This is a genomic window from Streptomyces mutomycini, from assembly GCF_001700505.1.
Taxonomy (GTDB): domain Bacteria; phylum Actinomycetota; class Actinomycetes; order Streptomycetales; family Streptomycetaceae; genus Streptomyces; species Streptomyces mutomycini.
Genome location: NZ_MAPV01000072.1, coordinates 1 through 56,152, shown reverse-complemented (window position 1 = coordinate 56,152; position 56,152 = coordinate 1). Strand labels below are relative to the sequence as shown.

Annotated in this window: 54 protein-coding genes (1 of these 54 cut by a window edge); 31 read left to right on the top strand and 23 right to left on the bottom strand. The window is 71.1% G+C overall.

Translation table 11 applies throughout. The features are described 5' to 3' along the window. The 7 genes from BFF76_RS11590 to BFF76_RS11560 all read right to left on the bottom strand — a co-directional run. On the bottom strand, positions 1–384 hold the 5' portion of the coding sequence (locus tag BFF76_RS11590) for a hypothetical protein (RefSeq protein WP_031096599.1). It extends 51 nt beyond the left edge of the window; 384 of the gene's 435 nt are visible here — the first part of the coding sequence; its start codon is at positions 382–384; its stop codon lies off the left edge, out of view. Between the two features lie 601 nt (positions 385–985). Next, on the bottom strand, positions 986–1,576 hold the full coding sequence (locus BFF76_RS11585) for a hypothetical protein (protein ID WP_031096601.1): 591 nt from the start codon (positions 1,574–1,576) through the stop codon (positions 986–988). Positions 1,577–1,750: 174 nt separating this feature from the next. After that, on the bottom strand, positions 1,751–2,518 hold the full coding sequence (locus tag BFF76_RS11580; RefSeq protein WP_031096603.1) for a succinate dehydrogenase iron-sulfur subunit: 768 nt from the start codon (positions 2,516–2,518) through the stop codon (positions 1,751–1,753). Then, positions 2,518–4,272, bottom strand: a complete 1,755-nt coding sequence (gene sdhA, locus BFF76_RS11575; protein ID WP_053930318.1) for a succinate dehydrogenase flavoprotein subunit — start codon at positions 4,270–4,272, stop codon at positions 2,518–2,520. The genes BFF76_RS11580 and sdhA overlap by 1 nt, the downstream gene beginning before the upstream one ends. Before the next feature lie 29 nt (positions 4,273–4,301). Further along, complete coding sequence (locus BFF76_RS11570; protein WP_053930319.1) at positions 4,302–4,784, bottom strand: succinate dehydrogenase hydrophobic membrane anchor subunit; 483 nt, start codon at positions 4,782–4,784, stop codon at positions 4,302–4,304. A 5-nt stretch (positions 4,785–4,789) separates the two neighbouring features. Continuing rightward, positions 4,790–5,170 (bottom strand): succinate dehydrogenase, cytochrome b556 subunit, encoded by a 381-nt coding sequence (gene sdhC / locus BFF76_RS11565; RefSeq protein ID WP_014154475.1) that lies wholly within the window; start codon positions 5,168–5,170, stop codon positions 4,790–4,792. 165 nt (positions 5,171–5,335) lie between these two features. Then, the gene (locus tag BFF76_RS11560; RefSeq protein WP_234351867.1) at positions 5,336–5,866 is read right to left on the bottom strand and encodes a 2-oxo-4-hydroxy-4-carboxy-5-ureidoimidazoline decarboxylase; all 531 of its coding nucleotides are present in this window, start codon (positions 5,864–5,866) and stop codon (positions 5,336–5,338) included. 400 nt (positions 5,867–6,266) lie between these two features. Between BFF76_RS11560 and BFF76_RS11555 the strand changes: the two genes are divergently transcribed. The 6 genes from BFF76_RS11555 (at position 6,267) to BFF76_RS11530 (ending at position 12,874) form a co-directional block, all read left to right on the top strand. Continuing rightward, complete coding sequence (locus tag BFF76_RS11555) at positions 6,267–7,853, top strand: family 20 glycosylhydrolase (RefSeq protein ID WP_065848148.1); 1,587 nt, start codon at positions 6,267–6,269, stop codon at positions 7,851–7,853. A gap of 151 nt (positions 7,854–8,004) precedes the next feature. Beyond that, positions 8,005–8,511 carry a hypothetical protein gene (locus BFF76_RS11550; protein WP_065848147.1) on the top strand — a complete coding sequence of 169 codons (507 nt, stop codon included), beginning with the start codon at positions 8,005–8,007 and terminating at the stop codon, positions 8,509–8,511. Between the two features lie 130 nt (positions 8,512–8,641). Next, complete coding sequence (locus tag BFF76_RS11545; protein WP_031096613.1) at positions 8,642–9,232, top strand: hypothetical protein; 591 nt, start codon at positions 8,642–8,644, stop codon at positions 9,230–9,232. Between the two features lie 289 nt (positions 9,233–9,521). Then, entirely contained in the window at positions 9,522–10,304 is a 783-nt protein-coding gene (locus BFF76_RS11540) for a TetR-like C-terminal domain-containing protein (RefSeq protein WP_208604839.1), read from the top strand. Between the two features lie 807 nt (positions 10,305–11,111). Continuing rightward, complete coding sequence (locus BFF76_RS11535; RefSeq protein WP_031096619.1) at positions 11,112–11,795, top strand: RNA polymerase sigma factor; 684 nt, start codon at positions 11,112–11,114, stop codon at positions 11,793–11,795. Beyond that, a complete protein-coding gene (locus BFF76_RS11530; protein ID WP_065848146.1) occupies positions 11,795–12,874 on the top strand; it encodes a hypothetical protein in 1,080 nt (359 codons plus the stop codon). The genes BFF76_RS11535 and BFF76_RS11530 overlap by 1 nt, the downstream gene beginning before the upstream one ends. Before the next feature lie 177 nt (positions 12,875–13,051). On the opposite strand, the gene BFF76_RS11525 is transcribed toward BFF76_RS11530, so the two are convergent. Continuing rightward, positions 13,052–13,933 carry a L,D-transpeptidase family protein gene (locus tag BFF76_RS11525; RefSeq protein ID WP_065848145.1) on the bottom strand — a complete coding sequence of 294 codons (882 nt, stop codon included), beginning with the start codon at positions 13,931–13,933 and terminating at the stop codon, positions 13,052–13,054. 248 nt (positions 13,934–14,181) lie between these two features. Between BFF76_RS11525 and BFF76_RS11520 the strand changes: the two genes are divergently transcribed. From BFF76_RS11520 to leuE, 3 genes are all read left to right on the top strand, one after another. After that, on the top strand, positions 14,182–15,762 hold the full coding sequence (locus BFF76_RS11520; RefSeq protein WP_031096627.1) for an acyl-CoA mutase large subunit family protein: 1,581 nt from the start codon (positions 14,182–14,184) through the stop codon (positions 15,760–15,762). 88 nt (positions 15,763–15,850) lie between these two features. After that, a complete protein-coding gene (locus BFF76_RS11515) occupies positions 15,851–16,459 on the top strand; it encodes a Uma2 family endonuclease (RefSeq protein ID WP_065848144.1) in 609 nt (202 codons plus the stop codon). 79 nt (positions 16,460–16,538) lie between these two features. Beyond that, entirely contained in the window at positions 16,539–17,198 is a 660-nt protein-coding gene (gene leuE / locus BFF76_RS11510) for a leucine efflux protein LeuE (RefSeq protein ID WP_053930325.1), read from the top strand. A 15-nt stretch (positions 17,199–17,213) separates the two neighbouring features. On the opposite strand, the gene BFF76_RS11505 is transcribed toward leuE, so the two are convergent. After that, positions 17,214–17,672, bottom strand: coding sequence for a MarR family winged helix-turn-helix transcriptional regulator (locus BFF76_RS11505; protein WP_065848143.1), 459 nt, complete (start codon positions 17,670–17,672; stop codon positions 17,214–17,216). A 193-nt stretch (positions 17,673–17,865) separates the two neighbouring features. On the opposite strand from BFF76_RS11505, the gene BFF76_RS11500 reads away from it, so the two are divergent. From BFF76_RS11500 to BFF76_RS11480, 5 genes are read left to right on the top strand one after another with little or no spacing between them, the layout of a single operon-like run. Next, entirely contained in the window at positions 17,866–18,831 is a 966-nt protein-coding gene (locus BFF76_RS11500) for a glycosyltransferase family 2 protein (RefSeq protein ID WP_065848142.1), read from the top strand. Positions 18,832–18,834: 3 nt separating this feature from the next. Beyond that, positions 18,835–20,181, top strand: coding sequence for a polysialyltransferase family glycosyltransferase (locus BFF76_RS11495; RefSeq protein ID WP_065848141.1), 1,347 nt, complete (start codon positions 18,835–18,837; stop codon positions 20,179–20,181). A gap of 57 nt (positions 20,182–20,238) precedes the next feature. Further along, positions 20,239–21,534, top strand: coding sequence for a tetratricopeptide repeat protein (locus BFF76_RS11490; protein ID WP_065848140.1), 1,296 nt, complete (start codon positions 20,239–20,241; stop codon positions 21,532–21,534). Next, entirely contained in the window at positions 21,531–23,948 is a 2,418-nt protein-coding gene (locus BFF76_RS11485) for a polysaccharide pyruvyl transferase family protein (protein WP_107418418.1), read from the top strand. Before BFF76_RS11490 ends, BFF76_RS11485 begins: the two co-directional genes overlap by 4 nt. A gap of 50 nt (positions 23,949–23,998) precedes the next feature. Beyond that, the gene (locus BFF76_RS11480) at positions 23,999–25,099 is read left to right on the top strand and encodes an acyltransferase (RefSeq protein ID WP_065848139.1); all 1,101 of its coding nucleotides are present in this window, start codon (positions 23,999–24,001) and stop codon (positions 25,097–25,099) included. A 10-nt stretch (positions 25,100–25,109) separates the two neighbouring features. Here the strand turns inward: BFF76_RS11480 and BFF76_RS11475 are convergent, their stop codons facing one another. Both BFF76_RS11475 and BFF76_RS11470 read right to left on the bottom strand, forming a co-directional pair. Continuing rightward, complete coding sequence (locus BFF76_RS11475) at positions 25,110–26,444, bottom strand: polysialyltransferase family glycosyltransferase (protein ID WP_031096650.1); 1,335 nt, start codon at positions 26,442–26,444, stop codon at positions 25,110–25,112. Then, a complete protein-coding gene (locus BFF76_RS11470; RefSeq protein WP_065848156.1) occupies positions 26,441–27,424 on the bottom strand; it encodes a glycosyltransferase family 2 protein in 984 nt (327 codons plus the stop codon). Before BFF76_RS11470 ends, BFF76_RS11475 begins: the two co-directional genes overlap by 4 nt. A gap of 207 nt (positions 27,425–27,631) precedes the next feature. On the opposite strand from BFF76_RS11470, the gene BFF76_RS11465 reads away from it, so the two are divergent. The 4 genes from BFF76_RS11465 to BFF76_RS11450 are packed head-to-tail and all read left to right on the top strand — an operon-like array spanning position 27,632 to position 32,291. Beyond that, on the top strand, positions 27,632–29,017 hold the full coding sequence (locus BFF76_RS11465; protein WP_031096654.1) for a DUF6716 putative glycosyltransferase: 1,386 nt from the start codon (positions 27,632–27,634) through the stop codon (positions 29,015–29,017). Positions 29,018–29,037: 20 nt separating this feature from the next. After that, a complete protein-coding gene (locus BFF76_RS11460) occupies positions 29,038–30,285 on the top strand; it encodes an acylneuraminate cytidylyltransferase (RefSeq protein WP_031096656.1) in 1,248 nt (415 codons plus the stop codon). Positions 30,286–30,297: 12 nt separating this feature from the next. Beyond that, a complete protein-coding gene (locus BFF76_RS11455) occupies positions 30,298–31,233 on the top strand; it encodes an N-acetylneuraminate synthase family protein (protein WP_031096659.1) in 936 nt (311 codons plus the stop codon). An 11-nt stretch (positions 31,234–31,244) separates the two neighbouring features. Beyond that, complete coding sequence (locus BFF76_RS11450; RefSeq protein WP_031096661.1) at positions 31,245–32,291, top strand: hypothetical protein; 1,047 nt, start codon at positions 31,245–31,247, stop codon at positions 32,289–32,291. A gap of 79 nt (positions 32,292–32,370) precedes the next feature. Here the strand turns inward: BFF76_RS11450 and BFF76_RS11445 are convergent, their stop codons facing one another. Both BFF76_RS11445 and BFF76_RS11440 read right to left on the bottom strand, forming a co-directional pair. Further along, positions 32,371–32,844: a hypothetical protein gene (locus BFF76_RS11445; protein ID WP_234316824.1), complete on the bottom strand. Its 474-nt coding sequence runs from the start codon at positions 32,842–32,844 to the stop codon at positions 32,371–32,373. Next, complete coding sequence (locus tag BFF76_RS11440) at positions 32,841–33,569, bottom strand: hypothetical protein (RefSeq protein WP_065848138.1); 729 nt, start codon at positions 33,567–33,569, stop codon at positions 32,841–32,843. Before BFF76_RS11440 ends, BFF76_RS11445 begins: the two co-directional genes overlap by 4 nt. 425 nt (positions 33,570–33,994) lie before the next feature. Between BFF76_RS11440 and BFF76_RS11435 the strand changes: the two genes are divergently transcribed. The 10 genes from BFF76_RS11435 (at position 33,995) to BFF76_RS11390 (ending at position 44,827) form a co-directional block, all read left to right on the top strand. Continuing rightward, positions 33,995–34,984: a hypothetical protein gene (locus BFF76_RS11435; RefSeq protein ID WP_065848155.1), complete on the top strand. Its 990-nt coding sequence runs from the start codon at positions 33,995–33,997 to the stop codon at positions 34,982–34,984. Positions 34,985–35,236: 252 nt separating this feature from the next. Continuing rightward, positions 35,237–36,451 carry an amidohydrolase gene (locus tag BFF76_RS11430; RefSeq protein WP_107418417.1) on the top strand — a complete coding sequence of 405 codons (1,215 nt, stop codon included), beginning with the start codon at positions 35,237–35,239 and terminating at the stop codon, positions 36,449–36,451. A 205-nt stretch (positions 36,452–36,656) separates the two neighbouring features. Continuing rightward, positions 36,657–37,697 carry a BMP family lipoprotein gene (locus BFF76_RS11425; protein ID WP_031096669.1) on the top strand — a complete coding sequence of 347 codons (1,041 nt, stop codon included), beginning with the start codon at positions 36,657–36,659 and terminating at the stop codon, positions 37,695–37,697. Positions 37,698–37,950: 253 nt separating this feature from the next. Further along, complete coding sequence (locus BFF76_RS11420) at positions 37,951–39,558, top strand: ABC transporter ATP-binding protein (protein WP_031096670.1); 1,608 nt, start codon at positions 37,951–37,953, stop codon at positions 39,556–39,558. Beyond that, positions 39,555–40,670, top strand: coding sequence for an ABC transporter permease (locus tag BFF76_RS11415; protein ID WP_031096671.1), 1,116 nt, complete (start codon positions 39,555–39,557; stop codon positions 40,668–40,670). Before BFF76_RS11420 ends, BFF76_RS11415 begins: the two co-directional genes overlap by 4 nt. After that, entirely contained in the window at positions 40,667–41,956 is a 1,290-nt protein-coding gene (locus BFF76_RS11410) for an ABC transporter permease (RefSeq protein WP_031096673.1), read from the top strand. The genes BFF76_RS11415 and BFF76_RS11410 overlap by 4 nt, the downstream gene beginning before the upstream one ends. Then, positions 41,953–42,354, top strand: a complete 402-nt coding sequence (locus tag BFF76_RS11405; protein ID WP_031096675.1) for a cytidine deaminase — start codon at positions 41,953–41,955, stop codon at positions 42,352–42,354. The genes BFF76_RS11410 and BFF76_RS11405 overlap by 4 nt, the downstream gene beginning before the upstream one ends. A gap of 140 nt (positions 42,355–42,494) precedes the next feature. Next, positions 42,495–43,772 (top strand): thymidine phosphorylase, encoded by a 1,278-nt coding sequence (locus BFF76_RS11400; protein WP_031096676.1) that lies wholly within the window; start codon positions 42,495–42,497, stop codon positions 43,770–43,772. Positions 43,773–43,870: 98 nt separating this feature from the next. Further along, positions 43,871–44,461, top strand: coding sequence for a Uma2 family endonuclease (locus BFF76_RS11395; protein ID WP_031096678.1), 591 nt, complete (start codon positions 43,871–43,873; stop codon positions 44,459–44,461). A gap of 21 nt (positions 44,462–44,482) precedes the next feature. Further along, the gene (locus tag BFF76_RS11390; RefSeq protein ID WP_031096680.1) at positions 44,483–44,827 is read left to right on the top strand and encodes an STAS domain-containing protein; all 345 of its coding nucleotides are present in this window, start codon (positions 44,483–44,485) and stop codon (positions 44,825–44,827) included. Positions 44,828–44,834: 7 nt separating this feature from the next. Here BFF76_RS11390 and BFF76_RS33680 read toward each other — a convergent pair whose 3' ends face one another. The 4 genes from BFF76_RS33680 to BFF76_RS11370 form a co-directional block, all read right to left on the bottom strand. Further along, entirely contained in the window at positions 44,835–45,149 is a 315-nt protein-coding gene (locus tag BFF76_RS33680) for a hypothetical protein (protein WP_065848137.1), read from the bottom strand. Then, positions 45,146–46,135 (bottom strand): sigma-70 family RNA polymerase sigma factor, encoded by a 990-nt coding sequence (locus BFF76_RS11380; RefSeq protein ID WP_065848136.1) that lies wholly within the window; start codon positions 46,133–46,135, stop codon positions 45,146–45,148. Before BFF76_RS11380 ends, BFF76_RS33680 begins: the two co-directional genes overlap by 4 nt. A 97-nt stretch (positions 46,136–46,232) precedes the next feature. Continuing rightward, positions 46,233–46,940: a L,D-transpeptidase family protein gene (locus BFF76_RS11375; RefSeq protein ID WP_234351868.1), complete on the bottom strand. Its 708-nt coding sequence runs from the start codon at positions 46,938–46,940 to the stop codon at positions 46,233–46,235. Positions 46,941–47,038: 98 nt separating this feature from the next. Then, positions 47,039–48,346 (bottom strand): MFS transporter, encoded by a 1,308-nt coding sequence (locus BFF76_RS11370; protein ID WP_053930334.1) that lies wholly within the window; start codon positions 48,344–48,346, stop codon positions 47,039–47,041. A 62-nt stretch (positions 48,347–48,408) separates the two neighbouring features. On the opposite strand from BFF76_RS11370, the gene BFF76_RS11365 reads away from it, so the two are divergent. Beyond that, complete coding sequence (locus BFF76_RS11365) at positions 48,409–49,362, top strand: LysR family transcriptional regulator (RefSeq protein WP_065848135.1); 954 nt, start codon at positions 48,409–48,411, stop codon at positions 49,360–49,362. Between the two features lie 30 nt (positions 49,363–49,392). Here the strand turns inward: BFF76_RS11365 and BFF76_RS11360 are convergent, their stop codons facing one another. After that, a complete protein-coding gene (locus tag BFF76_RS11360) occupies positions 49,393–50,151 on the bottom strand; it encodes an alpha/beta hydrolase (protein WP_053930336.1) in 759 nt (252 codons plus the stop codon). A 103-nt stretch (positions 50,152–50,254) separates the two neighbouring features. Between BFF76_RS11360 and BFF76_RS11355 the strand changes: the two genes are divergently transcribed. Then, positions 50,255–51,442 carry an adenosine deaminase gene (locus tag BFF76_RS11355; RefSeq protein ID WP_065848134.1) on the top strand — a complete coding sequence of 396 codons (1,188 nt, stop codon included), beginning with the start codon at positions 50,255–50,257 and terminating at the stop codon, positions 51,440–51,442. A gap of 135 nt (positions 51,443–51,577) precedes the next feature. Beyond that, a complete protein-coding gene (locus BFF76_RS11350) occupies positions 51,578–51,877 on the top strand; it encodes a hypothetical protein (protein ID WP_031096692.1) in 300 nt (99 codons plus the stop codon). Between the two features lie 75 nt (positions 51,878–51,952). On the opposite strand, the gene BFF76_RS11345 is transcribed toward BFF76_RS11350, so the two are convergent. From BFF76_RS11345 to afsQ1, 5 genes are all read right to left on the bottom strand, one after another. Then, positions 51,953–52,156, bottom strand: a complete 204-nt coding sequence (locus BFF76_RS11345) for a PspC domain-containing protein (protein ID WP_031096694.1) — start codon at positions 52,154–52,156, stop codon at positions 51,953–51,955. Between the two features lie 91 nt (positions 52,157–52,247). After that, positions 52,248–52,823, bottom strand: coding sequence for a VanZ family protein (locus BFF76_RS11340; protein WP_065848154.1), 576 nt, complete (start codon positions 52,821–52,823; stop codon positions 52,248–52,250). A 168-nt stretch (positions 52,824–52,991) separates the two neighbouring features. Then, positions 52,992–53,642, bottom strand: coding sequence for a hypothetical protein (locus tag BFF76_RS11335; protein ID WP_107418416.1), 651 nt, complete (start codon positions 53,640–53,642; stop codon positions 52,992–52,994). Further along, complete coding sequence (locus BFF76_RS11330; RefSeq protein WP_031096700.1) at positions 53,642–55,171, bottom strand: sensor histidine kinase; 1,530 nt, start codon at positions 55,169–55,171, stop codon at positions 53,642–53,644. Before BFF76_RS11330 ends, BFF76_RS11335 begins: the two co-directional genes overlap by 1 nt. Continuing rightward, entirely contained in the window at positions 55,168–55,845 is a 678-nt protein-coding gene (gene afsQ1 / locus BFF76_RS11325; RefSeq protein WP_015578482.1) for a two-component system response regulator AfsQ1, read from the bottom strand. Before afsQ1 ends, BFF76_RS11330 begins: the two co-directional genes overlap by 4 nt. Between the last annotated feature and the right edge of the window lie 307 nt (positions 55,846–56,152).

Below are 56,152 nucleotides of genomic sequence, written 5' to 3'. Positions count from 1 at the left end.
CCATCCCTGCGGCGGCACGGGCGGGGTCTGCTCGCGCTCCATGAGTCCGCGGCGGCGGATCTTGTTGAGCACGTAGACGTTGCCCAGGTGCATCACGCCGAGGACCAGCAGGACGACCCCGATCTTCACCGACAGCGCCTCGAAGAGCTGCCGCGCGTCGGCGACCCCGTCGGCGTTCTTCAGGTAGAGGGTCACGAAGCCCAGGTTGACCAGGTAGAAGCCGACCACCAGCAGATGGTTCACGGCGTCCGCGAGCTTGTCGTTGCCGTGGAGCACATCGGCGAGGAAGACCTTGCCGTTGCGGCTGAGCGTGCGGGCGACCCAGATGGTGAGCGCCACGCTGATGAGCAGGTAGATGACGTAGGCGAGCACAGTGAGGTCCATGCCCCACCCTCCCTTGAACGTGTTCAAAAGCTGATGTCATGACTGTAGGCCTGTCTTTGAACATGTTCAAGTGGCGCCCCGGCGCATGCCGGAACGCTGGATCGCCGCCAGTGCGGGAGGGGGTGACGCGCAATCAGCGGGTGAGGGCCTTGCTGGCTCGGCCCATGATTCGTCCGGGGCGGAGGCCGGGCAGGGGCACGGGCGGGGCGGAGGCCGGCGCTCGTTCCACCCAGGCACAGCCTGGTCGACGCCGAAGCGGAAGGCATGCCGCAGCGGCGCCTGCCCGAAGGCCGACGCGAGCGCCGCCACCGGCTGCAGCGGGTCAGAGTGACGTCGAGCTGCCAGGAACTGTCGGCGCCCGGGCGTGGAGTGGCGGTGGGACGCGCGCCTCAGCCGGTGCCCGGCGCGGGGGCCGTGAGCGGGATGCGAGCCGGCGGGAGGGACCCGGCACAGCCGCCGCTGCCGCCCTCGGGCGGCCAGGTGCGGTCATCGCGATCAGGCCGGCACGGGCCCACTCCGGGGGTGTCGGCCGCCTCGTCGGCGTCCGAGGTGATCTCGGACCGGGCCCCCGCGTGCAGGTGACTGACCGTCAGCAGGGCTCTCAGGCGCTCATCGAACGCGCGGTGTTGACCTGGGACATGACCCACTGGAAGGTCTCGGGCCCCGTCGCGGGGATCATCGTCTGGTGGTGCCGCCCGCCGCTCGTGACGGTGATCTGCACGAAGCCGGTCGTACGCTTCTCCTTCATCAGGAGGAACAGCAGGCCGATGAGGCAGAACAGCGCGAAGACGATCGCCAGCACGATGCCCACGGTCGGGATCTTCTCCTCGGTGCGCGACATGTCGGTCGCCGTCCACACCGCGCCCTTCAGCGGCAGGGTGCCGGACGGGGTCACGATGCTGTCGTTCATCACCGTGATGTCACCGAGCGAGAGCATCGGCACTCCGCCGCCACCGTGCTGGACCGGCAGGTTGAAGCCGGTCTCGGTGGGCTGGCCTGGACCCGGATAGCCGTAGCCGGGGCCGGGCTGTGCCGCGCCCTCGGGCAGCGGCTGCGGATAGCCGTACGCGGGCGGGGCGCCGGCGGCCGGGTAGCCGTAGCTCTGGCCGTCCGGCATCGTGGGCGGATTGCCCTGCGGCTGGGGCGGGCCCCACTTGTATGAGTCGTCCGCGTACGGATTCGGATCGCTCATGACGTTCCCCGTTCTCCATCAAGCAGTCTGCTCCCGGGCTGTGCTGCTACGGGAGAGGCGAGCCGGTCACCGGCTCCGGATGACCGTACCGTCCCGGCCCGCCCGATGCACCAAGAGGCCCCGCCTCCCGCACGGTCCGTGCGCGAAGCGGGGCCTTGTGGAGCAACGCGTGTGTCAGAAGCGGCGGGTGATGAGCGCGCGCTTCACTTCCTGGATCGCCTTGGTGACCTCGATGCCACGCGGGCAGGCGTCCGTGCAGTTGAACGTCGTGCGGCAACGCCACACACCGTCACGGTCGTTGAGGATCTCCAGACGCTGCTCACCGGCCTCGTCACGCGAGTCGAAGATGAAGCGGTGCGCGTTGACGATCGCCGCCGGGCCGAAGTACTGGCCGTCGTTCCAGAACACCGGGCACGAGGACGTGCACGCGGCGCACAGGATGCACTTGGTGGTGTCGTCGAAGCGCTCGCGGTCCTCGGCGGACTGCAGGCGCTCACGCGTCGGCTCGTTCCCCTTGGTGATGAGGAAGGGCATGACGTCGCGGTAGGCCTGGAAGAACGGGTCCATGTCGACCACGAGGTCCTTGAGGACCGTGAGGCCCTTGATGGCCTCGACCGTGATCGGCTTCTCCGGGTTGATGTCCTTGATCAGCGTCTTGCAGGCGAGCCTGTTCTTGCCGTTGATCCGCATCGCGTCGGAGCCGCAGATGCCGTGCGCGCAGGAGCGCCGGAAGGTCAGCGTGCCGTCCTGCTCCCACTTGATCTTGTGAAGGGCGTCGAGGACACGCTCCTTCGGGTCGATCGAGATCTGGAAGTCCTGCCACTGGACCTCGTCGGAGACCTCCGGGTTGAAGCGGCGGATCCGGAACGTGGCCGTGATGTACGGGGTGTCGCCGAATCCGGCCTCGGCCTTGTCGGTCTTTTCCAGGGTCGGGGTAGCCATCAGTACTTACGCTCCATCGGCTGGTAGCGGGTCGTGACGACCGGCTTGTAGTCGAGCCGGATCGACTCGGTGCCGTCGTCCGCGACCTCGCGGTACGCCATGGTGTGGCGCATGAAGTTGACGTCGTCGCGGTTCGGGAAGTCCTCGCGGTAGTGACCGCCGCGAGACTCCTTGCGGGCCAGCGCGGAGGTCGCCATGACCTCGGCCAGGTCGAGCAGGTTGCCCAGCTCGATGGCCTCCAGCAGGTCGGTGTTGAACCGCTTGCCCTTGTCCTGGATGGACACGTCGAGGTAGCGCGTCCGCAGTTCGGCGATCTTGTCGACCGCCGTCTTGATCGTCTGCTCGGTGCGGAACACCATCACGTTGGCGTCCATGCACTCCTGCAGCTCCGTGCGGAGCGTGTGCACCCGCTCGGTGCCCGTCGAGTTGCGCAGGCGCTCGACCTGGTCCTGGACCAGCTGTGCCGGGTTCTCGGGAAGCTCGACGAAGTCGTTCTTCGCGGAGTACTCGGCGGCGGCGATGCCCGAGCGGCGTCCGAAGACGTTGATGTCGAGCAGCGAGTTGGTGCCGAGCCGGTTGGCGCCGTGCACGGAGACACAGGCGACCTCGCCGGCGGCGTACAGGCCCGGGACGACGGTGGTGTTGTCGGCCAGCACCTCGCCCTCGACGTTGGTCGGGATGCCGCCCATGGCGTAGTGCGCGGTCGGCTGGATCGGGATCGGGTCCGTGTAGGGCTCGATGCCGAGGTACGTACGCGCGAACTCGGTGATGTCCGGGAGCTTCGCGTCCAGCTGCTCCGGCGGGAGGTGCGTGAGGTCGAGGTAGACGTGGTCGCCCTCGGGACCGCAGCCGCGGCCCTCACGGATCTCCGTGTAGATGGAGCGGGACACGACGTCACGGGACGCGAGGTCCTTCATGACCGGCGCGTACTTCTCCATGAAGCGCTCGCCGTCCTTGTTGCGGAGGATGCCGCCCTCACCACGGGCGCCCTCCGTCAGCAGGATGCCCATGCGCCAGATGCCCGTCGGGTGGAACTGGAAGAACTCCATGTCCTCCAGCGGCAGACCGCGGCGGTACGCGGCGGCCTGGCCGTCACCGGTCAGGGTGTGGGCGTTGGACGTCACCTTGAAGAACTTGCCGGTGCCGCCGGAGGCGAAGATGATCGACTTCGCCTGGAAGACGTGGATCTCGCCGGTCGCCAGCTCGTAGGCGACGACGCCCGCGGACTTCTTGACCCCGTCCACTTCCTGGAGCAGGAGGTCCAGGACGTAGAACTCGTTGAAGAACTCCACGCCCTCCTTGACGCAGTTCTGGTACAGCGTCTGGAGGATCATGTGGCCGGTGCGGTCCGAGGCGTAGCAGGACCGGCGGACCGGGGCCTCGCCGTGGCTGCGGGTGTGACCGCCGAAGCGGCGCTGGTCGATGCGGCCCTCGGGCGTCCGGTTGAACGGCAGGCCCATCTTCTCCAGGTCGAGGACGGCGTCGATGGCCTCCTTCGCGAGGATCTCGGCGGCGTCCTGGTCGACCAGGTAGTCGCCGCCCTTGATCGTGTCGAAGGTGTGCCACTCCCAGTTGTCCTCCTCCACGTTGGCGAGCGCGGCGGCCATGCCGCCCTGCGCCGCGCCCGTGTGGGAGCGGGTGGGGTAGAGCTTCGTCAGCACGGCGGTGCGGCTGCGCTTGGTCGACTCGATGGCCGCGCGCATGCCGGCGCCGCCGGCGCCGACGATGACGGTGTCGTACTTGTGGATCTGCATGGTTTCCTCTGGTCCCTCTGTCCCGGCGCCTAGCGGATGTTCGGGTCGAAGGTGAAGATCACCAGCGTGCCCAGCAGGACGGTGAACACCGTGGCGGTGTACAGGAGCATCTTCAGCCAGAAGCGGGTGTTGTCCCGTTCGGCGTAGTCGTTGATGACCGTACGGAGGCCGTTGGCGCCGTGCAGCATGGCGAGCCACAGCATCGCCAGGTCCCAGACCTGCCAGAACGGCGAGGCCCAGCGGCCGGCGACGAAGGCGAAGCCGATCTTGGACACGCCGCCGTCGAGCACCAGCTGGATCAGCAGGTGGCCGATGACGAGGACGACCAGCACGATGCCCGACAGGCGCATGAAGAGCCAGGCGTACATCTCGAAGTTCGTGCGCGAACCCTTGGGGGTCTTGCCCGTGCGCTGCCGCGGGGGCTCGATCACCGGGGCCGGGTTGTCGACGTCGTACAGGCCTGTGGCCTCGACGTCACCGATCGCGGAAGAAGAAGGTGTCTCGGTGGACATCGGCGTCAGCTCCCGAAGACTTCGCGTACGGCGTGACCGAGGACGGGGTACAGGGCCCCGACCATCAGCACGATCCAGATACCCAGGACGGTCCAGAGCATCTGCTTCTGGTAGCGCGGGCCCTTGGCCCAGAAGTCCACGGCGACGATCCGGAGACCGTTCAGCGCGTGGAAGAGGATTGCGGCCACCAGGCCGTACTCGAGCAGCGCGACGAGCGGGGTCTTGTAGGTGGCCACGACGTCGTCGTACGCCTCGGGGGAGACACGCACGAGAGCGGTGTCCAGGACGTGTACGAACAGGAAGAAGAAAATGAGGACACCGGTGACTCGATGAGCCACCCAGGACCACATGCCTTCCCGGCCGCGGTACAGCGTTCCAGCCGGCACGGAAGAACCCTCCGGGAGCGGGGATTGGGGCCGCCGGCTTGACTGTCGGTCTGACCCGGCCGGGTACGGTCCACCGGCCCTGGCCATCGTAGCGACGCTTTGTCGGTTCCATGGCGGCGGGGGCTCCGGTGTGATCAAAGCGGCAGTCAAACTGGCACGGACGGGCTACCGGGGGTCATATGCCACCGGGGGGAACGGGCCCGGCGCCAGGCCCGCCTCCGTCACCAGCTCGATGATGCGGCCCCGGGCGAGTCGGCGCATCTCCTCCGCGGTCAGGGACCGCTCCTCGTCCGGTTCGTGTGCCAGGCGGGTGCGGATGGCGGCCAGGACCTGGTTGACGTGCTGGGAGGGGTGCAGGCCGTCGAGGCAGATCACGAAGGCGTGGCCGAACCGGCTCTCGTACGCGGCGTGCGCGGCGCGCAGGGCCAGATGGGCGGCGCGGGGCGCGTCGTGGTGCAGGCAGGGAGCGCACTCCGCGGCGAGCGCCTCGGTGAGATCGGCGGGCGCGAGGTCGTACCCCGCCTCGTCGGACGCGGCGAGCAGCGTCTCCAGGTCCGGATAGGGGCGGTGGGCGGCCATCCGGTGCGCCCAGCGGTGGCTGCCGCAGCACTCCAGCAGGGCGGCTTCCGCCAGGTCAGGGGGCCAGGCGTTGAAGCGGGCGAGGCCACTCGAGTGGGCACTCGGGCGTGTGCTCACGGACACTGGTTGCGGAACGGGGGCTTTCACCGGGGCCGCCCGAAGGGTCGGGGCGGTGCCCCCGTACTGGACGGGTACGGCCGTCCGCGCGGCCTGCTGCGCCGGTTTCGGCAGGTCGACGTGGGGCTCGCTGGACCTGGACAGCGGGACTCCTCGAATGAATGACATCTGTGACCCTGGAGAGGGGTCGGAGAGCTACGAGGTTGCGCGGGGTGGGAGTGAAGACTGGTTCCTGTGTCCGTCACGCTAGCGAGACGGAACGACGCGCAAGCCAAGGACGCGAGAAATTCACCCGCACGGGAGAGTTTCGGAACGCTTGATGGACGAATAAGCGGGGGAAATGCCCGGTTTTCTCATCTTCTTTGAACTGTTTCTCCCCCGATCCGGAGGTTTCTGACCGATGTCGCCCTCACGTGCACCCCTGGTCGCCGGCGCCGCCGTCGCGGTGGCAGCCGCCGTCACCCTCACCGTCGTCGTCTGGCCCGAGGACTCCGGCCCCGGCGCGGGGAACGGCGCGTCGGCGTCGTCCCGCACCTCCGCCTCGCCCTCGCCCACCCGGAGCTACCCCCTCTCCACGACGCCGCGGACGATACCCGCCGTCCGGGAGCACACCGCCGCGCGCGGGCCGGGCTGGAAACCGGCCAAGGACAGTTCCGTCGTCGCGGCAGACCCCGAGCTCGCCGACGAGGCGAAGCTGCTCGCCGAGGAGCTGAAGATCGGTTACCGGGGCGAGAAGGCCGCCCGTTCCGGCGACGTCGAGCTGGCGATCGCGGCCCCGGGCAAGGGCGACCCGGAGTCGTACACCCTGAAGACGGCGGACAACCGGGTGACGATCAGCGGCCCCGGCGAGGCGGGCGTCTTCTACGGGACCCGCACCCTCAAGCAGTCGCTGAACGCCGACGACACCGTGCCCGAGGGCGTCGTGCGCGACACCCCGGACCGGCCCCAGCGCGGCCTCAACCTCGACATAGCCCGCAAGCACTACTCCGCGGACTGGATCGAGAACCGGCTGCACGAGATGGCCGACCTCAAGCTCAACCAGCTGGGCCTGCACTTCTCCGACGACCAGGCCTTCCGGATCGAGTCCGACACCCACCCCGAGGTCGTCTCCGACGAGCACCTGACCAAGGCCGAGGTCCGCCGGATCGTGAAGCTCGCGCAGAGTCTCCACATCACCGTCGTCGGCGAGATCGACTCCCCCGGACACCTCGGCGCCGTCCTACGCGCGCACCCCGACCTCCAGCTGCGCAACACCCAGGGCGTGGCCCGCCAGGGCGCCATCGACATCTCGGAGCCGGAGGCGGCGGAGATCGTCGACGACCTGCTGAAGGAGTACGCCGAGCTCTTCCCCGGCGACTGGTTCCACGTCGGAGCGGACGAGTACCAGGCGCTCACGGTCAGCAGCCCGCAGGCCTCCTACCCGCAGCTCGCCGCGGCCGCCCGGCAGAAGTACGGCGCCGACGCCACCGTCCAGGACCTCACGGAGGGCTGGCTGAACGACCGCGCCGCGGTCATCCGTGAGGCGGAGAAGATCCCCAAGGCGTGGAACGACGGCTTCTTCAGCGGCGGCACGGTCACCGCGGACAAGGGCATCGAGGTGGAGTACTGGACGGGCAAGGAGATCGGAGCCCGTCCGCCCCAGGACTACCTGGCCGAGGGCCGCAAGGTGGTCAACCTCAACGACGAGTACCTCTACTACGTCCTCGGCGAGCCCAACGACTTCATCTACCCGACGGGCGAGCGGATCTACGAGCAGTGGACCCCGTTCGTCCTGCGCGGCACCGAGCCGGTGGCCGAGCGCTACTCGAAGCAGATCCTGGGCGGCCGGTTCGCGGTCTGGGGCGACCTGCCGAACGCGCAGACGCAGGAGCAGGTGGCCGAAGGGATCCGGATGCCGCTCAACGCGGTCTCCCAGAAGCTGTGGGACCCGCGCGAGCCGAAGCTGACCTGGGCGCAGTTCCAGAAGCTGGCTGACGAGACCGGCTGAGCCGTGTCCGGGTGATCCCACCGAAGGAAATTGCCGCGCCCCCTCCCCGGGAGGGGGCGCGGCGGTGCCCCGTCCGGATCGACCCGTTCTCGCGCTTCCCGGGCTGCCGGGGAGGGAAGAATGGCAGCCCGGACCGCGGGGGGAGCACGGCGTGGGTTTCTGGGGCTGTTATCTGGTGGGCCGCAGCGGTGAGCCGCTCATCGGCCACCCCGCGCTGCGGGACTCGCGCGAGCGTCTGACGCTGCGGGAGTACCGCGCGGACGGCTGGCAGGTCTGGTCCCATCCCACCGAACCCCCGCTCGGCAGCATGACCGCGCTCGCCGGCGCCGCACGGGCGCCGGTCCTCCTCGGCTTCGTCATGGACGGTGCCTGTGTGGCAGTCGAGGCGGCGGCACCGCACAGCGGGTCCTGGTACGCCTGCCTGGGCAGGGCGCCGATGGCCGCGCTCCTCGACGGGGGCGGTGCGACGGTCGAGGACCTCTTCCTGCCACCCGAGGACGCGGCGGCCCGAGCCGTCCGCTGGGCGGCGGAAACCGGCCAGGACGTCCGGGAGGGGCCGCTGCTCGAACTGCTGCGGATCGAGCAGCCGGAGTGGTCCGCAGAGGAACTATTCTTCGCTTTCCTGGACCGACTGGGCGTCGAGGGCCTGCCCGGCTGAGTCCTGCTGCGATCTCCCATGTCGGGAGAGTGACGTTTTTCAGCCATCTGGCGCTGTACGCGGTAAGCGGTGACGGGAGCGGTGCGCTCCCTGGGGACCGAGGGCCGATATGCCGATGGGGGTGGCGTCGATGAGCCTGCTGGAACTGCTCGCGCGTGCCGACGAGCGAGGTCTGGCGGCGAGCGCGGTCGCCTGTCTGGACCGCTGTCTTCCGCCGCCGGACGACGAGAGCGATCCGGAGCCGCTGCGCCCGCTCTGGCCGGGCTGCGAGAGCGGCGCGGAATGGGCCGCCCGGCTCGACGCCGTGCACGCGGCACTGGAGGGTGCCGCCGGGACGAACGCCCAAGCGGCCCGCGTACGTACGCTGCTCGGCGGCGCGCCCAGGGACTTCGCCGCCGGTCCGCTGCGCGCCTGGGCGGACGCCTGCTCGCTCCTCGCGCTGGACGTGCACCGGGAGTTCGACTTCCCGGCCCTAGACGACACGGCGGCGTTCCTGCGCTGCCGGGGCGGTGAGGCCGAGGGGGCGGGTCCGCTCGTGACGGGAGAACTCCTGCGGCAGGCCGAGATCCTGGAGACCCTCGCCGGCAGCACCGGACCCGTGGGCGGCGGAGCGGCCCTGCGGAGGGTCCTGGATCTGTCGACCGAGGGCCGTCGGGTGCTGCGCGCGGTGATGTCCCGCCGCGCTCGCGGCCGTGGCAGGGCCGACGACGCGAACCCGTAGGGGATGACAGGGAGAGGGGGAGGACGACCGGGGCCGTCACCCCTGGCCGCACTGGGCCGTCATGGCGTTCTGACTTGCAGCTTTGCGTCCACTCCGCCCGGCTCCCGCATGGATCCAGCCACGAACGGGTCACCCGTCAGCGCCACGTCAGCACACTGTGCTTGTCTGGCATCAACCGGTGTGCCCCCGCAGTGCGTCGATCGTGCCTAACCAGGCGCGGCGGCCATGCCGGATCGAAGGCGAGGGGCCACGCGCCGGCACGGACAGATGACGAGAGAGGAGCCGCCGGATGGACGTCACCGACCCTTCGGGAACGACTGCCGAATACGAGAACACGGTCTTGGCAGACGCGGGAACCCGGCGTGACGCGGGGTTCGCGGATGTGAGTGCGGCGATGCGCGAGGCAGCGGTGGGAAGACTGCCGTTGCGCCGCGGAGTTGATCTCGACCTGGAAAGTCTGGCCCGGGAAGCGGGCGTGGACCCGAGTGATGCCCGCAAGGCGTATCCCGGTGAGTGGGACCTGCTGACCGATCTCGTGCTGAGCGCGTACAACGCGATGGGTGACGCAGCCGAGCGGCAGTCGAGCGGTCCCGCCGACACCATCGGCTCCGCTTCCGCCCCCTCGGAGAGCTACCTGGCCCGATGGGTCGAGGTCTGCCTGAACGTCCGGCGGTGGGCCCTTGACCACCCTGACGAGTACGCGCTGATCTGGGCAGCCCCGGTGCCCGGTTACAGCGCTCCCCCCGAGACGATGGCGGCGGGCGCGCGGACGGTCCTGGCTCTGCTGGCGACACTGCATCAGGCGAAGGAAGCCGGTGTTCTCGCTCCCCATGCCGAAGATCCGGCACTGTCCGAGGGCATGCGCCGGAATGTGGAGCCGCTGACGGCAGGTCTGCTCGCGGGACTGCCGGACCCCGTGGTCACGCGGATGCTCACTGCCTGGACCCAACTGCACGGCATGCTCGGATTCGAGGCGTACGGGCACATCGCCGGTGTCGCCGCCGATCCGGAAGCGTTCTTCGTCCACGCGGCGACAGCCATGGGCGTGCACGTGGGACTGCCCCGTTCCTGAACCCCGCTACTCACGCCGTCTGCTGGCGCGTCGGTCACGCAAGAGGTCCAGGCGCGATGTGACTGCCGCGCGGAGAGGTGCATTCCTGAAGGACGACCGGGGCCGCCACCCCTGGCCCGGCAGAGCCATAGGTGGCCTCCGGACAGGCGTTCTGTCGTCCTGGCAGAGGTTGTCGATCGCCGCCCGGACAGGTCTCCATCTGGACGTTTCTGACTGTTCCCGGCAGCTGTCGGCCACGCGTCGGCCATGGCGCCCAACCGTCGGGCCGGCCGCTGAAGGCTGTCGCGCCGGCGGTCGACAGCCCGCCAATCGGGGCGGCCTGCGTGGAGGCCGAGAAGTACGTGGTGCAGGACGGCGACACGGTGGAGTTCCGCCTCACTGTGCGATCCATCGCGGGAAAGCGCGTCGCCGGTCGCGCTGCCTGTGGCGACTTCTCCCCATGGGGCGAGGTCGGTCTTCCTCCGCGCCGTCGGCCTGGAGCGCGCGCCGCGCCGGCCACGCGCTGGTCGTTCAGGCGTCCCGACGCCCACGTTCTGCCAGGGCAGACGGGTAAGCGGAACGACGGCCGGGGCCGCCACCCCCCACAGGAGAGGCCCCGGCCGTCTTCCGCGGGGCCGCAGAGCGACCCCGTATACATGTCAGCGCCGCGGGTGCGTTTTCTGTCACACCGCTGTGCGTCAGGAGACAGTTGCAGGTTGTACAAGTCATGGACGTGGCACCGTCCCACCACGTAGCGTGCTGAGTCGCGCAGAGTGGCGCAGTAGTGGTGACCAGCCACGATTCGGATCAGCAGGGCGGGTTGAGGGAGTGCTGGGGGACGACGCGGAGCTGACCGCCGCGGTGCTCGCGGCACAGGACGGGGACGAGGACGCCTTCCGGACTGTGTACCGCGCCGTGCACCCACGGCTGCTCGGCTACATACGGACGCTGGTCGGTGAACCGGACTCCGAGGACGTGGCGTCCGAGTCCTGGCTGCAGATCGCGCGTGACCTCGACCGGTTCAGCGGGGACGCCGACCGGTTCCGGGGCTGGGCGGCCCGGATAGCGCGCAACCGCTCGCTCGACCACATACGGATGCGGGGCAGGCGCCCGGCGATCGGCGGCGACGAGACCGAACTGGCCGGGGAGGCCGCCGAGTCCGACACGGCGGGCGAGGCACTGGAGTCGCTGGCCACCGGACGGGCGATGTCGCTCATCGCGCAACTTCCCCAGGACCAGGCGGAGGCGGTCGTGCTCCGCGTGGTGATCGGCCTCGACGCGAAGAGCGCGGCCCGGACCCTGGGCAAGCGCCCCGGCGCGGTGCGCACCGCCGCCCACCGCGGACTGAAGAGGCTGGCGGAGCTGGTCGGAGCCGACCAGAGTCCGGAGGACGGGATTCCGGCGATCGCCGCGGAACTCGGCGCCGTACCGCAGCAACGCCCCGGCCGTCAGGGTGGCGTGACGCCCGCCGGTGTGACGCATTCGCGTCCGTGGACGCAGAAGGACATGTGATGGCCGACGAGCAGCACCAGTGGCTTGACGCGGACGTGGCGGAGCTGTTGCTCCGCGGCGAACCCGTCGAGGCAGTCGGCGATCACGTGAGAACCGAGGCCCGGCGGCTCGAGGCGGCGCTGCTCGCGCTGCGGGCCCCGCGCCCGTCCGGTGACGAACTGCCCGGCGAGGCGGCCGTGCTGGCGGCCTTCCGCGAGGCTTCCCGGGGCGCGGAGCGGGCAGGCCGTACCGGCCCCGCCGCGCAGCAGGACGCGCTGCACTCCGTACGGATCGGAGCGGAGCCCACGGCCCCGCGCCGGCGTCCGCGCTGGACCCGTCCGGCGCGATACGGCCTTGCCGTCTCGCTCGCAGGGTGCGCGCTCGGCGGGGTGGCGGTCGCAGCGGGCACGGGGATGCTGCCCGCACCGTTCGGCGGCCACGAATCGCCGCTTCCGGCCGCCTCCGTCTCGGCGGCCGCGTCCCCCGAGAGGCTGGAAGACGACGTGCCCGGCACCGGTGCGCCTTCGCCGTCGTCCTCCGTCCCGCCCGGTCCGCCCGGCTCGCCGGCGGCTTCGGACGCGCCGGAAGCCGGGACGGAGCGGAGCGGTGCGCCCACCGGGCAGGAGGGCGGCGGCACGGCCGGACCCGAGGACGGCGACCGGGAGACCGGCACCGACGGCCCCCGGGGCGGCACGGAGGGCCGCGAGGTGCCCGAGGGCTCCCCGGCCGAGGTGTACAAGAAGTCGGTCAGGGCCTGCCTCGCCTACCGCAAGGACGGTCTGAGCCAGGAGGACGAGCGCCGGCTCCTGGAACTGGCGGACGGTGAGGACAACCTGGACCGCTTCTGCGACCGCCTCCTGGACCCGGAGGACCGCAGCGGCGGGACCGGTACCGGTACCGGTGGAGACGGCCCGGGCGGCGGCAGGGAGAACAGCGGTGAGACCGGGCTCGACGGTGAGGGCTCCCTTCCCCCGGTCACCTTCCGCACACCGGCCGCGGTGAGCACGCGGGACGGTGCGCGGCAGAGCGGTGCCGCCCCCCTGCCGACGGCCGGACCCACGGCGAGCTCGGCGTCCGGCCTGGCCCCGGCAACGCGCTGACCTGCAGATATGCATCGGCTGTAACGTTCTTCAGCGGACCGGCGCAGTAGTGAGTGCCGACTGGTCATCGGCAGCGCAAGGAGCCGGGGTTCCCCCCGTACCTTCGGCTCAGCGCAACCGGCGCGGGCGGGACACGTTCCCCCGGTCCCGCCCGCGCCCCCAACCCCGCTGGGTTCCCTACCAGTGGATGACGACCTTGTCGCCGTTCCTCACCTGGGCGAAGAGCGCTGCGATCTTCCCCTCGTCCCGCACGTTCACGCAGCCGTGCGAAGCGCCGTTGTAGCCGCGCGCGGCGAAGTCCGACGAGTAGTGCACCGCCTGGCCGCCGCTGAAGAACATGGCGTACGGCATGGGGGAGTCGTAGAGCGTCGACACGTGGTGGCGGGACTTCCAGTACACCGAGAAGGTGCCCTCGCGGGTGGGCGTGTACTGCGAGCCGAACCGCACGGCCATCGACGAGACGACGTGGCCGTCGATCATCCAGGACAGGGTGCGGCTGTTCTTGCTGATGCACAGGACCCGCCCCTTCACACAGCGTGCGTCGGGCTTCGCGACCGCCGGTTCGGCGGCCGGCGGGTCCAGCTCCTTCGCTGTCGGCTTCCGCGTCATCGCGAGCAGCCTCTCCCAGGTCACCGTGTCCGTCCTCCCCGTGCGGGACAGGCCCCGCTTGCCCTGGAAGGACTGCACGGAGGCGAGGGTCGCGGTGCCGTAGTACCCCGTGGGGCTGCGGCCGAAATGGCCGATCTGACGCAGCCGCGCCTGGAGCTCACGTACACGCTCGCTCCGGTCGCCGACGGACATCAGGGTGCTGGGCCGCGGGGAGGGCCGCGCGCTCGGCGTCCGCGAGGGGGTGGCCGGGGTACTCGGCGGGCCGCTGCTCGGCCCGGCGCCGTCCGTGGGGCTCGGGGACGACGTCGTCGGGCGGGCGGTGGGCTCCGCCGCCCCAACCGTCTCGACCTTGCAGCCCGCCGACAGTGTGGCCAGTGCCAGGACGCCGACAGCCGTCGCGGCCGCCGTACGCACTCCGCGCGCGCCGCTGTTCGTACGTATCCGTCTCATCCCGGCCCCCTGGCTCGCCCGTCGCCGCCCCGCCGTGCGAGACCTCTCGCGCGGCACCGATATCTCAAGGGACGGATTCCCGTCCTGCCCGGTTGCCGAATCCTGCGCATGATGAGAGGCGCGCGTCCGGGCCCCGGGTACGTGCTGTGAGTAACGTCCCAGCGGAGGGACCCCGCAGGCCGTGGCGCCGCCGATAAAGTCCGTCGCGAGATTTGTTACCGATAAGTAGCTTGTGGGAGGCACAGCAGATGACGCGAGAGTCCGAGTCGGGACTGCCCATCGAGCCGGTGTACGGGCCGGAGGCGCTCGACGGCTGGCGGGCCGAGGAGAAACTGGGCGACCCGGGCGCCTTCCCCTTCACCCGTGGTGTCTATCCCACGATGTACACGGGCCGGCCCTGGACGATGCGGCAGTACGCGGGCTTCGGAACCGCCACCGAGTCCAACGCCCGCTACAAGCAGTTGATCGCCAACGGCACGGCGGGTCTGTCCGTCGCGTTCGACCTGCCCACCCAGATGGGCCACGACTCGGACGCCCCCATCGCCTCCGGCGAGGTCGGCAAGGTCGGCGTGGCGATCGACTCGATCGACGACATGCGCGTCCTCTTCGGCGGGATCCCGCTGGACGAGGTCTCCACCTCGATGACCATCAACGCCCCAGCCTCGCTCCTCCTCCTGCTCTACCAGCTGGTCGCCGAGGAGCAGGGAGTGCCGGCGGACCGGCTGACGGGCACGATCCAGAACGACGTGCTCAAGGAGTACATCGCCCGGGGCACGTACATCTTCCCGCCGAAGCCCTCGCTGCGGCTGATCGCCGACATCTTCAAGTACTGCCGCGCCGAGATCCCGAGGTGGAACACGATCTCGATCTCCGGCTACCACATGGCGGAGGCGGGAGCCTCACCCGCGCAGGAGATCGCGTTCACCCTCGCGGACGGCATCGAGTACGTCCGCACCGCCGTCGCGGCCGGCATGGACGTGGACGACTTCGCCCCGCGGCTCTCCTTCTTCTTCGTCGCCCGTACGACGATCCTCGAAGAGGTCGCCAAGTTCCGTGCCGCGCGACGGATCTGGGCGAAGGTGATGAAGGAGGAGTTCGGCGCGAAGAACCCCAAGTCCCTGATGCTGCGCTTCCACACCCAGACGGCGGGCGTCCAGCTCACCGCCCAGCAGCCCGAGGTCAACCTGGTCCGGGTCGCCGTGCAGGGCCTGGGCGCGGTCCTCGGCGGCACGCAGTCGCTGCACACCAACTCCTTCGACGAGGCCATCGCCCTGCCGACGGACAAGTCGGCCCGCCTCGCACTGCGCACCCAGCAGGTACTGGCGTACGAGACGGACGTGACGGCGACGGTGGACCCCTTCGCGGGTTCGTACGTCGTCGAGAGGATGACCGACGACGTCGAGGCCGCGGCCCTGGAGCTGATGCTCAAGGTCGAGGACATGGGCGGCGCGGTCGAGGCCATCGAACGCGGCTTCCAGAAGGGTGAGATCGAGCGCAGCGCGTACCGCATCGCCCAGGAGACCGACAGCGGCGAGCGTGTCGTCGTCGGCGTCAACCGCTTCCGCCTCGACGAGGAGGAGCCGTACGAGCCGCTCCGCGTCGACCCGGCGATCGAGGCCCAGCAGGCGGCCCGCCTGGCGAAGCTCCGCGCCGAACGGGACCAGGCGGCGGTGGACGCGGCGCTCGCGGAGCTGAAGAAGGCGGCCGAGGGCACAGCCAACGTGCTCTACCCGATGAAGGACGCGCTCAGGGCGCGGGCGACGGTGGGTGAGGTCTGCAACGCGCTGAGGGAGGTGTGGGGGGCGTACGTGCCGACGGACGCGTTCTGAGGGACGCATCCCCTCGCGGGTGATCTCCCGCCGATCGGCCGCATCCGTGGATAGGCTCGTGAACAGTGGTCTCCGAAAGGAGGATGCCGTGGCTGTGATACAGCACGAGGAGCAGGTGACGACAGTGCAGTCCGAGCTGACGATCGGCGAGGCGGCCGAACAGGCCGCACGCTCGCTGCCTGGGCATCGCGTGGAGATTCTCCAGGGGAGGCTCACTGTGACACCACCGGCCGACGGATCGCACGCGTTGGCGCTGTCCTGGCTCGGCGAGGAGTTCGGATCCAGAGCGCGTGGGGTGGGGCTGAGACTGGTGCAGGCGGTCGGGATCTGGCTGCCGACCGGGCCGGACGACTACGCGATCCCGGATCTGTCGGTCGTCGAGGCGGATTTCCGTGACGCCCACGTCATGAAGAACTGCTACGCCCCGCACGCCTTCCGTATGGTCCTGGAAGTCACCTCGACCAATTGGGCGGACGGTCTCGGCCCCAAGGTCGAGGACTACGCGCAGGCGGGCATCCCGGTCTACGTCGTCGCGGACCGCAAGCACGACCAGGTCCTGGTCTGCACTGATCCGCGTGGCGGCGAGTACAGGAACCGGACGCCCCACAAGAGGGGGACGTCCTTCACCGTGCCGGACGTGGTCGGTGTGGAGATGGAGCTCTCCGTGGACCGTCTGCTGGACGGCGAGGAGGACTGATCCGGGGCGGCGGCAGGACCGATCCGCCGCATTCCGGACGGCTGAACGGAGTGTCGTACGCGCGTGCGACACTCCGTTCATGCTGGGTGTCACCGATCTTCCGACCTATCTCGCCGGCCTGGTGCTGATCATTCTTCTGCCGGGGCCGAACTCGCTGTACGTGCTCTCCGTCGCCGCCAGGCGCGGGGTGCGCACCGGCTATGTGGCCGCCGCCGGAGTGTGGACCGGGGACACGGTCCTGATGACACTGTCCGCGCTGGGCGCCGCCTCCCTGCTGCAGACGACGCCGCTGCTGTTCGCCGTCGTCAAGTACGCGGGCGCGGCGTATCTGACCTGGCTCGCGATCGGGATGCTGCGGACCGCCGTGTCGATGTGGCGTGAGCGGCACCGGCGGGCCGCCGAGCTGACGGAGGAGGGCGCCGCACCGGCGGCGGGCGTCGAGCACCCCTACCGTCGCGCCCTCGTGGTCAGTCTGATCAATCCCAAGGCCATCCTGTTCCTGATCTCCTTCTTCGTGCAGTTCGTCGACCCCGGCTACGCCTATCCGGCCCTCTCCTTCCTGCTGCTGGGCACGCTGCTGCAGATCGGCAGCTTCCTCTACCTCTCGGCGCTCATATTCGGCGGCACCCGCCTGGCCACCGCCTTCCGCCGCCGCAAGCGGCTGTCGGCGGGGGCCACTTCGGTGGCGGGTGTGCTGTTCCTCGGGTTCGCGGCGAAGCTGTCGCTCAGCGGGGTCTGAACCCGGCGGCAGGGATCAGTGGTGCCATGCCTTGCCGCCCACGTTGTGGATCATCCGCTGGAGCACCTTGAGGGCGGCGACGAACTCCTCGTCCGGGATGCCGGCGTGGATCTCCGTGCTCGCCCTGCCGACCCTTTCGAACGCCTCTGCGCGCAGCGCGTGTCCCTCCGCGGTCAGCCGGAGGCGGGCGGTGGGGTCCTGGGTGACCAGACCCCGGGCGATGAGGGCATCGATCTCGGGCTCCAGCGAGTCGCCGACGTTCAGGTAGCCGCGGAGCATCGCGACCACCTCGGCGCGCGGGCGGCCGGATCCGTCCGCCTCGGTGAGCTGGTTGAGGACCCACCAGGGGGGCTGGGTCAGGCCGTGTTCGGCCAGTGCGGCCCGGATGTGGGTCACGGTCGCGTCGTGGGCGGCCCAGCTCCAGTAGCCGATGGGCTGCCGTGCCAGTCCTGCGTCGTCATGTGAGTAGTCCATGCCCCGGACCGTAGAACCTCAAGCAAAGTTGAGGTCAAGCGCCGTGAGGGAACCCCGCCGCGGCCGCACGGCACACCCCGACGCGGGTCACCTCGGCGACGCCCAGAGTTCACCGTTCGTCGGGCCGGGTGACACCCGCCCATTCACCCGCGTGACTAGCGTGTGCGGACCATGATCGAAGGCGAGGGCCCGCGTGCCGAAACTGTCCGTTGTCGTTCCGTTCCACAATGTCGGCCCCTTCGCCGACACGACGCTGGGCAGTCTTGCCCGTAATGCGGGCCCGGACATCGAGTTCCTGCTGGTCGACGACTGTTCCACGGACGAGACGCCGGACGTCGTGGACCGCTGGGCCGACAGACTTCCGCACGCCGAGGTCATCCGGCACGGGAAGAACGTGGGCATCGCGGAGGCCCGCAACAGCGGCATCGACGCGGCCCGGGGCGATTTCGTCACCTTCCTCGACGGCGACGACTGGTACGCCCCCGGTCACCTGGGCCGGCTCCTGCACGCCGCCGCCGACCTGGACTGCGACTTCGCCCGCACCGACCACGTCCAGGTCACGGGCACCAGCCGGGTCGTGCGCCGCGCGCCCGCCCGCCTCCGTGACACGGTCATGGACCCGCGCGAGGGAATCGCGGCTCCCGAATGGGAGACGATGGTCGACTACCCCTTCGTGTGGGCGGGCGTCTACCACCGGCGGCTCTTCGAGGACGGCGGCCACCGTTTCAACGCACGGCTGCGCACCGCCGAGGACCGGCTGTGGATCTGGCAGCTGCACCTGCGGGCCCGCACCTACGCGGCGCTGAACCTCTACGGCATCTTCTACCGGCGCGGTGTCACGACGTCCCTGACGCAGATCAAGGACTCCCGCCAGCTGGACTTCTTCCCCTCCTACGACACGCTCCTCGACGAGATCCGCGAGCACCCGGACGCGGAGCTCCTCCTCCCCAAGGCGGTCCGCACCTACTGCGCGATGATCGCCTTCCACAACGAGAAGGCGGACGCCTACGAGCCCGCCACCTTCCGGCGCCTGCGCCACGAGTCCGCGGCCGCGCTGCACCGGATGCCGCAGCAGGTGCTCGACCAGACCCTGACGATGATGGACACCAGGCGCAGCACGCTGCTCAACCGCCTGCGTGACAAGCAGAAGGCCGCCTGACCCATGCCCACGCGCACCCAGATCTTCCAGGTGTCGACCCTGTACGGGGCGGCCACGCTCGCGGCGGCGCTGGACGCCGGCCAGTTCGGACCCGGACAGGACAGCCACCGCGTCCTGCTCGTCTCCAACAACGCTGCGATCCCCGAGACCGCCCTGCGGCTGGAGGAGATGTGGGGCTACGGCGACATCGCGGCCCGCTTCGACTCCGTCGTCGACTGGAACGACGCCATCAGCCCGCACCACCCGAGCGGCTGGGGCCCGCGCGCCGAGGAGACCGAGCTCTGGCAGCGCGCCTTCCGTCTCGCCTGGGGCATCGACCCCGTCGGCCCGGTGGACCTCGCCGTCGAATCCATCCAGGTCAACCCGGCCCGCGCGCTGGCCGCGATCTTCTCCGAGAGCGCCGTGCACGTCTACGCGGACGGCCTGATGAGCTACGGCCCCACCCGCAACAAGGTGCCGAGGTCCATCGCCTGCCGCATCCAGCGGGTGCTCCACCTCGATCTCGTACCGGGACTGCGCCCGCTCCTCCTCGCCGAGTCCGGCGTCGAGCCCGAGCTCGTACCGAACGACGCCTTCCGTAAGGTCCTCGCCGAGATCGCGGGGGCCGCGGCCGGTGACCGCCGGCTCGCGGAGGCGGAGGCCGAGGCACCCACGGCGGTGCTCCTGGGCCAGTACCTCGCGGCCCTGAACATCCTCACGGCCGAGGAGGAGGAGGACCTGCACCTGCGCATGCTGAGCGGCGCGGCGCGGGCGGGCCACACCTCCGTCCTCTTCAAGCCCCACCCCACCGCACCGGCCCGCTACTCCCGGGCACTGGACGACGCGGCCGCCGCGCTGGGGGTGCGGCTGACCACGCTGGACGGCCCGCTGCTCGCCGAGACCCTCTACGAGCGGTGCGCGCCCACGCTCGTCGTCGGCTGCTTCTCGACCGCGATGTTCACCGCCGCCGCGTACTACGGCATCCCCGTCGCCCGGGTCGGCACCCGTCTCGTCCTGGACCGCATCACCCCGTACGAGAACAGCAACCGCATCCCGCTGACGATCGTCGACCACCTCGTGCCCGACCTGGACGAGCAGAGCGGCGAGCCCCTTCCGGAACTGCCGTCCGAGGCACCGGAGACCCTCGCGCCGCTGGTCCGGACTGTCGGCTACTGCATGCAGTCCGGGCTCCACCCCACGCTGCGCTCCGAGGCCGAGGCCTGGCTGCGGGACCACCTCGACACCAGCACGCAGTACTACTTCAAGCGGCGTCGCCTGCAGAAGCTCACCCTGCCCGGCGGTGGTCCGCGAGGAGCGGCGATCCGGCTGCGCCGCACCGTACGGCGCACCCGCAGCAGCCTGGGCCTCTGACCCGGAACCGGGGCGCGTGCCCCGGCCGGCCACTGATGACAGAACGGCGGAACGAGCATGGGCCAGACCTTCACCGGGCTGCTCAGAGCAGTGCGGGCGAGAACCGGGCAGGGCGGTGGCGGTACGGCGAGGCCGGAACCCACGGCCGCCCTGCGCCTCTGTGGCGACTACCTCGCGGGCCTCGCCGCGAGCGGTCCCATGAGCGACGCCCGGCAGACCCGGCTGGTCTCCGCCATCGGCGGCCTCACCACGGCCTGCGGGACCGACGGGGACGAGCTGTTCGACGCCCTGCTCCGCACCGGGCAGCGTGCCCTGGAAGCCGGAGGGGAGACGGAGACCCGTCTCGCCCTGGACATCGCGGTCGAGGCCACCGGGCTGCGCTCCAGGTCCAAGGGTGCGTGGCGGCTGCGCGGAAGCGCGCTGGACGCGCTGGGCCGGCGCGACGAGGCGGTGGAGGCCTATGAACGTCATCTGGCGCTTCAGCAGAACCCGGCGGCGGCCGAGGACATCGTGCGCCGGATCGCCACCCTGAAGGACCTCGAAGCCTGCCTGCACGAGGCCGCCGGGCTGCTGCCCGAGGCGGACGGAACCCGTCTGCGGGCGCTGCACAACGCCCCCGCCGGGCAGGCCCGTACCGCCTTCGCCGAGGTCGTACGCCGGCACACCGCCGAGGGCGGCGGCCTGGCCGACCCGGGCGTCCGCCGCCTCACCACCCTGTACGCCGCCCACCGCCGGCTGCTGGACCGGGACAGGATGGCCGACCCCCTGCTCGGCGGCGCGGAACCGCTCGGGGTCACCGCACTGCGCCGCCTGGTCGCCGGACGCTCCGTCTGCCTGGTCGCCGGCGCACCGCGCATCGCCGACGAGGAGCGGGTCCCGGGCAGTGCGCTCGGCAAGCTGATCGACGGATACGACCTGGTGGTGCGCTGCGACAACCTCCCGGCGGCCGGCCCGCGCACCGATCTGCACGCGGTCACGCTGCGGGGGGACACCCCGTGGACGGGCCCGGTCTGGAACCGCCGGGCCGGCACCCGGCTGGTCTTCGGCGACCCGCTGCCGCACTGGCGCCGCTCGCTGCGGGCCCGACTGGTCGCGGGCGCGCAGGACCGCGTCGGCGACGCCTCGCTGCGGCACCCCCTGGACGATCCGGCGCTGCTCGGCGAGGACGGCTGGGGCCCGCGGACCGGCACCGCGTTCACCGTGCTCCGGCTGCTGGACTTCCTGGACGCCGCCGACCGCCTGGACCTCATCGGCTTCGGGCTCCCGGGGCAGCTGCTCCCGCGGGAGCGGGAGTGGGTCACGGCCCGCGCGACACACGAGGACGAGACCGAGATGAGGACCACGCTGCGATGAACAGCCCCGCCGAGCCCGCCGACGGCAGACGCACCGAGCCCGCCGACGGCACCGAGCCCGCCGGGGCGGGGCCGTCCCCCGCGCCCGCCCGGCCCGACGCCGACGACCGGCGCGCCGTCACCGGCAAGCGCAGGATCGCCTTCGCCGCGTACGCCGACGAGGACCGGATGCCGGGCCTGCTGGTGCTGCTGCGCAGTCTCGCCCTGACCAACCCCGCCGTCTGCGAGGACTTCCTCGTCCTGCACCCCGGGCTGCCCGACTCCGCGTTCGAGGCCGCACACCGGCTGCACCCGCGCCTCGTGCCGCGTACCGCGGAGAGCCGCCTCGACGTCTTCCGGGAGACCGGTTACGACACCGTCGTCGCCCTCGGCCCCGGCATGGTCGTACTCGGCTCCCTCCTGCCGCTGCTGACGCTGCGTGCGGGAGTGGCCGCCGTGCCGCAGCCGGGGACCGGCGGCGGACGGACCGTGCGGCACGACGGACTGCTGGTGATCCAGCGCCAGGACGTGAAGGACACCGCGCCTGACCTGCCGGCCGGCGGCGGCGAGGACACGCTGGACCGTGCGCTGACGGAGGCCGGGATCCTCGAACCGCTCGCCTCCCACTACGACTTCCCGGTCGAGCGGCTGTACGACGACATGCCGGTTCCCGACAGCACCGTCGTCCTGCACTTCGGCGAGGGGCTCACCCCCTCCGCCCCGGCGCGCGAGGCGCGCGAGCGGTACGAGCTGGACGAGGCGGCCTTCCGCGCCGCCTACTGCGCCCTGCCGGGCCCCAAGCACCCCGAACTCCTCCTGCACTGCGCCCTGCCGCTCCTCGAAGGAGGGCGTGCGCCGGTGGACCTGGTCCGCCAGGTCGCCGAGGTGCACCGGCAGCAGGGCCGCTACGACGAGGCCGTAGCCCTGCTCACCGCCGCCGTGGCGGACCGGCCCGACCTGCCGCGCTGCCACGAGACGCTGGGCATCAGCCTGATGGCCCTGTCCCGCCACGAGGAGGCCGAGGCGCACCTCCTCCTGGCCACCGTGTCACCGGACTTCGCCGCCCGCGCCTACGGCCAGCTCGCCCGGCTCGCCTGGCTGCTGGGCCGCGACGAGGACGCGCACGCCTACGCGCGGGAAGGTCTCGACGCCGACCCCGCCGACGGCAACTGCCACGCCTGGTACGTCCGTACACGCCCGGTCGCTCCGGCCGGTACGGCGACCGCCACGGCACCGCCGGACGAACAGCTCGCCCATGTCGCCCTGTTCGCCGACGGACAGGAGAACGCGGGCGACAAGGTGCTCCCCGAAGCCGTACGGATGTGCTTCGGCCCCGACACCGGACCCGCCCGCTGGCACGAGCGGTCCGTGCACCGGCTGGTCGACGAGCCCGGCCTGGAGGAGCTGAACGCCCGGCGCGGGATCGTCGTCGGCGGTGGCGGGCTCTTCCTCCCGGACACCGCGCCCAACAGCAACAGCGGCTGGCAGTGGAACATCCCTGACGACGTCCTGGCCCGGATCACCGCGCCGCTCGCCGTCTTCGCGGTCGGCTACAACGTCTTCGACGGCCAGCGCTACCGCCGTGAGCGCTTCGCCGCCAGCCTGCGCGCCCTGGTCGGGAAGTCGGCCTTCTTCGGGCTGCGCAACCAGGGTTCCGTGGAACGGGTCAGGGAACTCCTGCCGGCGGAGCTGCGGGACCGGGTGCGCTACCAGCCCTGCCCCACGACCGTGGCCCGCCACCTCGACCCCGGCCTGGACGGCGGCCCCGGCAACGGCCCGGACGACGGTGTGCGCCGGGACGACACCGTGCTGATCAACTGCGCCTACGACCGTGCCGGTCTGCGCTTCGGCCACGACTACGGCCACTTCCTGGCCGAGACGGCCGCCGCCGTACGCGCCATCGGCGAGCGTGCCGAGGTCCGCTACGCGGCGCACATGCCGGCCGACGAGAAGTTCGTCCGCGACCTGCGCCGGGAGCACGGCACAGCCCTCCCGGTGGAGCCGCTGTACCTCTTCTCCAACGACCGCATCCGCGAGCTCTACCGGCGTACGCGCCTGGTGATCGGCATGCGCGGGCACGCGGGAATGATCCCCTTCGGCTGCGGCACGCCGATCATCAGTCTGGTCTCGCACCCGAAACTCGCCTACTTCCTCTCCGACATTGACCGCCCCGACTGGGGCGTCTCCGTCCACGACCGGTCGCTGGGCGCCCGCCTCGCCGAGCGCGCGGCGGCCGTCCTGGACGACCACGGGGCAGCCGTCGCCGACGTGCACGGCAGGCAGGAGCACCTGTGGTCGGTCACCCGCGCCAACCTCGCCGAACTCCGGGACCTCTTCGGGCTGCCGGACCCGTTCACCGGGGGACCGCGTGTCCCCGGACCGCGGACCGCCGAGCCGGCACGCGGCCTTCACCTGCCGGACACCCGGACGAAGTGACTGTTCACCCACGCGGAGTTCACCCGGGGCCCGCGCGTTCGTAGCCTGCGATGACCATGCCTTCCTCTGTCTCCCAGGCCGGCCCGCCTGCCTCCGCGCAGTCCCCGCAGCCCGCCCCCGAACCCCGCCCGCACCGCGAACACCGGTACGACATCGATCTGATCCGGCTGCTCTGCTCGGTCGGCGTGATCCTCTGCCACACGGGGTCGGCCTTCGTGAACACGGCGGGCCGCGAGGCCGCGAACGGTCCCGGCACCTACTGGGCGGGCCTGGTCGCGGACTCCGCGGGCCGCTTCGCCGTACCGCTGTTCTTCGCGATCGCCGGATGGGTCGTCCTCGTGGGTGCCCCGGTCCGGGACGGCCGGCAGCTGTGGCAGCGGATCGTACGGATCCTGGTGCCGCTCGCCGTGTGGACCGTGCTCTACGTGGCATGGGGCAGGCTGCGCGGCACCAACGACGCACCGGCCGGCGAGCTGGCGCTCGACGCGGTGTTCGCCTCGGTCCGCCCGGCCTACCACCTCTGGTACCTGTACGCCTACATCCCCGTGATCCTGCTCCTGGCCTTCGCCGCCCTGGTGAAGTCGGGCAAGCGGCCCTGGGGCCTCGGCGTCGCCCTCCTCGTGCTGGGGGCCGCTCCGACGCTGTCCGGCGATCTGGCCCGGGTGACGGACCTCGACCTGCCGCGCTTCGGGTGGGGCTTCGGCCCGTACCAGCTGATCTACGCGGTCCTGGGCGCCCTGGTCCTCGCGCTTCCCGCCGGCACGTTCGGGCGGCGGAGCCTGTGGTGGCTGCTCCCGGCCTGCGCGTGCCTCGCCGCGGTCATCGCCTACCAGCACGAGGTGCACTACGCGATTCCCTACGCGAGCGTCCTGGTGGCCCTGTTCAGCGCCGGCGTGCTGCTCTCCCTGCACCGCCTGCGCGTCCCGGAGCGGCTTCGCCCGGCCCTGACACGCCTGGCCGGAGCCTCGTTCGGTGCGTACATGATCCATGTGCTGGTGCTGGGCGTCCTCACCGACGTACTGGTCGACGCCGACCTCACCCTGCCGGTGGCGGCGGCACTGGCTCTCGCCGTCACCGCCGCCACGACGGCTCTCTCCTTCGCCGCGGCGCTTCTGTGGACCCGCCTCGGTCTGACCCGCCTCCTGGGCTGAGACCCGGTGGTCAGCGGCGCTTGAGGGCGCGGGCCCGACGGGCCAGCCGGCGCAGTGTGGCGTTCCGCCGTACGAAGGCGAGACGGGCGGGGACGACGCCGGGGAGGGCCAGCGAGCCGAGGCGGCGGCGCTTGAAGTAGCGCCAGGTCCTGGTGGTCAGACGGGTGGAGAGGTAGCGCTCGGCGGCCGGGCGCAGGTCCGGGCGGACGCGCGGCTGCATGGCGAAGGCCACCGCGGGCAGCAGTCCGCCGAGAGCCTCGGCCACCGAGGCCTCGGTCAGGGGCGACCGGCCCTGCACCGCGTCGGGCTCGGCCAGGTCGGGCAGCAGGGCGTCGACGATGGTGACCGGGATCCTCGCCGGGTTCTCGTACGGGGTGAGGCGCTCCAGCAGGGCGCCGGTCCCGGTCCTGGCCACCGGCAGACCGTAGGACGAGGCCGCGGTGAGCAGCGCCGTCGAGCAGGAGCCGACGACGAGGGCGGGGCGCAGCCGCTCGTAGAGCACCTCGGCCGGGACCTGGTCGCCCGGGGCCGGCACCGTCAGCCCGACGCCGAGCCTTCCGGCCTCCGCCCGCAGGGCCGGGACGGACGGCACGGGCCCCCCGCCGGGGTGGGGCCGGACGACGAGGTGGGTGTGGCCGAGCGCAGCCGTGCCGCGGATCATCCGCAGGTGGAGCTCCGCCTCCTCCGCGGCCGGGAGCAGCCCCGGCTCGGGGAGGAGCAGGACCGCGGCCCCCTGCGGCGCGTCGACATCCGGTGCGCAGTCCGCCAGTTCACCGAAGACCTGCCGCAGGGCCCCGGCGGGCAGCGGCCGGGGTACGGCGTCGAACTCGCCCAGCAGCAGCGGCTCCAGGCCGGGGAGCAGGTCGGGGTGGAGCAGCTGCCGGACGCGGGTCCCGATCAGCGGCGGGATCTTGCCACCGGTCGGGCCGTAGCCGGTGAGACCGTCCGTGTACACGGTCACCGGCCCGCCGGTGAAGATCTGGGCGACCGCCAGGGCGGGCGCGGTATGCGGTGATTCCACGACCAGTTCGACCTGGTCGTCCCCGAGGTCCCACGCACGTCGCAGGTGGCGTTCCCACAGGGGCACGTCGTCGGCGCGGGGCGTCCAGGTGCCCGGGTGCAGGGGGAAGACGGCGTCGTTCCACGAGCGCACCTCGTCGAAGCGGGTGCGAAGCCGGCCGAACCCGGGCCCCGCGTCGACCGGGGCCGCCGCCTCGGGGGCCTCCGCGGTCTCGCAGAGCAGCAGGATGCGGCGGCCGGAGGCCCCGAAGCAGCCGGAGTCGAGTGCCGCGGCGAGCAGGGCCGTGCCGTGGAGGCCGGAGGCGACGAAGATCTGGACGGTCACGCGGCAGTCGCTCCCTCAGTGGTGGCGGAGCGGCGGCGCAGCCTGCGCAGCACGGTCGCCCGTTCGGTGTCCATGGAGTCCAGGACGTCGTCGAGCACGCGCTGGGGCATGCGGGTGAGCGCCGCCGCGGCGAGCGATTTCAGGGTGCGGGCCACGGACGGCTCGAATTTCCCGGTGGATCCGATGTGATGGGCGATGACGGCGCAGTACGTCCGCACCGCTTTCGGCATCAGTGTGTCCGCGTCACGGTCCGCCGCGGTGTCCGAGAGCACCTGGTCATAGGCCTTGATGAAATCCAGTTGTCGTTCGTCGCCGATCTGGGTGAGAGAGGACGCGACGCCCCGCCGGTAGAAATGGCCCAGCGTTCCCAGGACCGCGAAGGATTCCGCTTCCCGGTGCAGGCGCCAGATCCACGGCCGGTCCTCCGCTGTGCGCAGCCCGTCGGTGAAATGCAGCAGCCCCCGGTCCAGCAGGCTCCGGTGGTAGAGCCCCGCCCAGGCGAACGCGTAGTCCACCGACGTCGTCCGGCCCGCGGGCAGGATCGCTTCCCGGGGGTCGCCCACCACGTCCCGCAGGCCGTGCGGGACGCGGCGCACCGTACGGGAGGTGCCGGTGACCTGCACGTGGTCCGTGCGTACAAAAGCGCAGCCCAGGGCCTCGGCCCGTGCGAGCAGACGGGTGCAGTGGCCGGGTGCGAGCCAGTCGTCGCCGTCCAGGAAGGCGATGTACTCGCCACGGGCCGCGTCCAGACCGGTGTTGCGGGCCGTGGCCAGCCCGGCGTTGTGCTCGTGTCTGCGCAGGACCACCCCCTCGATGCCGTGCTCGGCCCGGCGCAGGAGATCCGCGGTCCCGTCGGTCGAACAGTCGTCGACGAGGATGAATTCGAAGTCCTCGCGGGTATTGGCCCGCAGGCTTCTCAGGGTGTCTGGGGCGTATGCCTGGACGTTGTAGAACGGCACGATGACGGAGAGCTTAACCACCCGCATCACGCTAGGGGCGGCCCCGGCCTTCACTCTGACCCCTGTCCGTACGGAAAGTGAACGACGCGCGGCAGGAAAGTGAACCCGCCCGGATTTGCGGCCGGTTTTCTCGCCCGGAGGCCCGAATCCCCAATCGTCGACCGGCTGTTAACCATCTGTTGCCACCGCGTTGGGCCGCGGATCGAAATGGCTTCCTAGCTTTACGACGTGCCCCCTCGTACCGATGAAACGGCCGCTCCGGCCGTCACCCCAGCAGCCGACCGTGCGGCGCTCCGCATAGCCGTGCTCGCCGACTCCGACACCCGGTGGAAATGGGGCGCGCTCACCGCGCGCCGCCTCGCCGGGTCCCCGGAGGCAGGCGCGGCGGAGCGACCCGTCGAGATCAGCGGTCTGCTGCTGCGCGGCCGGGCCACACCGACGCCCCGCCAGCTCGCCGAAGTGGGCGAGGTCGGGGTCGACGCCGGCCGGGTGCGCGAGGTGACGGCCGTCGAGTTCCTGCACACGGTGCGGGACGAGGCGTACGACGTGGTGGTCCTCGCCCTCGTCGGCGGCGCCGTCCAGGCGATGCTGCACGGCCTGGCCGCACTGGACCTGCCCCGCAGGCCCGTCGTCGTCACGGGCTATGTCGGGGTCGTCTACGAGAAGCTCGCCGACGGACTCCTGCTGCGCCACGGCGCGGACGTCGTCCTCGCCAACTCCCGCCACGACGGCGCCCGTTTCCGCGCGGTGTACGAAGGGGTCGGCGCCGACGCCTCGTCCGTCACCGAGGCCGCACTGCCGTTCCTCGGCGGGGAGCCGCACCGTGCGGAGGAGGGGCGCGACACCGTCGTGTTCGCCGCCCAGCCCTCCGTACCGGCATCCCGCGCCGACCGCATGTACCTGCTGCGCCGGCTCGTCGAGCACGCCCGGCTGCACCCCGCCCGCGAGGTCCTGCTGAAGCTGCGCTCCAAGCCGGGTGAACACACCACGCACATCGAGGAACTGCCCTACCAGCGCCTCGCGGAGCGCATCCCCGGCGGTCTGCCGCCCAACTTCAGCCTCGTCTACGGGCACATGGGCGAGGTCCTGGACCGCACCGACCTGCTGGTCACCGTGTCCTCGACCGCCGCGCTGGAGTCCCTGCACCGGCGGATCCCGACCGCGATCCTCTCCGACCTCGGCGTCCGCGAGGCGCTCGGCAACCACCACTTCATCGGGTCGGGACTGATCACGTCCTGGGACCACCTCGACGGCGGCCGCCGCCCGGAGCCCGACACGGAGTGGCTCGCCGGCCAGGGCGTCGCAGCCGACGGCACGTACGGCGCCGCCTACGACACCGCCCGCGTGCGGGTCGCGGCACTGCTGGCCGCCGGGCCGCTTCCCCGCCTCGCCCCCTACTACACGCCCGCCACCGCGCCCGGATACCTCCCCGGCATCCTCGCCCGCTACCACCTGGGCCCCGACGGCCACCCGCTGCCGGGCGCCGTCACGGCCCAGGAGACGGGCCGGGTCCGGGGCGCGGTCCGCGAGACCGTGCGCAACGCGGCGCGCGGCGCCTACCGCCACGGCGTCCAGCGGATCGCTCCCGTGATCCGGCGGATGGGCGAGCTGTGACCACCGATTCAGGAGCAACCATGACCCCGCGCCCCACCGTGCTCGCCGTGATCCCCGCCCGCGGCGGATCCAAGGGCGTGCCCGCCAAGAACCTCGCCCGGATCGGCGGCGTCCCGCTCGTCGCACGGGCCGTCCGCGCCTGCCTCGCCTCGCCCGAGGTCACGGACGTCGTCGTCACCACCGACGACCCGGCCATCGCCGCCGCGGCCAGGGCCGCGGGGGAGGCTCTGGGGGAGGACGCCCGGCTGCACTGCGTGCAGCGCCCCGCCGCCATCGCCGGTGACACGGCGACCAGCGAGGACGCGGTCCTGCACGCCCTGCACACCTACGAGACGACGTCGCACGGCCGGAAGGCCGACGTGGTGCTCCTGGTCCAGTGCACGAGCCCCTTCATCACCCGTGAGGACATCGACGGCGTCGCCGCCGCGGTCGCCCGTGACGGCGCCGACACCGCCGTCACGGTGGCGCCCTTCCACGGCTTCGTGTGGCGCGACGGCAGCCCGGTCGAGGACGACACCTACGGCGTCAACCACGACAAGTCCGTACGCCCCCGCCGCCAGGACCGGCCCCAGGACTACCTGGAGACCGGCGCCGCCTACGCCATGGACGTCGAGGGCTTCCGCACCCACCGCCACCGCTTCTTCGGCCACACGGCGCTCGTGCACACCGACCCCGCCCGGGTCCTGGAGATCGACGACCCGCACGACCTGGCCCGCGCCCGCGCCCTCGCGCCGCTCCTGGACCCCTCGCCGTTCCCGACCCGGGCTGACATCGACGCCGTCGTCCTCGACTTCGACGGCACGCAGACCGACGACCGGGTCCTCATCGACTCCGACGGCCGCGAGATCGTCGCCGTGCACCGCGGCGACGGCCTCGGTGTCGCCGCCCTGCGCAAGGCCGGCCTGCCGGTCCTGATCCTCTCCACGGAACAGAACCCGGTCGTGGCCGCCCGCGCCCGCAAACTCCAGGTCCCCGTCCTGCACGGCATCGACCGCAAGGACCTGGCACTCAAGCAGTGGTGCGAGGAGCAGTCCGTCGCTCCCGACCGCGTGCTCTACGTCGGCAACGACGTCAACGACCTGGCCTGCTTCGGCCTGGCGGGCTGGCCCGTCGCCGTGGCGAACGCCCACGACTCGGTGCGCGCCGCCGCGCGCGCCGTGACCACCAATCCCGGCGGCTCCGGCGCCATCCGCGAGATCGCGGCCTGGCTCCTGGGCCCCACCCTCAACCCCGAAACCCCCGTAGCTCCCGTAGCCCCCACCAAGTAAGGAAGCACCACCATGAGCAACAACTCCCGCCTGCGTACGTTCGGCACCCGCACCGCCGGCCCCGGCCACCCCGTCTACGTCACCGGCGAGATCGGCATCAACCACAACGGCGACCTCGACAACGCCATCGCGCTGATCGACGCGGCCGCCGAAGCCGGCTGCGACGCCGTCAAGTTCCAGAAGCGCACCCCGGAGATCTGCACCCCGCGCGACCAGTGGGACATCGAGCGCGACACCCCCTGGGGCCGGATGACGTACATCGACTACCGCCACCGCGTCGAGTTCGGCGAGGCCGAGTACACCGCCATCGCCGAGCACTGCGCCAAGCGCGGCATCGACTGGTTCGCCTCCCCGTGGGACACCGAGGCCGTCGCCTTCCTGGAGAAGTTCGACGTGCCCGCGCACAAGGTCGCCTCCGCCTCCCTGACGGACGACGAGCTGCTCCGCGCGCTGCGCGCCACCGGCCGCACCGTCATCCTGTCCACCGGCATGTCGACGCCGAAGCAGATCCGCCACGCGGTCGAGGTCCTCGGCAGCGACAACATCCTGCTCTGCCACGCCACCTCGACGTACCCGGCGAAGGCCGAGGAGCTCAACCTGCGGGTCATCAACACCCTGCAGCAGGAGTTCCCGAACGTCCCCATCGGCTACAGCGGTCACGAGACCGGCCTGCAGACGACCCTCGCCGCCGTCGCCCTGGGCGCCGCTTTCGTCGAGCGCCACATCACCCTGGACCGCGCCATGTGGGGCTCCGACCAGGCGGCGTCCGTCGAGCCGCAGGGCCTGACGCGCCTCGTCCGCGACATCCGCACCATCGAGGCCTCCCTCGGTGACGGCGTCAAGAAGGTCTACGAGTCGGAGCTCGGCCCGATGAAGAAGCTCCGCCGGGTCGCGGGCGTCGTCGCCGAGACCGAGAACGCGCCGGCCGCCGAGCCGGTCGCGGTCTGACGGGCCGACCGGTGAACCTCGCCTTCGTCGAGAGCCCGGTCCAGCTCCTGAACGTCCTGGAGTGGACCCACACCCGGGGAGGAACCGACACCACCATCGTCGTCCTCCCCCCGGTCGACCCGATGTCGCGCGGACAGCTGCGCAGGATGGCGGAGCTGGCCCGCGACGAGGGCGTCACCGTCCGCTGGCAGGAGGCGCGCGGGGAGACCGGCGCGCCTCTGAAGGCCCTGCGCGCGCTGACCGGCCTGATCCGCAAGGCCGACCGCATCGTCATCGGGGACCCGTTCTCCCGGTACGTGCAGCTCCTCCTCAGCCTGGTCCGCACCCGCCGGATCACGGTCGTCGACGACGGCACCGCCACCATGGAGTTCGTCGCCCAACTGGCGGGCGGCGAGCGCCTGGTGCGCTGGCACCGGCGGGGCAGCGGGGGCCCGCGCGAACTGCTCCTGGCCCCGGTCACCTCCAGGGCCCGCCGCAGCTTCACCCCGTCGGCGACCCGCACGGTCGAGGTGTTCACCGCGATGCCGGTGGAAGCCCCCGACGGCATCGAGGTCACGGCGAACACCTTCGCCTGGACCCGGGAACGCTTCGGCCCGCCCCTCATCACCAAGGGCGCCGACCTGGTCGGTACCTCCCTGGTGGAGACGGGGGTGGTCGACCCGGTCCCGTACGAGGAGGCGGTCACCGCACTGGCCCGTACCCACGGTGCGACCCGCTACTTCGCCCACCGCCGCGAATCCGCGGACAAGCTCCACGCCCTGGAAGCCGCCACCGGCCTGGAGATCGTCCGCCCCGACCTTCCCCTGGAGCTCATCGCCCGCAGAGGCCCCATCGGCCACACGGTCCTGAGCTTCCCCTCCACGGTGGTCCACACCCTTCCGCTGGCCCTGGTGGGCACGGGCGTGAAGGTCGCGGTGTGCGACATAGCGCCGGAGTGGCTCCGCGACACGGCCTCCCCGCGCGCCCACGGCTTCCTGAGCGGTGTCACGGAGACGGCGAAGGACGTGCAGCGGCTGGCGCCCTGGCGGGCCACGGCGGTGGCGGCCACGGAGGGATAGGACGCCCACGACCGGTGCCGCCGCCCGGCTGCCCGTCTCCCGGAGCCGGGCGGGTTCCGAGGCACACTCCAGGCGGTCTTCACTCCTGCCGGTGGGCCGACGGATCGCCTGCGGGTCCGCCCGGGGCGCGGAGTCCCGAGGGGCGCAGGCTCCAGACCACATCACGGATCGCGGACTCATCGCCCGGTCCGTCCCCGTCGTCCTGGTGCCGGTCGACGACGATGCGCCCGCACTGCACGTATCCCGTGCCGCTGCGGGATCGCAGACGGACCACCAGACGGGTGTCCCGCCACCCCGGCGGGACGCCGGATTCCTCGTAGACGCGGGAGAACTCGGCGTCGTCGACGGCGTGGAGTTCGAGGTCCTCGTACCGCTTCACGAGCTGCATGGAGTCGACCGCCTCGAAGTGGAGGTCCAGCCGGCTGTCCTCCACCCCGTCCTTGCGGGACCGGAGCAACAGGTGGGAGTGGCTCACCCCGTAGCCCCAGACACGGAAGGTCCGGCCGAACCGGTGGAGGAGGGTGGCGGGTTCGCCGTACGGACTGCTGATCAACGGGAGCCGCCTCCGTCCCCGGCTTCCCGCACCGCCCGCCGCTCCACGCCCCAGCGCCTGAACGCGACGGCGAAGGCGATCCCGGCGAGCAACGCGGGTGCGGCGGACTGCGCCGTCAGCGACGCCACCCAGTCGGGATTCATGCGCTCCGTCATGCCGCTGGTGTACTGGCAGGTCGCCTGGGGCGGGAAGAAGCTGTACTCCAGCGTCCTGGGCGCATGGAGCCCCCAGTCCGCGCCCGCCGAGCAGGCCGAGGACGGCCCCACGAGCAGCTTCCAGCCGGCCAGTGCGTACACCAGGAGGAACGCGGAACCGGTGACGGAGAAGGCCGTTCCCGTACGGCGGAGTTTCTCGGCTCTGGACATCGGCGTCACGAACCGGCCGCCGGGGCGTGGGTCGAGGCACTCCGCGAGCAGGGCCACGAACACACAGGCCACCATGACCGCCAGACCGGCACGGAGCAGGGTTCCGAGCACGGCCCGGCCGCCGACGGACAGGACGTCACCGCCCTGGAACTCGCAGACGGTGGCCGGTGGAAACGCCTGGTACCGCACGTCCCGGAGCCTTCCGGGACCCTCGATCAGCCCGTGCATGCACCGCTCGTCGAACTCGAGCATGCCGAACACGGCGATCGCCGAGGCGACCGTCAGCACGGTGAAGGAGATTCCTGCCGCAGCCCACAGGCCCCCCGTGCGGTAACCGCTGTGCACGCTCACGTTGGACATTCGCGCAGAGTAATCGAACGCGACACCGGTCCTGGCCCGATTGTCCGAGCTCGTCGAGGGCGGTCCGCCAACACCGCGCCCCGAAGCCCGAAGCTCGACTCCCGGGCTTCGAGCGCCGGGACCGGCCGGTTCACTCGTTCGGGGGCATGAAGGCGGGTGCGGGCCCGGAGCTTGAGCTTCGGGATCCGGGGGTCGGGAGCCGAGCGCCGGGACCCGAGACGTGTAGTCAACCGGTAGGGAAAAGAAGGTTGGCAGGAAACCTTCCCGACCTCCCCGACCCGTCACGGCCAGCAAGTATGACTAATCGTGACTAGCTTGCGGCGCAACGTCACGAGTGCTTACGGTGCCCACAACTGAACGACCCCGACATGGTGTTGGCACACCGGGCCGGGGTCTCACCCCAAGATCGAATGGACGCCGATCTCGTGGCTACCCAGCACATTAGCCCCGCCCTGTGCGCCCCCGCACCCCTCTCCCGCCCGTACGCGAAGGCCAACCCGGGCTACGGAAAGCGCTCCACGCCCGGTCAACGCCCGCCCCGGCCCGATGACTTCGCCCTGCTGCCGGAGCGTGAGCGGTACGTCGCCGGATACGTCGACCACCTGCCCGACGGAGCGGCCATGGACATCAAGTCCCTGGCCAAGTCCCTGCCGCTGTACGGGCAGATGGCCGTCGGCAGCGCCCTGAGGGCCCTGGGTGTGGCCGGACACCTTCGCCACGTCCGGTGCCCGGCGGACGCGGGCGGCGGCCAGATCCGCTGGATCACCCGCACCTACTGGTCCCGCACGGCCCGCGACAACGAGTGGTGGGCCGCGTTCCTCGGTGCGGTCCCGGCCGCCCCCGCCGTCCCCGCTGCTGCGTCCGTCCTCGCCGTGCCGCAGCAGCGGACCGAGGAGCCCGAGCCGGTTCCCCAGCCTGCCCCCGGTCCGGAAGAGGCCCCGCAGGCGGCTCCGGCGGGCGCGCCTTCGCCCGCCTACCTCGCCCTGGCCCGGCTCGGCCGGGCCGATGCCCGCCTCGCCCTCTCCGCCGCCGACTGTGCAGCGTTGGAGGAGGCGGCCGCCGCCTGGCTCGCGCGCGGCGTGAACACCGAGTACCTGGTCCGGACGCTCACGGCGGGGCTCCCGGCGGCCGTGGACTCGCCGGTCGGCTTCGTCAGGCGCAGGCTCCGCGACAAGCTCCCGCCCTTGCTGCCCGCAGCCCCGGCCCCGGACGCACCGGCCACGCCCGGGCGCCGCCCCATGGTCGAGTGCACGCAGTGCGGCGCCCCCGGCCGCCCCGAGGCGCTCCCCGACGGCCTCTGCCGCTCCTGCCGCACCTCGGCTCCGGCCGACACGACCACTGCGCCCGAGCCGCCCGCCGGGCGTGATGTGGCGGCGTATGTGGGCACCCTGCGTGAGCTGCTCAGGTCGCCGTGACAGGAGAGGCGGCAACGCGGGACGAAACCCGTCTCGTGGAGGACACAGTCCGTATCAAGGACGTGCACGCCCTGCGCATCCCGGGGGAGGAACAGGAGCGGCTGGACACGCTCACACCGGAACGGCGAACGGGAGAGCATACCCACCGCAACCGCCCATCACACGCCGCCGCACCGTCTTTGTTCCTCTAAGCGGCTGAACTTTTGTTGATCTGTGGCCAGTTGCGGGTGTCAGGGGCCTACCCTTGACTAGGTGAACCAGTTGAAGTCCCGTGCGCCCCACTCCGAGGCCGTCCTGCCCGGCGCCCTGCCCGACGACCTGCGTGCCGAGCTCATCGCCTTCCGCCGTGATCTGCACATGCACCCCGAGCTCGGCAACCAGGAGTTCCGTACCACCGCGGCGATCAAGGCCCGGCTGGAGAAGGCGGGCCTCGAACCGCAGGTGCTGCCCGGTGGCACGGGGCTCGTCTGTGACGTGGGGGAGTGGGACGGTGTGACGCCGATGCTGGCGCTGCGGGGTGACATCGACGGGCTGCCGATCCCGGACACCAAGACGGGCGTCTCCTACCGGTCCACCGTGCCCGACCGTGCGCACGCCTGCGGGCACGACGTCCACACGAGCTGTGTCCTGGGCGCGGGGCTCGTCCTCAGCCAGCTGGACCGGCAGGGGCTGCTGCCCCGCCCGGTGCGGCTGCTGTTCCAGCCCGCCGAGGAGGTGCTGCCCGGCGGTGCCACCGACGCCGTCGCTGCCGGGGTGCTGGAAGGGGTGGGGCGGATCATCGGGGTGCACTGCGACCCCAAGGTGGACGTGGGCCGGGTCGGGCTCCGGATCGGGCCGATCACCTCGGCCTGCGACCGCCTGGAGGTCACCCTCGACGGCCCCGGCGGGCACACCGCCCGCCCGCACCTCACCACCGACCTGGTCACCGCCGCCGCGCGGGTGGCCACCGACGTCCCCGCGCTGCTCGCCCGCCGTGTGGACGCACGGGCCGGGCTCGCGGTCACCTGGGGACGGCTCCAGACGGGCCACGCGCCCAATGTGATCCCGCAGCGCGCCGAGCTGTCAGGGACGGTGCGCTGTCTCGATCTGGAGAGCTGGCGGCAGGCGCCCGACCTGGTGCACGCGGCGATCGACGAGGTGGCCGCGATGCACGGGGCGAAGACGGTGATCGACTACGTCCGCGGGGTGCCGCCCGTGGTGAACGAGGCCGAGACGATCGGTCTCCTGGACGCCGCGATGACCATCCGCCGCGGATCGTATGCGATCGAGGACACCGAACAGAGCCTGGGCGGCGAGGACTTCTCCTGGTACCTGGAGAAGATCCCGGGGGCCATGGCGAGGCTCGGCGTACGGGCCCCCGGTGACACCCGCGGTCTGGACCTGCACCGGGGCGACTTCGACGTGGACGAGGAGGCGATCACGGTGGGCGTGGAGCTGTTCACCGCCGCCGCGCTGCTGGACGCCTGACCGGGGAAGAAGCCGCAGGTGAACGTCGTCCGGAACACGTCGCGTTCTGCGCCCGTAACGTCTCGTGACCGGACTCGACATCTTCTGTTCGCGACGATCCGATAACGGCTTCCGTACGGGTCCTTATCTGACATCTACGCGCGTTACGATCGCCGCGAAACCAGCGCCGGAAGAGGCGCTTCGGTCAGGTTTGAAGGAGCGTCCCTTGCGCCGCGTATCCAAGATCGCTGCTGCGTGTACCGTTTCCGCGGCTCTCGCCTTCACCGCTACCGCCTGCGGTGAATCGTCCACCGAAAGCACTGGTTCCGACAAGGACCAGATGAAGATCGGCATGGCCTACGACGTCGGCGGCCGTGGCGACAACTCGTTCAACGACTCCGCCGCCCGTGGTCTGGACAAGGCCAAGGCCGAGTTCGACGCCGAGACCAAGGAGCTCACCGCCAAGAGCGGCGAGACCCCGGCCGACCGTGAGCAGCGTCTGGCGTCGCTCGCCGAGGGCGGCTACAACCCGGTGATCGGTGTCGGCTTCGCCTACCAGGCCGCGATCGACAAGGTCGCCAAGTCGCACCCCGACACCACCTTCGGCCTGATCGACTCGGTCTCCGAGGCCAAGAACGTGGCCTCCATCGTCTTCACCGAGGAGCAGGGCTCGTACCTCGCCGGTGTCGCGGCGGCGCTGAAGTCCAAGGACGGTCAGGTCGGCTTCATCGGCGGCGTCGACCTTCCGCTGATCAAGAAGTTCGCGGCCGGCTTCCAGCAGGGCGTGATCGACACGAACCCGAAGGCCAAGGTCCAGATCCAGTACCTGTCCACCGGTTCCGACCTGTCCGGTTTCGGCAGCCCGGACAAGGGTGAGGCCGCTGCCAAGGGCATGCTGGACAAGGGCGCGGACGTGGTCTTCGCCGCGGCGGGCGGCTCCGGCGCCGGTGCGATCGAGGCCGTCGCGGGCAAGAAGGGCGCCTGGTCCATCGGCGTCGACTCCGACCAGGCCAAGGACCCGGCCCTGTCGAAGTACGCCGACACGATCATGACGTCGGTCGTGAAGAACGTCGACAGCGGTGTCTACGAGCTGGTGAAGTCCATCAAGGACGGCAAGCCGCTCAGCGGCACGCAGTCCTACTCGCTGGCCGAGGACGGCGTCAGCCTGACCACCACGGGTGACCACCTCACGGACATCCAGGCCAAGATCGACGAGGCGAAGAAGAAGATCGCCGACGGCTCGATCAAGGTCAAGACCACGCTCTGACCGGACCACTCACACCGGGGTCCGCGGGTGCGGTTTCCACCGCGCCCGCGGACCCCGGTTCACGTGTACCTCCGGGCCGGGACTCCCGGCGTGCTTCGGTATCGTGCCCCTGGTCCGCCGCCCTTCGCCGGGTGGCCGACGATTCGGCGGCGCTACGCGCGTAGTGCCCGCCGGCCACGGTAGTTTTCGCCACCGGTCCCCGCGCTGTGTCCGTACATCGCCCGCCCTCCGCTCCTGCCAAGGAGAGTGCGCCATCAAAGCGTCCAGCAGTCCTCATGCCGTAGAGCTCCGCGGCATCACCAAACGATTCCCCGGCGTCGTGGCCAACCACGACATCGACATCACGGTGAGCCGCGGCACCGTCCACGCCCTCGTCGGTGAGAACGGCGCCGGCAAGTCCACCCTGATGAAGATCCTTTACGGGATGCAGAAGCCGGACGAGGGCACCATCTCGGTGGATGGTGAACAGGTCTCGTTCACCAGCCCGGGCGACGCCATCGGCCGCGGTATCGGCATGGTGCACCAGCACTTCATGCTCGCCGACTACCTCACGGTCCTCGAGAACGTCGTTCTCGGCTCCGAGAAGCTGCACGGCATCGGCGACAGGGCGCGGGCGAAGATCAAGGAGATCTCCGACGCGTACGGCCTCGGTGTCCGCCCCGACGCGGTCGTCGAGGACCTCGGGGTCGCCGACCGCCAGCGGGTGGAGATCCTCAAGGTCCTCTACCGCGGCGCCCGCACCCTGATCCTCGACGAGCCCACGGCCGTCCTCGTGCCGCAGGAGGTCGACGCCCTCTTCGACAACCTGCGTGAGCTGAAGGCGGAGGGCCTCACCGTCATCTTCATCTCCCACAAGCTGGGCGAGGTGCTGTCGGTCGCCGACGAGATCACCGTGATCCGGCGCGGAACGACGGTGGGCACCGCCGACCCCGCGAACACGACCAGCAAGCAGCTCGCGGAGCTGATGGTGGGCAGTGAACTCCCCTCGCCCGAGACCCGGGAGTCCACCGTCACCGACACCCCGATGCTGACGGTCGAGGACCTGCGGCTGACGGCCACCGACCCCGACGGTGTGGTGCGCGCCGTGCTCGACGGCATCACCTTCACGATCCACAAGGGCGAAGTGCTCGGCATCGCGGGCGTCGAGGGCAACGGCCAGTCCGAACTCGTCGACGCCATCATGGGCATGCGCACCCTCGACACCGGTTCGCTCACGCTCGACGGCGCCGACATCTCCCACGCGGCCACCCGCAAGCGCCGCGAGGACGGCATGGCCGTCATCCCCGAGGACCGGCACCGGCACGGCCTTCTCCTGGAAGCACCGCTCTGGGAGAACCGCATGCTGGGCCACGTCACCGAGAAGCCCAACAGCAAGGGCGCGTTCCTCGACCTCAAGGCGGCGCGCGCCGACACCGAGCGGATCGTGCGCGAGTACGACGTCCGCACCCCCGGCATCGAGGTCACCGCGGCCTCGCTCTCCGGCGGCAACCAGCAGAAGCTGATCGTCGGCCGCGAGATGAGCCACAACCCCAAGCTGCTGATCGCCGCGCATCCCACCCGGGGCGTGGACGTCGGTGCGCAGGCGCAGATCTGGGACCAGATCCGCGAAGCGCGCCACGAGGGCCTCGCGGTCCTGCTGATCTCCGCGGACCTCGACGAGCTCATCGGGCTCTCCGACACGCTGCGCGTCATGTACCGCGGCAAGCTCGTGGCGGACGCCGACCCGGCGGCCGTCACTCCCGAGGAGCTCGGCTCGGCGATGACCGGCGCGGCCTCCGGCCACCTGGAAGCACCGGGCAGCGACGACTCCGGGGCAGACGGCTCCGGAACCGACCCCCGGGACGGGGGAGAGGACCGATGAAGAAGTTCGACAAGGAGCGGCTGCTCCTGGGGATCGCCGCCCCGCTGCTCGCGATCGTGGTCGCGTTCCTGGTCACCGCTCTGGTGCTCGCCGCCACCGGCAAGGAACCGTTCAGCGCCTTCGGCATCATGTTCGACTACGGGCTGAAGTCCGACAGCCAGGTCTACATCCTCAACAAGGGGACGACCTACTACCTCGCAGGTCTCGCGGTCGCCATCGGCTTCCGCATGAACCTCTTCAACATCGGCGTCGACGGCCAGTACCGCCTGGCCGCCTTCTTCGCCGCCGCGGTCGGCGGTGCGCTGACCCTGCCGGGCGCCCTCCAGATCCCGCTGATCATCCTCACCGCGATGATCGTCGGAGCGATGTGGGCCGGGATCGCCGGTCTCCTGAAGGTCACCCGCGGAGTCAGCGAGGTCGTCTCGACGATCATGCTGAACTCCATCGCGACGGCGATCATCGGCTACCTCCTCCAGCAGGGCCGCCTCGGGCATCTCGACGAGGCCGGCACGAAGGTGTCCACCACCCCGATCCCGGAGTCCTCGCACTTCTTCGAGTTCCCGACCACGCCGACGCCCGTCTGGGGCTTCATCGTCGTCGCGGTCGTCGCCGGATTCGCCTACTGGTTCACGCTCGGCCGCACCCGGTTCGGCTTCGATCTCCGTACGGTCGGGCAGTCCGGATCGGCCGCCGAGGCCAGCGGTGTCGACGTCAGGAAGATGGTCGTCACCTCCATGCTGATCTCCGGCGGTATGGCCGGCCTGATCGGCATGCCGACGCTGCTCAACGACAGCTACGAGTACAGCGGCGACTTCCCGGTCGGCATCGGCTTCACCGGGATCGCCATCGCGCTCCTCGGCCGTAACCACCCCGTCGGCATCGCGCTCGGCGCGCTGCTCTGGGGCTTCCTGGAGCGCGGCACCGGCAAGCTCGAGTTCGAGGGCTACGACAAGGAGATCGTCGGCGTCATCCAGGGCGTCATCGTCCTCTGCGTCGTCATCGCCTACGAGGTCGTCCGCCGGTACGGCCTCAAGCGCCAGCAGAGCAGGGTCGGAGCGGAACTCGCCGCCAAGGCCGCACGTAACTCCGACCAGCAGGAGGTGTCGGCGTGAGCGCCACGGCGACTTCCACCCCGCCGCCCGCGGCCCCCAAGGTCTCCGGCGGCAAGGGCGGCCGCACCCGCTTCACTTTCCCCGTCGTACTGCTGATCATCGCGGCTGCCCTGCTCGCGCTGTCCGCCGTACGGGCCATCACCGGGGCCCAGGACGTCACCTCGGCCGGCCAGATCAGCGCGGCCCTCGCGATGGCCGTGCCGATCGGTCTGGCCGGTCTCGGCGGTCTCTGGGCCGAGCGGGCCGGCGTGGTCAACATCGGCCTCGAGGGCATGATGATCCTCGGCACCTTCTTCGGTGCCTGGGCCGGCTGGCAGACCGACCCCTGGATCGGTGTCCTGGCCGGTGTCGTGGGCGGCATGCTCGGCGGGCTGCTGCACGCGTTCGCGACCGTCACGTTCGGCGTGGACCACATCATCTCCGGTATCGCCATCAACATCCTGGCGCTCGGCTTCACGACGTACCTCGCCAAGCTCTGGTTCAACACGGGTGACGCGGCGGAGAAGGGCGGCAGCCCCAAGCAGTCGCCGCCGGCCGACAGCATCACGCAGTTCACGGTGCCCGGCCTCTCGGACTGGCTGCACTCGGTCGAAGTGCACCACTGGTTCTTCGTCTCCGACCTCGCGGGCATCCTCGGCGGACTCGTCACCCACGTCTCGCTGCTGACCGTGGTGGCCGCGGGGCTCTTCGTCGGCACGTTCTTCGTCCTGTGGAGGACCGCCTTCGGTCTGCGCCTGCGCTCCTGCGGCGAGAACCCGGTCGCCGCGGAGTCCCTCGGCGTGAACGTGTACCGCTACAAGTACATCGCCGTGATCATCTCCGGAGGCCTGGCCGGTCTCGGCGGTGCCTTCCTCTCCCTGGTCACCTCGCACATCTACAACGAGGGCCAGACCGGCGGCCGCGGATACATCGGTCTCGCCGCGATGATCTTCGGTAACTGGCGGCCGGGCGGACTCGCCATGGGCGCCGGCCTGTTCGGCTTCGCCGACGCGCTCCAGCTGCGCAACGGCGGCGAGTCCGTCCACGCGCTGCTCCTGCTGCTCGTCGTCATGCTGGCCGTCCTCGCGGTCTGGAAGCTCTACCGCAAGAGCTACGTCCCCGGTGTCATCAGCGCGGTCATCGCGGCCGCGGTGCTGGTCTGGTACCTCTCCACCGACACGGTGCCCACCGAGTTCGTCAGCGCCACCCCGTACGTCGTCACCCTCCTCGTGCTGTCCCTCTCCGCCCAGCGTCTGCGCATGCCGAAGGCGGACGGCATGCGCTACCGGAAGGGGCAGGGGAAGTGACGGCAGACGCGGCACCCGTCGACTGGGACGCGCTGCGCGAGGCCGCCCGGGACGCGATGTCCCGGGCGTACGCCCCGTACTCGGGCTACCCGGTCGGCGTGGCGGCCCTCGTGGACGACGGCCGCATGATCACCGGCTGCAACGTCGAGAACGCCTCGTACGGCATCGGCCTGTGCGCCGAGTGCGGGCTGGTCTCGCAGCTGGCCGCCACGGGTGGCGGCCGGCTGACCCACTTCACCTGCGTGGACGGCGCGGGCGCGGTGCTCGTGCCGTGCGGGCGGTGCCGTCAGCTGCTGTACGAGTTCGGCGGCCCGGGGCTCGTGCTGGAGACCCCGGAGGGTCTCCGTACGCTCGACGAGATGCTGCCGCAGGCCTTCGGGCCGCAGAACCTGGGGTAGTGCCCCCGCCGCCACCCCGTTCCCCGGACCGGTCCACCCGGCCCGCCCGGGGAGCGGGGTGGCGGAACGTTCCCTCTCTATGCGCGTAGAGTCAACGGGACTCTCTCGCCTACCCATCCGGCCGGAAGGACTCCCATCCCATGGACGCCATCTCCGTCATCCGCACCAAGCGGGACCGCGGCGAGCTCAGCCCCGAGCAGATCGACTGGGTCATCGACGCGTACACCCGCGGCGAGGTCGCCGACGAGCAGATGTCCGCACTGGCCATGGCGATCCTGCTGAACGGCATGAACCGCACCGAGATCGCCCGCTGGACCGCCGCGATGATCGCCTCCGGCGAGCGGATGGACTTCGGCGCGCTCTCCCGCCCCACCACCGACAAGCACTCCACGGGCGGCGTCGGCGACAAGATCACCCTGCCGCTCGCCCCGCTGGTCGCCGCCTGCGGCGCCGCTGTCCCGCAGCTCAGCGGCCGGGGCCTCGGCCACACCGGCGGCACTCTCGACAAGCTGGAGTCCATCCCCGGCTGGCGCGCCCACCTCTCCAACGCCGAGATGCTCGACGTCCTCGACACCACCGGCGCCGTGATCTGCGCGGCGGGCGACGGGCTCGCCCCCGCCGACAAGAAGCTTTACGCGCTGCGCGACGTCACGGGCACAGTCGAGGCGATCCCGCTGATCGCCAGCTCGATCATGTCCAAGAAGATCGCCGAGGGCACCGGGGCGCTCGTCCTGGACGTCAAGGTCGGCTCGGGCGCCTTCATGAAGACCATCGAGGACGCCCGCGAACTGGCCTCCACCATGGTCGCGCTGGGCACCGACAGCGGCGTACGCACCGTGGCACTGCTCACCGACATGGCGACCCCCCTCGGTCTGACCGCGGGCAACGCCCTGGAGGTGCGTGAGTCCGTCGAGGTCCTCGCCGGCGGTGGCCCGCAGGACGTGATCGACCTGACCCTCGCACTCGCCCGCGAGATGCTCGACGCCGCCGGACTCAAGGACGCCGACCCGGAGAAGGCCCTCGCCGACGGCTCCGCCATGGACGTGTGGCGCCGCATGATCTCCGCGCAGGGAGGCGACCCGGACGCCGAACTCCCCGTCGCCCGCGAGCAGCACGTGATCACCGCCCCGTCCTCGGGCGTGCTGACCCGCCTGGACGCGTACGACGTCGGCGTCGCCGCCTGGCGCCTCGGCGCGGGCCGCGCACGCAAGGAGGACCCGGTGCAGGCGGGCGCGGGCGTCGAGCTGCACGCCAAGCCGGGCGACACGGTGACCGAGGGGCAGCCGCTGCTGACCCTGCACACGGACACCTCCGAGAAGTTCGAGTACGCGCTGAAGGCGCTGCCCGGCTCGTACGACATCGCCCCGGCCGGCACGCCCTTCACCGCCACGCCGGTGGTGCGGGAACGTATCGCCTGACCTGCGGCTTTCCCTTTCGGGTGAACGGGACCGGTGGACCACCACCGGTCCCGTTCGGCATGCTGGACTCGGTGACGCACCGATAAGAGGAGACCGCCATGAGCGCACTCACCGTCGATCCCGGACCGGGCCACGGCCAGGGGTGGGACGACCTCGTCCGGATCTGGGAGGAGACGGACGCGCCCGAGGGCTGCAAGGTGGAGATCATCGAGGGGATCGTCACCGTGTCGCCACCGCCGTCCAAGGACCACAACACCACCGCGGAGCTGCTCCAGCGCAGGCTGTACTCCGTGATCCCGGAGGACTGGGGGATCTACCAGACCCTCGGTGTCTCCGTGCCCGGACGCGCCGGGCTGTACATCCCCGATCTCGTCGTCGTGCCGCGGGCGGTCGCGTCCGGACCCGGCAATCGCGTACCGGCGGAGGAAGTCCGTCTCGTCGTGGAGATCACCTCACCGGCCAACGCCAACCACGACCGCATCGGCAAGGCGCACGGGTACGCGAAGGCCGGCATCGAACTGTTCCTCCTGCTCGACCCGTGGCACACCGGACGCCCGACCGCGACCCTGTACGGGGAGCCGAGCGACGGCACCTACCGGGTCCTGGAAGCGGTCGAGTACGGGGAGACGCTGACCCTGCCCAAGCCGTTCCAACTGGACCTGGACACCGGGGCGTTCCCTGTCAGCTGAGTCACAGGTATGCGGCCGTCGATGAGTTTCGGGCAGCCCGCCGGTCTCCCTGGTGTGGATGCCATGACTCCGAACGCCCTCGTCCTCACCGGCCGCGTCACCCGCGCCGATGTGCCGGGCCTCTGCGCCCGGCTGGAGGCGCTGCTGAGCGACGCCCCGGAGGCCGCCGTGGTGGACTGCGACGTGGGCGGTGTCGTGCACCCGGATCTGGCCCTGGTCGAGGCCGTCGCCCGACTGGGGCTCGTCGCACGCCGGGCCGGAGGTGTCGAGCTGCGGCTGCGCAACGTCCCGGCCGAACTCGGGGCGCTGCTGGACCTGGTGGGGCTGTCCGACGTGGTGCGCAACGTCCGGCCGGCTCCGGAGTGACCGGAGCTCAGCGGGCCACGGCGGTGTCGCGGACCACGCTGTAGCTGCAGATGACCAGCTCCGCACGTCCTACCGCGTACTCGTCCGGCATGTCCTTCAGTGACGGCACCGCGATCGCCGACGGCGTCGGTGCCGGTCTCCGCGTCGGGCACGAGCCCTCCGGCTGCGGCCCGGGCTCAGGATTGTCGTCATCCGATACCCGGGCTGCGGGTGAGGGGCCCGGCCCCGCCGTGGCGACCGGCTCGCCCAGCCACAGCGTCGCCGCCCAGCCACCCACCACCAGGAGGGCCCAGCCGACCACCACGGGACGTCTCACACTCACGAGGCGTCGGCCTCCAGGTGGTCCGGCAGCCCGAACAGCGGGAACCAGCGCGGGGTGTCCAGGAAGCAGTGCATCCCGGTGATGGCACCGTCCGAGATGTCGATGACCTGCACCGCCCACGGCACGAAGCCCGGCCCGTCCGGATTCGGCTTGTAGTGAGCGAAGGCCGGCGTTCCGTTGGCCTCGGTCGCCACCAGCCGGGAACCCGCGCAGGACGCGCCGAAGCTGAGCATGAAGCCGGAGATGTCGTCGTGTCCCCGCAGCCAGAGATCGAACGGCGGCATGGTCATCACGGCGTCCTCATGGAGCAGCGCCGTCAGCGCCGCCATGTCGTACCCCTCGAAGGCCGCCACATAGCGGTCCAGCAGCTTGCGCTGCTCGTCGTCCAGCGGATTCGCGGTGTCCGGTGCCGTGGTGTCCCTGTCCGACAGCGTCGCCCGGGCCCGCTGCAGGGCGCTGTTGACCGAGGCGACCGAGGTGTCGAGCAGCTCGGCGACCTCGCTGGCCCTCCACGCCAGGACCTCGCGCAGGATCAGCACCGCACGCTGCTTGGGCGGCAGGTGCTGGAGCGCGGCGACGAACGCGAGGCGCACCGACTCGCGGGCCACGGCGGCCTCCGCCGGGTCGGCCACCGACGGCAGGATGCGCCCGTCCGGCATCGGCTCCAGCCAGGTGTTCTCCGGGAGGGGGTTCAGCGCGGCCTGGGCCAGCGGAGTCGGGCCGGTCAGATCCACCGGCCTGGCCCGCTTGTTGCCCGCGTTCAGCATGTCGAGGCAGACGTTCGTCGCGATGCGGTACAGCCACGAGCGCAGGGAGGAACGGCCCTCGAACTTCTCGAAGTTGCGCCAGGCGCGCACCAGCGTGTCCTGGACCGCGTCCTCCGCCTCGAAGGCCGAGCCGAGCATCCGGTAGCAGAAGCCGGTCAGCTCGACCCGGTGTCCCTCCAGCCGGCTGTCGACGTCCGCCGTCGCTGTCTGATCACTCATCGCTCCACCCCTGTTGCGCTGTGACACCGCTCACTCGGCACTGTGGAAGCTACCGCAGGGCACTGACAACCGGGGCCGGAAGCGCGGAGACCGCTGCTCAGGTGCCGGGCTTGCGTCCGTAGACGTAGACGTCGTCGCCGTTCTTCAACAGGTTCCAGTACGACTTCGCGTCCGAGGGACGCATGTTGACGCAGCCCGCGGATCCCGGGTTGTTGTACATGGACTTGGTGACCGAGTGGAACGCCTGCCCGCCGTCGAAGAACTGGGCGTACGGCATGCTGACGTCGTAGAGCGTCGACCAGTGGTCGATGTTGCGCCAGTAGATCTTCTTGGAACCGGTCCGCGTCTCGTCGCCGTTGCGGCCCGTGCGCACCGGCACCGGGCCGAACTTCAGCCTGGATCCGTCCTGGATCCAGCTCAGCTGCCGGGTGAGGTCCACGCAGGCGATGCGCCCCTTGTTCGTGGGGCACTTCTTCGCCGCGTTGGGGGTCTTCCCCGCCGCCTTCTGGGCGGTGATCGTCTTCATCGTGCGCCAGGTGACCGGCCCCGCGTACCCGGCGGCCGGGGTGATGCCCTTGCCGGCCTGGAACGAACGGATCGCCGTGCAGTCGGCGGCCGACTGACGGCCGTCGGCTGTCCGGCCCAGCCACTTCTCGACCTGCTTCTGGTACGGCCCGGTGGACGCGGTGCAGGACGCCGCCTGGGCGGCTGTCCCGGTGCCCAGGACGAGGGCCGGTGCTGCCACCAGGCCGGCGACGGACAGTACGGCACCGCGCCGCACCCGTACGTCGCGTATGTTCCCCATGATTCTCATGTACGCCTGCTCCCCTTCGCGTTCGCCCGCGGTGTGTGACTCCGCTTGTTGGACGCGCTCGGGGGAGCAGCGGTTGTGCCGGGAAGGTCTCAGTTGTGCACCGGTGCCGGGGACGCCGTGCGGAGCCGCTCGGTCCGCGCCGCCCGGGTCCCGAACAGGGTGATCGACAGGACACCGAGGACCGCCAGGACGCCCAGCGCGACCGTGCCGGCCCAGCCTCCCGTGTGGAAGGCGACGGCACCCAGCGTGCCGCCCGCGCTGGAGCCCAGGTAGTACGCGGACTGGTACAGCGCCGAAGCCTGGGCGCGGCCCGACGTCGCCGTACGGCTCACCGAGGACGAGGCGACCGCGTGCCCGGCGAAGAAGCCGGCCGTGATCAGGACGAGGCCGGCGAGGACGGCGGCGAGCTGGTCGGCGAGGGAGAGCAGCAGGCCGGCCGCGGTCGTGGAGACGGCCAGGTAGAGCGCGCCCCGGCGCCCCAGCCGGGCGACCAGACGGCCCGCGGCGGCGGAGGAGAGCGTGCCGACGAGGTAGACCAGGAAGACCGAGCCGACGATGCCCTGCGGGAGGCTGAAGGGCTCCTCGACGAGCCGGTAGCCGATGACGGTGTAGACCGCCCCGAACACTGTCATGAACAGGGCGCCGATCGCGTACAGCCGGCGCAGCAGCGGGTCGGAGAGGTGTCCGGTGACCGTCTTCGCGAGGGCCTTCGGGTTGAGCGAGGCGGGGCTGAAGTGCCGGGCCCTGGGAATCATGAGGTGGAAGACGACGGCGCAGGTCACGGCGAGCAGCCCGATCGCGCCGAGCGCCATCCGCCAGCCCCACAGCTGGGCGACCCAGCCCGCGAGGATGCGGCCGCTCATACCGCCGATGCTGTTGCCCGCCACGAACAGCCCGATCGCGGCCACCAGGGCCTTGGGCCGCACCTCCTCGGCCAGGTAGGCCATCGCCGAGGCGGGCAGTCCGGCCAGTGCCGCGCCCTGGACCGCGCGCAGCGCGATCAGCCAGCCGAGCGACGGGGCGAAGGGTATGAGCAGCCCGACCACCACGGCCACCGCCAGGGAGGCCGTCATCATCCGGCGCCGCCCGAAGCGCTCGGAGAGCGCGCTCAGCGGCAGGACGCACAGGGCCAGCGCCCCGGTCGCAGCGGAGACCGTCCAGCTCGCCTGGCCGGCCGTCGCGCCGTAGGACGCCGAGATGGCCGGCAGCAGGGCCTGGGTGGAGTAGAGGAGCGCGAAGGTCGCGATCCCCGCCGCGAAGAGCGCGAAGCTCATCCGGCGATAGCCGGGACCGCCGGGCGTGAGGCGGTCGGGGACGGCGGGGGGGACGGCGGCGGGAGATGACGGAACGGCGGCGTCCAGCACGACGGTGGACGCCCCGGTACTGGCAGGAGGCATACGGCGAACGTAGACCGGACGGTTTCATGCGTCCAATGCATGAAACCTTCATAATCGTTCCCATGGCGCATCAGCACAGCTCACAGCCGCGGCTGTCACCCAGCAGTTACGAAGAAGACATCCGGGCCGTCCTCGCTCCACGCCTCGCGTACTTCGAGGCGGTGGCCCGCCACGAGCACGTCACCCGTGCCGCGCACGAGCTGGGCGTCCCCCAGTCGACGCTGTCGCGGGCCATGGTGAGGCTGGAACAGGACCTGGGGGTCGCCCTGTTCGCCCGCCGGGGCCGCACCGTCTCGCTCACCCCCGCGGGGCGTACCTTCCTCGGCTCCGCCGAACGCGCCCTGGCGGAGGTGGAGAGGGCCGCCGACTCGGTACGCGCCGACGCCGACCCCGCGGCGGGCAGGGTCGCCTTCGGCTTCCTGCACACCATGGGCTCCGAGACCGTGCCCGCCCTGATCCGCGCCTTCCGCGCGGACCACCCCCGGGTCCGCTTCCAGCTCGTCCAGAACTACGGCGAGGCGATGATCGAGCGCCTGCGGGCGGGCGGCCTCGACCTCTGCCTCACCTCCCCCGTCCCCGACGCCCCGGACCTCGTCGCCATGCGCCTGGACGAGCAGCGGCTGCGGCTGGTCGTCCCCGAAGACCACCGGCTGGCGGACCGCCGGCGCATCCGCCTCGCCGAGGCCGCCGACGAAACGTTCGTCACCCTCGAACCCGGTTACGGGCTGCGGCGGATCACCGACGACCTCTGCGCCGAGGCCGGCTTCACCCCGCGCGTCGCGTTCGAGGGCGAGGAGGCTGAGACGCTGCGCGGCCTGGTCGCGGCCGGGCTCGGGGTGGCGCTGCTGCCGCCGCCCGCAGTGGCCCGGCCCGGAGTGGTCGAGCTGACGGTGACGGCGCCGCGCGCGGCCCGCGAGATCGGGGTCGCCTGGCTGGACGGCCACCCCGACACGCCGCCGGTGGCCGCCTTCAAGCGCTTCCTGCTGTCGCGCCGGGGGAACCTGCTGCCGGACTGATCCCGCGACCGCTGGCCCAGTGCCTCGTCCTCAGTGCCTCAGCGACCGCCCGAACCCCGCCGCCAGCGGCATCCGCAGTCCCAGCGGCGGGGGAGCCGCGAAGGCGTCGGCGACCGGGCGGGCGTACGGCCGGGCGAACAGCGAGCCCCGTATGAAGTCCGAGGCCAGCGCCACCACTTCGGGGCGGTGCTGGCGCAGTGCGTTCCCGTCCGAGTGGACCTCGAAGCGGCAGGTGTGCCGGTTGGCCTTCTTGACCCGCTCGGCCAGCCGGTAGGAGAGCTCCGGATTGGTCCGCGCGTCGTTCGTGCCGTGCACGATCAGGACCCGGCGGCCCGCCAGATGTCTCACCGGTTCGGGTTCCTGCTCCACGCCCTCCGGAAGCCAGGGGGCCATCGCGAGTGCGGAGTTGACGGCGTCGTGCCCGGCGCCGCGCAGGGCCGCGCGGCCTCCCATGCCGTGGCCGACGAGGCACACGGGGATATCGCCGTAGCGGCGTACGACCTCGTCGGCCGCCCAGTGGGCGTCGGCCGCCGGATCCGCGCCGGCGTTCCAGCCCCGGGTGCGGTAGCGCACCACGTGCACCGCGAGCCCGTCCTCCTGGCCCGCCCGGGCCAGGGCCCGGGCGAACGGCAGCTGTGCCGCGTACGAGAAGGCGGAGGGGCGGCGCCGGGAGTCGGTCTCGCCGTCCGGGAGCAGCAGGACGACGCCGCTGACCTCGGGTGCTGCTCCGGCCGTGAGAACGGCCCGCCCAAGCCTGGCTTCGGGCAGGGGAAGTGCGCGCTGTGCCATGACAGAACAGTGTCAGAAGGGCAGGTGTATTCCATCTGGCTTCGCGGTCACTGTTACGTATCGGCACTCGGAAATCTACGCGCGTAGGCGCTAGAGTGCCCGAATGACGAGCCAGACCCCGAATGTCCCCGGTCCCGACCAGATCCGCCGCGCGCCCAAGGTGCTGCTCCACGACCATCTCGACGGCGGCCTGCGCCCCGGCACGATCGTCGAACTGGCGCTCGCGCAGGGCCCCCATAGCCTCAAGGGCATGGGAGGTGCCCCCATCGACGCCTTGCCCGAAGCCGACCCCGACAAGCTGGGCACCTGGTTCCGCGAAGCGGCCGACTCCGGTTCGCTGGAGCGCTACCTGGAGACGTTCGCCCACACCTGCGCCGTCATGCAGACCCGTGAGGCCCTGTTCCGGGTGGCCGCGGAGTGCGCGGAGGACCTCGCCGAGGACGGTGTCGTCTACGCCGAGGTGCGCTACGCGCCCGAGCAGCACCTCACCGCCGGTCTGTCACTCGAAGAGGTCGTCGAGGCGGTCAACGACGGTTTCCGCGAGGGTGAGCGCAGGGCCCGCGCGAACGGTCACCGCATCCGCGTCGGCGCCCTCCTCACCGCGATGCGGCACGCCGCACGCGCCCTGGAGATCGCCGAACTCGCCAACCGCTACCGCGACCTGGGTGTGGTCGGCTTCGACATCGCGGGCGCCGAGGCGGGCTACCCTCCCACCCGGCACCTGGACGCCTTCGAATACCTCAAGCGCGAGAACAACCACTTCACCATCCACGCCGGTGAGGCCTTCGGCCTGCCGTCGATCTGGCAGGCGCTGCAGTGGTGCGGCGCGGACCGGCTCGGCCACGGCGTCCGCATCATCGACGACATCGAGGTCGCCGAGGACGGCAGCGTGACGCTGGGGCGTCTCGCCTCCTACGTGCGCGACAAGCGGATCCCGCTGGAACTCTGCCCGACCTCCAACCTCCAGACCGGGGCCGCGTCGTCGTACGCCGAGCACCCCATCGGGCTGCTGCGGAAGCTGCATTTCCGCGCCACCGTGAACACGGACAACCGGCTGATGAGCGGGACGAGCATGAGCCAGGAATTCGAGCGGCTGGCCGAGACATTCGGATACACGCTCGACGACATGCAGTGGTTCACAGTCAATGCGATGAAATCAGCGTTCATTCCTTTCGATGAACGTCTGGCGATGATCAACGACGTCGTGAAGCCCGGTTATGCGGAGCTGAAGTCGGAGTGGCTTTTTGACCAGATGGCTGTGACCAGCAGTTCGTCGTCCGTCGCGGGCTGAACGAACGGAAAGCGGAGCGGCCGGGGGCATCGGATTCCCGGCCGTTTTCCGTGTCCCGGCATGTTTGCGGGAGGGGTGCGCGGCTGACTACGTTTCAGAGCCGCTCACATCCCTCTCCCCAAGGATGAATTTCACATGAAGCAGTCTGCTGTCAGGACCCTCGGTGTCGCCGCTCTCGGTGCCGCTTTCGCCGCCGTCGGCGCGGGCAGTGCCTCCGCCGTCGCCGTGCCCGTCGACGCAGTGGCCGGCGCCCTGCCCGCCGGCATCGCGCTCGACTCCGTCACCGCCGACGCGCTGCCCGCCGTGCAGAAGGCGGCCGGTGGACTTCTCGACCAGCAGCAGCGCGGTGGCAGCGAGCTCTCGGCGCCCGGCTCGAACCTGCTCGGCGGCCTGCCGGCCGGTGGCCTGACCGGCGCCCTGCCGCTCGGCGCCTGATCACCGCACACGCAGGTGGGGCGCACACCCGGTCCGGGTGTGCGCCCCACGGCTTTCTCCCCGTGGTCCCGACGGTCACCAGGCCGTCGTGGCCGGGCTCTTCTCCGACGGCAGCAGCACCCACAGCGCAAGGTAGAGCAGGAACTGCGGGCCGGGGAGCAGGCACGACACCAGGAAGATGACGCGCATCGTTCCTGCGGAGGTGCCGAAGCGCCGTGCCAGCGCTGCGCACACCCCGCCGATCATGCGGCCCTCGGTGGGGCGGACAAGTGCGGCCATGGTGGGCTCCTTCGCGAAGCGTTCCGGGGAGCACTCGGCCGTGCTCCCTGTACCTCCATGGTGGACCCGCGAAGGGGTACAAAGCATCGCTCTACGGTGCGATACCCACCCTGGTAATCGTCGGGGTCGACCCCTGAGAGGCCTCACCCCTGTACGGCCGGAGCCCGCTGCCGATCCGCGAGAGGTCGCCGGCCCCCGCCCGGTTGCCCCGGCGCAGCCGTGACCGTGACAGCGGGACGACCAGCAGATGGGCCAGTGCGACACCCGTGGTGTTCAGGAGCAGTGAGTCGACGTCGACGACCTGGCCGGGCACACCCGTCTGCGCCAGCTCGATGGCCATCGAGATCAGCGACCCGGCCGCCACCGTACGGGCCAGCGAGGCCCACGGGGAGACCAGCAGCCTGCCGCCCGCCATCGGCAGGAGTACGCCCAGCGGAGCCAGCAGGAGCAGGTCCTCACCGATGCGGCGCACCGCCTCGGCCGGGCCCAGGGCCAGATCCGCCCTGATCCCGGCGAAGGGCTGCAGGTTCGCAGCCGTCACCCAGGGCACGTCCAGCGGGCGCAGCGTCAGCCAGCCGACGAGCAGCAGATGCACGAGGAGGAGGAATACCCCCGCCGCGCGGAAGCGGATGACGGCCGGACCGTCCGAACTGTGACGCACGTGCACCAAGACGCCACGACCGGCAGGATCGGTTCCGCCCGGTCCCGGCGAGGCTCTGTGACGAGCGGCACGGACCCCCGGAAGGGGCGGTCACAGCAGTACGGACTGCGGAGGACGGACGGCGACCGGAGACCGCGACGGCGGTGCCCCCACGGACCTCAGGGCTCACGGACCTCAGGACAGCTTGACCGCGCCCAGCGTGGGTACCTCGCCGAGCCGGGTCTTCGTCTCCGACGTACACAGATAGCCCCGCGGGGTGTAGTTCCCCGGCCCGCCGAGGAGCACCGAACCCCCGGAACCGAGCGACTCGCTCTCCGCGTACGAGCACACCACCTGCGCGAGCGCCTCCGCCGGAAGGTCGTCCGGCTGCTCGCTGAGGCGCAGGGTGCCCTGCGGGTCCCCCTCGCGGGCGTCGGCGACCCGCAGCCCCGCCGGCACGTCGGTCGAGAATCCGGCCCGCCGCTCGTCGGCATCCGGGTTCCGCTGCAGTTCGCTCAGGAGCGCCTGAGCGATCAGGAGGGGATCGGACCGCGACTCGTCGACCCCGACGGTGCGCTCCACGGTCACGAGCTGCGAGGCGCAGACCAGATAGATCCGCACGGCCGCACCCTCCGACGGGGGCGCGGTCGCCTGCGCCGATGTCGTGCGGCACGGCATCCGGGACGGGGCCGCCCCGGCGTCGACCGGCACCGAGGTGCTGCGGATGCCGCAGCCCGCGGCCAGCGCCGCGCATGCCACGACCGCTGCCAGCGCGGCGACGGTCCGCCCGGTTCGGCGCCGCAGCCGGCCCTCGCGCGGGGTTGCGTACGCCTGGTCGCCGCGCATCACTTCTCGTCGCCCTTCTCGTTCCGGTCAGGGTCGTCGTCCTGGTCGCCGGTCAGCTTCTCCGCGTCCCGCGGGAGCCGCAGCACGAACACCGCGCCCTCGCCGTCCGGAAGATTCGAGGCCGTGATGTCACCACCGTGGATATGGGCGTTCTCCACCGCGATGGACAGCCCGAGCCCACTGCCTTCGGACCGCGGGCGGGACGCGCTCGCCTTGTAGAAGCGGTCGAACACATGCGGCAGGACCTCCTCGGGGATGCCCGGGCCGTGGTCGCGTACCTCGATGACCAGGTCGTCCTCGTCGGTCCGCACGGACACCCGCACCGGTGATCCGCCGTGCTTGAGGGCGTTGCCGATCAGATTCGCCAGGATCACGTCGAGCCGGCGCGGATCCAGCCGCACCATGATGCCGCGCTCCGCGTCCAGATCGACCGCGTCCAGCCAGGCACGCGCGTCGATGCAGGCGGTCACCTGGTCGGCGACGTCGACCGTGTCCAGGACGAGGCGGGCCGTACCGGCGTCGAAGCGGGTGACCTCCATGAGGTTCTCGACCAGGTCGTTCAGCCGCCGGGTCTCGCTCACCACCAGGTGCACCGCCGGAGCGATCATCGGGTCGAGGCTGTCCGCCTCGTCCTCCAGCACCTCCGCGACCGCTGTGATCGCGGTCAGCGGGGTGCGCAGCTCGTGCGACATGTCTGCGACGAAACGGCGGCTCGACTCCTCCCGCGCGCTCATGTCCGCGACCTTCTTCTCCAGGGAGCTCGCGGCCTTGTTGAACGTATGGGAGAGATCGGCGAGTTCGTCGTTGCCGGAGACCACGAGACGGGTGTCGAGCTTGCCCTCGCCGAGCTTCCGGGCCGCGTCGCCGAGCCGCTGCACCGGCCGCAGCACGGTCGTCGCCGAGGCCTGGGCGAGGAGGGCCGAGCCGACGAGGGCCAGCGCGGTGGCGATGCCCAGGGACCACGCCAGCGAACTGAGGTCCTCGCGCTCCTGGTCGAGCGACTTCAGCATGTATCCGGCCGGACCACCGCCGATGATCTTCGTGCCGGCCACCAGGTACGGGGTGTTGCCCAACGTCGTACGCTGCCAGAACAGGTGGTACTCAAAGGTGTTGGCCGACGTCAGCGGCTGCTTCTTGTTCACCTGCTTCTGCAGCGAGGCGGGCACGTCGGCCTTGGTGAAGGAGTCGAGGTCGGAGGAGCCCGTGACGGGCTTGCCCTCACTGGTGCCGATCAGCAGCACGTGATAGCCCGGGCCGCTGCTGGCCATCTGCTCGGCGGCGTCCCGCAGATCGACCGCCGTCGGGTGCAGCGGCAGCGAGGCCGCCCGGTTCTGCATCTGGCGGCGGAAGTCGCCGAGCGCCGTGTCCTGCGTACGCGTCAGGACGGCCTCACGGTTGAGCCAGTAGGCGATGCCCGACGCGGAGACTGCGGCAGTCAGAGCCACCAGCGCGAACACGATCAGCAGCCGCAGCCGCAGGCTGGTCCAGCGAAGACCCGCGAGTACGGACCGCTTCGCGGAATCGCTCACTGAGGCGAATCCAGCCGGTAGCCCACACCGCGCACGGTACGGATCAGAGTCGGCGAGGACGGCACGTCCTCCACCTTCGCCCGCAGCCGCTGCACACAGGCGTCCACCAGCCGTGAGTCACCCAGGTAGTCGTGCTCCCACACGAGGCGCAGCAACTGCTGCCGTGACAGGGCCTGTCCGGGCCGTCGGCTCAGTTCGAGCAGGAGTCGCAGCTCGGTCGGCGTGAGCTGCAGGTCCTCCCCGTTCTTCGTGACGGTCATCGCCGAACGGTCGATGACGACACTCCCGAAGGTCGCCGAGTCGGTGGACTCCCTCTCCCCGCGGCGCAGGACCGCGCGGATACGGGCATCGAGCACCCGGCCCTGTACGGGTTTCACGACATAGTCGTCCGCGCCGGACTCCAGTCCCACCACGACGTCGATGTCGTCGCTGCGCGCGGTCAGCAGAATGATCGGCAGCTGGTCGGTACGCCGGATCCTCCGGCACACCTCGAAACCGTCGATCCCGGGCAGCATCACATCCAGCACAACCAGGTCGGGCCGCTGCTCCCTGAGCAGCTCCAGACCGTCCTCTCCCGTCGCCGCAGTGGCCACACGGTGGCCCTGGCGTGACAGTGAGAGTTCGAGGGCCGTGCGGATGGCGTCATCGTCCTCGATCAGCAACAGGAAAGGCACGGGGGTCATTCTGGCCCATGGTGGTGCCACGTTTCGACAGTCCCCCCGACTTGATCCGCCTGCCCGGCACGGCGACATGCCCTGTGACAGCTCTGTGACAGTCGGGGGACAGGGCCATGAAACTGCCCCGGCAAGCTCAATGGCACACGGAACGAACGGACTCCACCGATGGGGGGCGCCAGATGAACGCACTGCACAGCACCACCTCAAGCGCAGTTGCCACACGCCTCCACGACATCGGGCGGGGCCCGGAGAAGTCCGGCGCCGGAGCGCGGGGGTGTGTTCGCGGCGCCGGACTTCTCCGGGC

Bases quoted from the DNA above. Each gene is read 5' to 3' on its own strand.
- BFF76_RS11585 (WP_031096601.1), bottom strand. From the start codon at position 1,576: ATGAGCGATCCGAATCCGTACGCGGACGACTCATACAAGTGGGGCCCG.
- BFF76_RS11580 (WP_031096603.1), bottom strand. From the start codon at position 2,518: ATGGCTACCCCGACCCTGGAAAAGACCGACAAGGCCGAGGCCGGATTC.
- sdhA (WP_053930318.1), bottom strand. From the start codon at position 4,272: ATGCAGATCCACAAGTACGACACCGTCATCGTCGGCGCCGGCGGCGCC.
- BFF76_RS11570 (WP_053930319.1), bottom strand. From the start codon at position 4,784: ATGTCCACCGAGACACCTTCTTCTTCCGCGATCGGTGACGTCGAGGCC.
- BFF76_RS11555 (WP_065848148.1), top strand. From the start codon at position 6,267: ATGTCGCCCTCACGTGCACCCCTGGTCGCCGGCGCCGCCGTCGCGGTG.
- BFF76_RS11545 (WP_031096613.1), top strand. From the start codon at position 8,642: ATGAGCCTGCTGGAACTGCTCGCGCGTGCCGACGAGCGAGGTCTGGCG.
- BFF76_RS11540 (WP_208604839.1), top strand. From the start codon at position 9,522: ATGGACGTCACCGACCCTTCGGGAACGACTGCCGAATACGAGAACACG.
- BFF76_RS11530 (WP_065848146.1), top strand. From the start codon at position 11,795: ATGGCCGACGAGCAGCACCAGTGGCTTGACGCGGACGTGGCGGAGCTG.
- BFF76_RS11525 (WP_065848145.1), bottom strand. From the start codon at position 13,933: ATGAGACGGATACGTACGAACAGCGGCGCGCGCGGAGTGCGTACGGCG.
- BFF76_RS11520 (WP_031096627.1), top strand. From the start codon at position 14,182: ATGACGCGAGAGTCCGAGTCGGGACTGCCCATCGAGCCGGTGTACGGG.
- leuE (WP_053930325.1), top strand. From the start codon at position 16,539: ATGCTGGGTGTCACCGATCTTCCGACCTATCTCGCCGGCCTGGTGCTG.
- BFF76_RS11505 (WP_065848143.1), bottom strand. From the start codon at position 17,672: ATGGACTACTCACATGACGACGCAGGACTGGCACGGCAGCCCATCGGC.
- BFF76_RS11495 (WP_065848141.1), top strand. From the start codon at position 18,835: ATGCCCACGCGCACCCAGATCTTCCAGGTGTCGACCCTGTACGGGGCG.
- BFF76_RS11490 (WP_065848140.1), top strand. From the start codon at position 20,239: ATGGGCCAGACCTTCACCGGGCTGCTCAGAGCAGTGCGGGCGAGAACC.
- BFF76_RS11485 (WP_107418418.1), top strand. From the start codon at position 21,531: ATGAACAGCCCCGCCGAGCCCGCCGACGGCAGACGCACCGAGCCCGCC.
- BFF76_RS11480 (WP_065848139.1), top strand. From the start codon at position 23,999: ATGACCATGCCTTCCTCTGTCTCCCAGGCCGGCCCGCCTGCCTCCGCG.
- BFF76_RS11460 (WP_031096656.1), top strand. From the start codon at position 29,038: ATGACCCCGCGCCCCACCGTGCTCGCCGTGATCCCCGCCCGCGGCGGA.
- BFF76_RS11455 (WP_031096659.1), top strand. From the start codon at position 30,298: ATGAGCAACAACTCCCGCCTGCGTACGTTCGGCACCCGCACCGCCGGC.
- BFF76_RS11440 (WP_065848138.1), bottom strand. From the start codon at position 33,569: ATGTCCAACGTGAGCGTGCACAGCGGTTACCGCACGGGGGGCCTGTGG.
- BFF76_RS11415 (WP_031096671.1), top strand. From the start codon at position 39,555: ATGAAGAAGTTCGACAAGGAGCGGCTGCTCCTGGGGATCGCCGCCCCG.
- BFF76_RS11400 (WP_031096676.1), top strand. From the start codon at position 42,495: ATGGACGCCATCTCCGTCATCCGCACCAAGCGGGACCGCGGCGAGCTC.
- BFF76_RS11395 (WP_031096678.1), top strand. From the start codon at position 43,871: ATGAGCGCACTCACCGTCGATCCCGGACCGGGCCACGGCCAGGGGTGG.
- BFF76_RS11390 (WP_031096680.1), top strand. From the start codon at position 44,483: ATGAGTTTCGGGCAGCCCGCCGGTCTCCCTGGTGTGGATGCCATGACT.
- BFF76_RS11380 (WP_065848136.1), bottom strand. From the start codon at position 46,135: ATGAGTGATCAGACAGCGACGGCGGACGTCGACAGCCGGCTGGAGGGA.
- BFF76_RS11375 (WP_234351868.1), bottom strand. From the start codon at position 46,940: ATGGGGAACATACGCGACGTACGGGTGCGGCGCGGTGCCGTACTGTCC.
- BFF76_RS11370 (WP_053930334.1), bottom strand. From the start codon at position 48,346: ATGCCTCCTGCCAGTACCGGGGCGTCCACCGTCGTGCTGGACGCCGCC.
- BFF76_RS11365 (WP_065848135.1), top strand. From the start codon at position 48,409: ATGGCGCATCAGCACAGCTCACAGCCGCGGCTGTCACCCAGCAGTTAC.
- BFF76_RS11360 (WP_053930336.1), bottom strand. From the start codon at position 50,151: ATGGCACAGCGCGCACTTCCCCTGCCCGAAGCCAGGCTTGGGCGGGCC.
- BFF76_RS11355 (WP_065848134.1), top strand. From the start codon at position 50,255: ATGACGAGCCAGACCCCGAATGTCCCCGGTCCCGACCAGATCCGCCGC.
- BFF76_RS11350 (WP_031096692.1), top strand. From the start codon at position 51,578: ATGAAGCAGTCTGCTGTCAGGACCCTCGGTGTCGCCGCTCTCGGTGCC.
- BFF76_RS11345 (WP_031096694.1), bottom strand. From the start codon at position 52,156: ATGGCCGCACTTGTCCGCCCCACCGAGGGCCGCATGATCGGCGGGGTG.
- BFF76_RS11335 (WP_107418416.1), bottom strand. From the start codon at position 53,642: ATGCGCGGCGACCAGGCGTACGCAACCCCGCGCGAGGGCCGGCTGCGG.